This window comes from Streptomyces sp. ISL-96, from assembly GCF_018614035.1.
Lineage (GTDB): Bacteria > Actinomycetota > Actinomycetes > Streptomycetales > Streptomycetaceae > Streptomyces.
The window spans coordinates 55,141-112,132 of the sequence record NZ_JAGGPA010000002.1 but is presented as its reverse complement, the minus strand read 5'-3'; the positions used below and the strand labels follow the sequence as shown (position 1 = coordinate 112,132).

At 70.9% G+C, this 56,992-nt stretch carries 51 protein-coding genes (1 of these 51 cut by a window edge); 18 read left to right on the top strand and 33 right to left on the bottom strand.

Going from position 1 to position 56,992, the window contains the following annotated elements:
- The 7 genes from J7E96_RS01790 to J7E96_RS01760 all read right to left on the bottom strand — a co-directional run.
- Window positions 1–534, bottom strand: partial view of a M20/M25/M40 family metallo-hydrolase gene (locus tag J7E96_RS01790; protein ID WP_215126662.1) — the 5' end (the start) only. The gene continues 831 nt to the left of window position 1, outside the view; 534 of the gene's 1,365 nt are visible here — the first part of the coding sequence; the start codon lies at window positions 532–534; its stop codon lies beyond the left edge, outside the window.
- Entirely contained in the window at window positions 527–1,360 is an 834-nt protein-coding gene (locus tag J7E96_RS01785) for a M55 family metallopeptidase (RefSeq protein ID WP_215126660.1), read from the bottom strand. The genes J7E96_RS01790 and J7E96_RS01785 overlap by 8 nt, the downstream gene beginning before the upstream one ends.
- 118 nt (window positions 1,361–1,478) lie before the next feature.
- Window positions 1,479–2,153 (bottom strand): 4'-phosphopantetheinyl transferase superfamily protein, encoded by a 675-nt coding sequence (locus J7E96_RS01780; RefSeq protein WP_215126658.1) that lies wholly within the window; start codon window positions 2,151–2,153, stop codon window positions 1,479–1,481.
- Between the two features lie 56 nt (window positions 2,154–2,209).
- The gene (locus J7E96_RS01775; RefSeq protein ID WP_215126656.1) at window positions 2,210–2,887 is read right to left on the bottom strand and encodes a class I SAM-dependent methyltransferase; all 678 of its coding nucleotides are present in this window, start codon (window positions 2,885–2,887) and stop codon (window positions 2,210–2,212) included.
- A gap of 173 nt (window positions 2,888–3,060) precedes the next feature.
- Window positions 3,061–5,457: a SpoIIE family protein phosphatase gene (locus J7E96_RS01770; protein WP_215126654.1), complete on the bottom strand. Its 2,397-nt coding sequence runs from the start codon at window positions 5,455–5,457 to the stop codon at window positions 3,061–3,063.
- Window positions 5,458–5,593: 136 nt separating this feature from the next.
- The gene (locus J7E96_RS01765; protein ID WP_308295798.1) at window positions 5,594–7,993 is read right to left on the bottom strand and encodes an MFS transporter; all 2,400 of its coding nucleotides are present in this window, start codon (window positions 7,991–7,993) and stop codon (window positions 5,594–5,596) included.
- A 209-nt stretch (window positions 7,994–8,202) separates the two neighbouring features.
- A complete protein-coding gene (locus J7E96_RS01760; protein ID WP_215126649.1) occupies window positions 8,203–8,646 on the bottom strand; it encodes an SRPBCC family protein in 444 nt (147 codons plus the stop codon).
- Window positions 8,647–8,783: 137 nt separating this feature from the next.
- Between J7E96_RS01760 and J7E96_RS01755 the strand changes: the two genes are divergently transcribed.
- Window positions 8,784–9,812, top strand: coding sequence for an Rv2578c family radical SAM protein (locus J7E96_RS01755; protein ID WP_215126647.1), 1,029 nt, complete (start codon window positions 8,784–8,786; stop codon window positions 9,810–9,812).
- Between the two features lie 15 nt (window positions 9,813–9,827).
- On the opposite strand, the gene J7E96_RS01750 is transcribed toward J7E96_RS01755, so the two are convergent.
- Both J7E96_RS01750 and J7E96_RS01745 read right to left on the bottom strand, forming a co-directional pair.
- Window positions 9,828–10,421 (bottom strand): class I SAM-dependent methyltransferase, encoded by a 594-nt coding sequence (locus J7E96_RS01750; protein ID WP_308295797.1) that lies wholly within the window; start codon window positions 10,419–10,421, stop codon window positions 9,828–9,830.
- A 73-nt stretch (window positions 10,422–10,494) separates the two neighbouring features.
- On the bottom strand, window positions 10,495–11,112 hold the full coding sequence (locus J7E96_RS01745; RefSeq protein ID WP_215126644.1) for a TetR/AcrR family transcriptional regulator: 618 nt from the start codon (window positions 11,110–11,112) through the stop codon (window positions 10,495–10,497).
- 75 nt (window positions 11,113–11,187) lie between these two features.
- Between J7E96_RS01745 and J7E96_RS01740 the strand changes: the two genes are divergently transcribed.
- Window positions 11,188–11,673 carry an SRPBCC family protein gene (locus tag J7E96_RS01740; RefSeq protein WP_215126809.1) on the top strand — a complete coding sequence of 162 codons (486 nt, stop codon included), beginning with the start codon at window positions 11,188–11,190 and terminating at the stop codon, window positions 11,671–11,673.
- 11 nt (window positions 11,674–11,684) lie between these two features.
- Window positions 11,685–12,251 (top strand): GNAT family N-acetyltransferase, encoded by a 567-nt coding sequence (locus J7E96_RS01735; RefSeq protein WP_215126642.1) that lies wholly within the window; start codon window positions 11,685–11,687, stop codon window positions 12,249–12,251.
- On the opposite strand, the gene J7E96_RS01730 is transcribed toward J7E96_RS01735, so the two are convergent.
- Entirely contained in the window at window positions 12,200–12,766 is a 567-nt protein-coding gene (locus tag J7E96_RS01730) for an adenylosuccinate lyase (protein ID WP_215126640.1), read from the bottom strand. The two genes, J7E96_RS01735 and J7E96_RS01730, sit on opposite strands and share 52 nt — an antisense overlap.
- A 488-nt stretch (window positions 12,767–13,254) precedes the next feature.
- On the opposite strand from J7E96_RS01730, the gene J7E96_RS01725 reads away from it, so the two are divergent.
- The 9 genes from J7E96_RS01725 (at window position 13,255) to pssA (ending at window position 24,101) form a co-directional block, all read left to right on the top strand.
- Window positions 13,255–15,036 carry a 3-hydroxyacyl-CoA dehydrogenase family protein gene (locus J7E96_RS01725; protein ID WP_215126637.1) on the top strand — a complete coding sequence of 594 codons (1,782 nt, stop codon included), beginning with the start codon at window positions 13,255–13,257 and terminating at the stop codon, window positions 15,034–15,036.
- A 97-nt stretch (window positions 15,037–15,133) separates the two neighbouring features.
- Window positions 15,134–15,958 (top strand): TetR family transcriptional regulator, encoded by an 825-nt coding sequence (locus J7E96_RS01720; protein WP_251069259.1) that lies wholly within the window; start codon window positions 15,134–15,136, stop codon window positions 15,956–15,958.
- Window positions 15,959–16,369: 411 nt separating this feature from the next.
- On the top strand, window positions 16,370–17,707 hold the full coding sequence (gene ccrA / locus J7E96_RS01715) for a crotonyl-CoA carboxylase/reductase (protein WP_215126635.1): 1,338 nt from the start codon (window positions 16,370–16,372) through the stop codon (window positions 17,705–17,707).
- Complete coding sequence (locus J7E96_RS01710) at window positions 17,707–19,728, top strand: protein meaA (protein WP_215126633.1); 2,022 nt, start codon at window positions 17,707–17,709, stop codon at window positions 19,726–19,728. The genes ccrA and J7E96_RS01710 overlap by 1 nt, the downstream gene beginning before the upstream one ends.
- On the top strand, window positions 19,725–20,699 hold the full coding sequence (locus J7E96_RS01705) for a CoA ester lyase (RefSeq protein WP_215126632.1): 975 nt from the start codon (window positions 19,725–19,727) through the stop codon (window positions 20,697–20,699). The genes J7E96_RS01710 and J7E96_RS01705 overlap by 4 nt, the downstream gene beginning before the upstream one ends.
- Window positions 20,700–20,701: 2 nt before the next feature.
- Complete coding sequence (locus J7E96_RS01700; protein ID WP_215126630.1) at window positions 20,702–21,214, top strand: MaoC family dehydratase; 513 nt, start codon at window positions 20,702–20,704, stop codon at window positions 21,212–21,214.
- 2 nt (window positions 21,215–21,216) lie between these two features.
- A complete protein-coding gene (locus tag J7E96_RS01695; RefSeq protein WP_215126628.1) occupies window positions 21,217–22,422 on the top strand; it encodes an acyl-CoA dehydrogenase family protein in 1,206 nt (401 codons plus the stop codon).
- 181 nt (window positions 22,423–22,603) lie between these two features.
- Entirely contained in the window at window positions 22,604–23,260 is a 657-nt protein-coding gene (locus J7E96_RS01690; protein WP_215126626.1) for a phosphatidylserine decarboxylase, read from the top strand.
- Between the two features lie 22 nt (window positions 23,261–23,282).
- Window positions 23,283–24,101: a CDP-diacylglycerol--serine O-phosphatidyltransferase gene (gene pssA / locus J7E96_RS01685; RefSeq protein WP_215126805.1), complete on the top strand. Its 819-nt coding sequence runs from the start codon at window positions 23,283–23,285 to the stop codon at window positions 24,099–24,101.
- 82 nt (window positions 24,102–24,183) lie between these two features.
- Here the strand turns inward: pssA and J7E96_RS01680 are convergent, their stop codons facing one another.
- Genes J7E96_RS01680 through J7E96_RS01660 form a run of 5 tightly spaced genes read right to left on the bottom strand, consistent with a single transcriptional unit; the run spans window position 24,184 to window position 28,981 of the window.
- Window positions 24,184–25,455, bottom strand: a complete 1,272-nt coding sequence (locus tag J7E96_RS01680) for an ABC transporter substrate-binding protein (protein ID WP_215126624.1) — start codon at window positions 25,453–25,455, stop codon at window positions 24,184–24,186.
- Between the two features lie 2 nt (window positions 25,456–25,457).
- On the bottom strand, window positions 25,458–26,516 hold the full coding sequence (locus J7E96_RS01675) for a branched-chain amino acid ABC transporter permease (protein WP_215126622.1): 1,059 nt from the start codon (window positions 26,514–26,516) through the stop codon (window positions 25,458–25,460).
- A complete protein-coding gene (locus J7E96_RS01670; RefSeq protein WP_215126620.1) occupies window positions 26,509–27,399 on the bottom strand; it encodes a branched-chain amino acid ABC transporter permease in 891 nt (296 codons plus the stop codon). Before J7E96_RS01670 ends, J7E96_RS01675 begins: the two co-directional genes overlap by 8 nt.
- Window positions 27,396–28,175: an ABC transporter ATP-binding protein gene (locus J7E96_RS01665; RefSeq protein WP_215126618.1), complete on the bottom strand. Its 780-nt coding sequence runs from the start codon at window positions 28,173–28,175 to the stop codon at window positions 27,396–27,398. The genes J7E96_RS01670 and J7E96_RS01665 overlap by 4 nt, the downstream gene beginning before the upstream one ends.
- Window positions 28,172–28,981, bottom strand: a complete 810-nt coding sequence (locus J7E96_RS01660) for an ABC transporter ATP-binding protein (RefSeq protein WP_215126616.1) — start codon at window positions 28,979–28,981, stop codon at window positions 28,172–28,174. Before J7E96_RS01660 ends, J7E96_RS01665 begins: the two co-directional genes overlap by 4 nt.
- A 181-nt stretch (window positions 28,982–29,162) precedes the next feature.
- Here J7E96_RS01660 and J7E96_RS01655 point away from each other — a divergent pair, with 181 nt between their 5' ends.
- On the top strand, window positions 29,163–30,374 hold the full coding sequence (locus tag J7E96_RS01655; RefSeq protein ID WP_215126614.1) for a CdaR family transcriptional regulator: 1,212 nt from the start codon (window positions 29,163–29,165) through the stop codon (window positions 30,372–30,374).
- A gap of 278 nt (window positions 30,375–30,652) precedes the next feature.
- Here the strand turns inward: J7E96_RS01655 and J7E96_RS01650 are convergent, their stop codons facing one another.
- Window positions 30,653–31,786 (bottom strand): glycerate kinase, encoded by a 1,134-nt coding sequence (locus J7E96_RS01650; RefSeq protein WP_308295796.1) that lies wholly within the window; start codon window positions 31,784–31,786, stop codon window positions 30,653–30,655.
- Window positions 31,787–32,088: 302 nt separating this feature from the next.
- Here J7E96_RS01650 and J7E96_RS01645 point away from each other — a divergent pair, with 302 nt between their 5' ends.
- Both J7E96_RS01645 and J7E96_RS01640 read left to right on the top strand, forming a co-directional pair.
- Window positions 32,089–33,150: an ADP-ribosylglycohydrolase family protein gene (locus tag J7E96_RS01645; RefSeq protein ID WP_215126610.1), complete on the top strand. Its 1,062-nt coding sequence runs from the start codon at window positions 32,089–32,091 to the stop codon at window positions 33,148–33,150.
- A gap of 184 nt (window positions 33,151–33,334) precedes the next feature.
- On the top strand, window positions 33,335–34,510 hold the full coding sequence (locus J7E96_RS01640; protein ID WP_251069257.1) for a hypothetical protein: 1,176 nt from the start codon (window positions 33,335–33,337) through the stop codon (window positions 34,508–34,510).
- A 49-nt stretch (window positions 34,511–34,559) separates the two neighbouring features.
- On the opposite strand, the gene J7E96_RS01635 is transcribed toward J7E96_RS01640, so the two are convergent.
- From J7E96_RS01635 to J7E96_RS01600, 8 genes are all read right to left on the bottom strand, one after another.
- Complete coding sequence (locus tag J7E96_RS01635) at window positions 34,560–35,042, bottom strand: methylated-DNA--[protein]-cysteine S-methyltransferase (protein WP_215126608.1); 483 nt, start codon at window positions 35,040–35,042, stop codon at window positions 34,560–34,562.
- A 10-nt stretch (window positions 35,043–35,052) separates the two neighbouring features.
- On the bottom strand, window positions 35,053–36,516 hold the full coding sequence (locus J7E96_RS01630; RefSeq protein ID WP_215126606.1) for an AlkA N-terminal domain-containing protein: 1,464 nt from the start codon (window positions 36,514–36,516) through the stop codon (window positions 35,053–35,055).
- A gap of 50 nt (window positions 36,517–36,566) precedes the next feature.
- Complete coding sequence (locus J7E96_RS01625) at window positions 36,567–37,088, bottom strand: O-acetyl-ADP-ribose deacetylase (RefSeq protein WP_215126604.1); 522 nt, start codon at window positions 37,086–37,088, stop codon at window positions 36,567–36,569.
- Window positions 37,089–37,120: 32 nt separating this feature from the next.
- Window positions 37,121–38,536, bottom strand: coding sequence for an NAD(P)/FAD-dependent oxidoreductase (locus tag J7E96_RS01620; RefSeq protein WP_215126603.1), 1,416 nt, complete (start codon window positions 38,534–38,536; stop codon window positions 37,121–37,123).
- Between the two features lie 150 nt (window positions 38,537–38,686).
- On the bottom strand, window positions 38,687–39,505 hold the full coding sequence (locus J7E96_RS01615; protein ID WP_215126601.1) for an inositol monophosphatase family protein: 819 nt from the start codon (window positions 39,503–39,505) through the stop codon (window positions 38,687–38,689).
- A 50-nt stretch (window positions 39,506–39,555) separates the two neighbouring features.
- On the bottom strand, window positions 39,556–41,379 hold the full coding sequence (locus J7E96_RS01610) for a gamma-glutamyltransferase family protein (protein WP_215126599.1): 1,824 nt from the start codon (window positions 41,377–41,379) through the stop codon (window positions 39,556–39,558).
- A gap of 15 nt (window positions 41,380–41,394) precedes the next feature.
- Entirely contained in the window at window positions 41,395–42,102 is a 708-nt protein-coding gene (locus J7E96_RS01605; RefSeq protein WP_308295794.1) for a response regulator transcription factor, read from the bottom strand.
- 5 nt (window positions 42,103–42,107) lie between these two features.
- Window positions 42,108–43,277, bottom strand: coding sequence for a sensor histidine kinase (locus tag J7E96_RS01600; protein WP_215126597.1), 1,170 nt, complete (start codon window positions 43,275–43,277; stop codon window positions 42,108–42,110).
- Window positions 43,278–43,612: 335 nt separating this feature from the next.
- Here J7E96_RS01600 and J7E96_RS01595 point away from each other — a divergent pair, with 335 nt between their 5' ends.
- Together J7E96_RS01595 and J7E96_RS01590 are read left to right on the top strand one after the other, a co-directional pair.
- Entirely contained in the window at window positions 43,613–44,584 is a 972-nt protein-coding gene (locus tag J7E96_RS01595) for a carboxymuconolactone decarboxylase family protein (RefSeq protein WP_215126595.1), read from the top strand.
- Complete coding sequence (locus J7E96_RS01590; RefSeq protein ID WP_308295793.1) at window positions 44,581–45,384, top strand: class I SAM-dependent methyltransferase; 804 nt, start codon at window positions 44,581–44,583, stop codon at window positions 45,382–45,384. Before J7E96_RS01595 ends, J7E96_RS01590 begins: the two co-directional genes overlap by 4 nt.
- Before the next feature lie 182 nt (window positions 45,385–45,566).
- On the opposite strand, the gene J7E96_RS01585 is transcribed toward J7E96_RS01590, so the two are convergent.
- From J7E96_RS01585 to J7E96_RS01550, 8 genes are all read right to left on the bottom strand, one after another.
- Entirely contained in the window at window positions 45,567–47,114 is a 1,548-nt protein-coding gene (locus J7E96_RS01585) for an NCS1 family nucleobase:cation symporter-1 (RefSeq protein WP_215126593.1), read from the bottom strand.
- Between the two features lie 26 nt (window positions 47,115–47,140).
- Window positions 47,141–48,142 (bottom strand): TIGR03842 family LLM class F420-dependent oxidoreductase, encoded by a 1,002-nt coding sequence (locus tag J7E96_RS01580; protein WP_215126591.1) that lies wholly within the window; start codon window positions 48,140–48,142, stop codon window positions 47,141–47,143.
- A gap of 11 nt (window positions 48,143–48,153) precedes the next feature.
- Entirely contained in the window at window positions 48,154–49,557 is a 1,404-nt protein-coding gene (gene hydA / locus J7E96_RS01575) for a dihydropyrimidinase (protein WP_215126797.1), read from the bottom strand.
- A gap of 82 nt (window positions 49,558–49,639) precedes the next feature.
- Complete coding sequence (locus tag J7E96_RS01570; RefSeq protein WP_251069270.1) at window positions 49,640–50,893, bottom strand: aspartate aminotransferase family protein; 1,254 nt, start codon at window positions 50,891–50,893, stop codon at window positions 49,640–49,642.
- Between the two features lie 41 nt (window positions 50,894–50,934).
- Entirely contained in the window at window positions 50,935–51,777 is an 843-nt protein-coding gene (locus tag J7E96_RS01565) for a nitrilase-related carbon-nitrogen hydrolase (protein WP_215126590.1), read from the bottom strand.
- 186 nt (window positions 51,778–51,963) lie between these two features.
- On the bottom strand, window positions 51,964–53,307 hold the full coding sequence (locus J7E96_RS01560; RefSeq protein WP_215126588.1) for a hypothetical protein: 1,344 nt from the start codon (window positions 53,305–53,307) through the stop codon (window positions 51,964–51,966).
- A gap of 132 nt (window positions 53,308–53,439) precedes the next feature.
- Complete coding sequence (locus J7E96_RS01555; protein WP_215126586.1) at window positions 53,440–53,835, bottom strand: PPOX class F420-dependent oxidoreductase; 396 nt, start codon at window positions 53,833–53,835, stop codon at window positions 53,440–53,442.
- Window positions 53,836–53,938: 103 nt separating this feature from the next.
- Window positions 53,939–54,190 (bottom strand): helix-turn-helix domain-containing protein, encoded by a 252-nt coding sequence (locus J7E96_RS01550; RefSeq protein ID WP_215126584.1) that lies wholly within the window; start codon window positions 54,188–54,190, stop codon window positions 53,939–53,941.
- Window positions 54,191–54,231: 41 nt separating this feature from the next.
- On the opposite strand from J7E96_RS01550, the gene map reads away from it, so the two are divergent.
- Window positions 54,232–54,999: a type I methionyl aminopeptidase gene (map, locus tag J7E96_RS01545; RefSeq protein WP_215126582.1), complete on the top strand. Its 768-nt coding sequence runs from the start codon at window positions 54,232–54,234 to the stop codon at window positions 54,997–54,999.
- A gap of 134 nt (window positions 55,000–55,133) precedes the next feature.
- Here map and ggt read toward each other — a convergent pair whose 3' ends face one another.
- On the bottom strand, window positions 55,134–56,972 hold the full coding sequence (gene ggt / locus J7E96_RS01540) for a gamma-glutamyltransferase (protein WP_215126580.1): 1,839 nt from the start codon (window positions 56,970–56,972) through the stop codon (window positions 55,134–55,136).
- Window positions 56,973–56,992: the final 20 nt, after the last annotated feature.

The following is a 56,992-nucleotide window of genomic DNA, read 5'->3' as shown; positions in this document are numbered from 1 at the left end:
CGGATGGTCCGCGGCGAGGAAGCCCGATCCGTCGACCGCGCTGGCCTCCTCGTCGGCGGTGAAGGCGAGCACGATGTCGCGGCGGGGCCTGGTGCCGGTGCGCGCCCAGGCCCGTACGACCGCGAGGATCATCGCGTCCATGTTCTTCATGTCGATGGCGCCACGGCCCCACACCACTCCGTCGCGGACCTCTCCGGAGAAGGGGTGCACGCTCCAGTCGGCGGGCTCGGCGGGTACGACGTCGAGGTGACCGTGGACGAGGAGCGCGTCGGCGGACGGGTCGGTGCCGGCGATCCTGGCGACGACGTTGGTCCGTCCGGGGGTGCGTTCGAGCAGCACTGGCTCCAGGCCCGCGTCGGCGAGCCGCTCGGCGACGTACTCGGCGGCCGGGCGCTCGCGGCAGTCGCCGCCGCCGCGGTTGGTGGTGTCGATCCTGATGAGATCGGACGTGAAGGTCACCACTTCGTCGAGCGCGAGCGCGTCGATCGTTCCCCCGATGACCGTTCCCCCGTTGACCGGCTGTCTGTCAGCCATACTGCTCCTCCACCGCGGCCGAGACGATCGTCGTAACGGCCTTGAAAGTACGAATGCCCTCATACATCGTTCCGCTGGTGTACGCGACACGCCGTTCTCCGGTCGCCTCCACCCCCGGTACCACGGTGGCGACCCCTGAAAGGTGCTCCGCGTCGAACTCCAGCTCCACGGTGAACGATCCGCCGCGCACCGGCTCGTGGCGTACGGCCAGAGCGGTCGCCTCCTTGGCGGCGGCCCTGATGTCCGCGGCGGTACGGGCCGGGGTGCGGCACACCGCGGCGTACCGCGAGACGTGGTCCTTGACCGCCACCTTACGGGCCTCGGGCGCGTACCCCTCGGCATCCTCGCAGGTCAGGTCGTCGCCTGTGACGAGCACCACCGGAACCCCGTACTCCGCGACGACGTGGGAGTTGAGCAGGCCCTCACTGGCGCGCTCGCCGTTGATCCACACCCCCGTGATGGAGTTGGCGAGGTAGGTGTGCGCGAGGACGCCCTCGGTGCCGGCGCCCGTGTGGTAGCCGACGAACGCGATGCCGTCCACGTCCCCGTGCTGCACGCCTTCGACCATGCTGAGCGATTTGTGCCGGCCTGTGAGCATTTCGGCGCGCTCGTCGAGCCGCTCCAGGAACAGGTTGCGCATGGACCAGTGCGCCTCGTTGATGAGCACCTCGTCGGCGCCGCCGTCGAAGAAGCCGAGGACGGCCGCGTTCACGTCCGAGGTGAACAGGGACCGGCAGCGCTCCCACTGCGGGGTGCCCGGCAGCACATCGGCCGGCCAGGTGACTCCGGTGGCGCCCTCCATGTCGGCGCTGATGAGGATCTTCATGACTCGGCTGTCCCCTCATCGCGCGCCCTGACGTCCGTGCTCATGCCGCGTCACGTTACGCGCCCACGAACGCCCGGGCCACAACCACATCCACGTTCCCCTGTTACGCAGGGTCCCGTCAGCCGTGCGCCGCGGTCACGGCGGTGGTCACCAGCCCTTGGCGCACGGCCCAGCTGCCCTCGAACGAGCGGATCCGGCGGCCTGCGTGCACGGGGCCCGGAACGAGCAGTACGGCTCGGAAACGGCCCGTGGCCCCGTCACCAGGGAAGAGTTCGATATCCGCCTCGCTGAAGTCCAGCCACTTCTTGGCCAGCGGAAACCACGCCTTGTAGACGGACTCCTTGGCACTGAACAGCAGCCGGTCCCAGCACACGGCCGGGTCGTCCGAGGCCAGCCGTCGCAGCCGCTCCCGCTCGACCGGCAGCGCGACCGTTTCCTCGACACCCGCGGGCAGCGGCAGATGCGGCTCCGCGTCGATGCCAAGCACCTCGACCTCTCCGGCGCGCGCCAGCGCCGCGGCGCAGTAACCGTCGCAGTGGGTCATGCTGCCGATCACTCCGGCCGGCCAGAGGGGGGCTCCGCGCTCACCCGGCAGGACGGCCTGGGGCGGGACGCCGAGCTTCTCCATCGCCCGGCGGGCGCAGCTGCGTACGACGGTGAACTCCCGGCGCCGCTTCTCGACCGCCTTCTCGACGAATGCCTGCTCCGCGGGAAACAGCGCGGCGTCCCGGGGCACGTCGTTCCCGAAGACCTCCACGGTCACGACCGAGTCCGGCAATATTGCGTCCAACACGTGCGTCCGTCCCCTGGGCTGAATCTCCGGGCAGCTTATCGCCCACCGCCCACCGCTCAGCGGCCTCCCGCACCTGGCAGCGTCTGGGTGATCCGCCACAGGCGGCGCGGGAGGTCGCCCTCCTCGAAGGCGTGCACCTCACGGAGCTCCCACCCCTCGGCCAGCGCGTCGACCAGCGCCCGGTCGAAGAAGTGCACCGCGAACCCGCCCTGCTCGAAGATGTCGTCGCCGTGGACGGTACCCGCCCCGTAGTGGGGGTCGCCGGTGTGCCGGACGGTGTAGACGAAGGTGCCGCCGGGCCGCAGTACCCGCCGTACCTCGCCCACCAGCTCATGGACCTCGGCCGTCGACAGCGCCATGCACATCAGCATGTGGGCGAAGACGGCGTCCACCGAGCGGTCCGGCAGCGGCAGCGGGCGCCGTACATCGTGGACCGTGACGCTCACCGAGGAGCCGAGGCCCAACTCCTCGGCGCGCTCGGCCAGCTGACCGAGTCCGGCCGGACTGAAGTCCGTGGCCCGGACGGTGAAGCCGCAGCCGGCGAAGTACAGGGCGTCGCGGCCGTGCCCCGCCCCGAGTTCCAGTACGTCCTTCGCGCCGGCCACACAGAACACCGCGGCGGCGTGGACAGCGGCGGCGGAAGGAGCGTCGCCGTACATCAGCGGATGGTCGGCGTACGTGCGCTGCCAGTGCTCGCGCTGCCCGTCGGCCGGCTCCCGGCCCTGCTCCGGCATCGTTGCTCCCTCTGGTTCACCGGCGCCCCGCACCGGGGCCGGGCTCAGCGTAGGACCCCGGCACCGGCGCCACCCGGCTCAGCGCGCCAGGACCGGCCCGCGAACCTGCGGCGTCACTCCGAACGGCCGACGACCAGCCACTTCGACCAAGCTCCCCACTGCCACACGTCGGCCTACCTCAGCGCCAGTTCGAACCACACCGTCTTGCCCTCCCCGGTACGGTTCGCGCCCCACTCCCGCGCCACGCTGTCGACCACGGCGAGACCGCGCCCCGCCTCGTCGTCCGGCCCCGCGCTCGTCAGCGCCGGCAGTGCGTGCCCGTCGTCGTCCGTGACCTCGCAGAGCAGCCCGTCGCCCCGTACGAGCCGGAGGGCGCCGCGACGGCTGTCCGTGTGCTGCTCCCCGTGCCGCACCGCGTTGGTGACGACCTCGCTGACCAGCAACTCCGTGCTCTCCGCGGCCTCTTCGAGCCCCCATGCCGCCAGCTGCCCCCGCACCAGCCGCCGCGCCCGGCCCACCTCGCGCGGCTCCAGCGTCAGCTCCCACTCGGCCACGTCCCGCTCCGCGATGCCGTTGAGCCGGGCCATCAGCAGCGCCACGTCGTCCTTGCGCCCGCCCCGGCCCTCCCTCCGGGACGACGCCGCCAAGGCCCGGACGACGGTGTCGCAGGCCTCGTCCATCGAGGCCGCCGGATGGGCCGCCGACTCGCACAGGGCCGCCAGTCCTACGCCGATGTCCCCGCCCCGCACCTCCACCAGACCGTCCGTGCACATCACCAGCCGGTCGCCCGGCTCAACGGGCACCCGCACGCACTCGAAGGCCACGCCGCCCACCCCGATCGGGGCCCCCGTCGGCAGATCCAGCAGCTCGCCGCGCCCGTCGGCGGCCCGCACCAGGACGGGCGGGATGTGACCGGCGTTCGCCAGGAGCAGTTCGCCGCGGACCGGGTCGTAGACGACGTACAGACAGGTCGCCAGATAGTGCGGGCCGAGCCGCTGCGCCAGGTCGTCGAGGCTGCGCAGGAGCTGTTCGGGCGGCAGGTCGAGGGCGGCCATGGTCTGGACGGCCGTACGCAGCTGGCCCATCATCGCCGCCGAGTTGAGCCCGTGGCCCATGACGTCGCCCACCACCAGCGCGGTGCGCGAGCCCGGCAGTCCGACCGAGTCGAACCAGTCGCCGCCGACCCGCCCGAGCAGCGTGCCCGGCAGGTAGCGGGTCGCCGTGTCGCAGCCGGCCATCCGCGGCGCGACGCGCGGCAGCATGCTGCTCTGGAGGGAATCGGCGACGCTCTCCTGGTACGTGTACATGCGGGCGTTGTCGAGCACGAGCCCCGCCCGCGCGGCCAGTTCGGCGCCGGTGACGCGGTCCATGTCGTTGAAGAGGGCCCGCCCCGGATGGCGCAGCAGGATCATGAATCCCAGCACCACATCGCGTGCCCTGAGCGGCACGACGAGCATGGAGCGCCCGGTGATCAGCGGTCTGATGTCGCGTTTCTCGAACCGCGCGGCAATGACGGTTCCCGTCTCCTCGCCGATCCTCGGTACGAGCACCGGATCGCCGGTCGTCATGCACTGGAAGAACGGTGTGTGCACGGGAAAGGCCATGGATTCGCCGACCGGCACCACATCGTCCCAGCGCCCCGGCGCGTCGGCATGTTCGACGGCGACCCTGTGCCACATCGTGGTGGCGTCCGGCGGCCCGTCGGGGAAGCCCTCGCCCGCGATGACCTGCTCGCGCAGGTAGGTGTCCGCGACATCGGTGAAGCGCGGCACCACGGCGGCGCCGACCTCCTCGATCGTACGGGCGAGGTCGAGCGAGGAACCGATGCGCCCGCTCACCTCGTTGAGGAGTTCGAGGTGCTCGCGCACGGCGGCGTACTCAAGGTCGAGATCCTGCTCGGTGGGTACGTCCGGCAGCCGCAGGGGCTTTGCGGCGCCCCCTGTCACCCGTGGCCGCCGCCCGGCCCCGCGCCGCTCCCGCCTCGGCACCCCCCAGTCGGGCGTGACGGGCACCCGGTCGTGGCGGCTGAACTCCATGACCGGACAGCCCAGTTCGAGCACCTGCGAGACGATGCGGCCGGACTCGCCGACGCTCATGCTCGGCAGGATCTCCGACAACCGCCGGGCCAGTTCATCGGATCCCGGGAACTCGGTGTGCAGGGCGAATCCGGGGGCGATCCGCTCGGTGCCACGCCCCTCGGCACGGCGCTCACCCTCCAGCCGGCCGGCGTCCGCCGCGAGTACGAGCAGCCGCTCGGGCCCGGGACCGACCAGCGGATACGCCCACCACAGCACGTCGAGCCGGTCGCGCCCCGGCTCGCAGAGCGTGGCTCGGCCGACGACGGGACAGGAACTGAGGCCACTCAGGGTGTCGCCGACGGCTCCGGAAACCGGCATGAGGTCGGTGGCGAGCCGTCCGACGGCTTCTTCCCTTGCCGGACCGAACAAGCGCCGCGCCCCGCTGGACCAGTGCGACACGAGCCCGTCACCGTCCACCACGACCACGGCAAGCGGAACCCGGCCGGTGGCCGCTCGCCCGCGCGGCGCCGTGGGCCCAGTGCCACTGTCCATGGGTGGGAGGCTCCCTTCCCGCCGAAAGTTCTGTGGCTTCGCCCACCAAGGTACGGCTCGCGCACCGCCCCGCGCGGGGCAACGACCCAATAGGTCGTGCGCCCGCGCACAAGGGGCGTTCGCATCCTCTGAAAGGTCAGTCCTCGTGGCCGAGTTGGAGATCGCGTTCGGTACGCCCGCCGCCCGCGACCTGAAGCACGGTGGCGACCGGCGGGTAGCCCGCGGCGATCACCGTGTACTCGCCGGACGACAGATCGACGAAGCGGAATGTGCCGTCGAGTCCCGTGGTGAGCGTGTCCACCACATTGCCCCCGGCGTCGAGCAGTGTCACCCGGGCGTCCTCGACGGGCCGGCCACCGGTCGCCCGTACGGTGCCGCGCAGCACCGCGCCGCCCGCCAGCTCGATGTCCTGCCGGGTCTCCCGCGAGGCCTGCACGCTGACCGGAAGGGCGGCGGGCCGGAACGCGGGCGCGCTGCCGGCCAGGGTGTACTCCCCCGCCACCAGCTCCGTGATCACATACCCGCCCTCGCGCCCGCTGCGCGTCGAGGCGACGACCTCTCCCCGTACGTCGGTGAGCGTCACGGCGGCGTCGCGCACCGGCGTCCCGTCCGCGGTGTGCACGGTCCCGGCGAGGCGGCCGGCGCCACCGAGCACCACATCGAGCTCGACGGGCCGTTCCCCCACCGTGACGGTGACGGCCTGCGGCTGGTGCCCGCCGGCCGCCGCGATCATCACGTACGACCCGGATCCGGCCACGCTCAGCGCGTACCGCCCGTCGTCGCCGCTCGCACCCCGCCCGACCTGCCGCCCGGATACGTCGATGAGGGTGAGGGCGGCGCGCGGCACGACGCTGCCGTCGTGGTGCTGGACGGTGCCGCAGACGGGGACGCCCGACAGGTAGGGGGCGGTGGTGGTGCGGGCCGCGGGGATCGCGGAGGTCTCGGCTGCGGGGGCGTTGTGGGACACCAGCGGTTTCTCCTTGAGGAAGCAGGCGATGAGCAGGCCGAGTACGAGCACCGGCACGAGGTAGAGGAAGATCCGCGGCATGGCCTCCGCGTACGCCTCGATGTAGGCGTCGCGCAGCGGGGGTTCCATGGCGTGCACGAGCTGCGGGGTGATGGACGCCGGATCGGGGAGGCCCGCGCCCGCGGGCAGCCGCTCGGCGAGCGCGTCCGCGAGCCGGTTCGCGAAGAGGGTGCCGAAGACGGCGGCGCCGACGCTGCCGCCGATCTGGCGGAAGAAGTTGTTGGCGCTGGTGGCGGTGCCGAGGTCGGCCGGGGGCACGGAGTTCTGGACGGCGAGGACGAGCACCGGCATGACGAGTCCGATGCCGGTGCCGAGCAAGGCCATCCAGATGCTGTAGTGCAGCTGGGAGGTGTCGGCCTCCAGCCGGGACAGCAGCCACATGCCGACCACCGAGCACGCGCTGCCGACGACCGGGTAGACGCGGTAGCGGCCGGTGCGGCTGATGAGGTGCCCCGAGACGATCGAGGCGATGACCACCCCGCCCATCATCGGCAGCATCAGCAGCCCGGACTCGGTGGCGCTGACGCCGCCGGCCATCTGGAGGAACGTCGGCAGGTAGCTGGCGGCGCCGAAGAGCGCGACGCCGACGACCGCGCCGACCAGGCTGGTGACGGTGAAGACCGAGTCGCGGAACAGCCGCAGCGGCATGAGCGGCTCGGGCACGCAGCTTTCGACGACGATGAACAGCAGAGTCGTTCCGGCAGCGCCGGCGGCGAGGCCGAGAATGACCCGCGAGTCCCAGGCGTGCTCCGTACCGCCCCAACTGGTCAGCAGCACGAGGCAGGTCGAGGCGGCCGCGAGCAACAGCGCGCCCAGTACGTCCAGTCGCGGCCGTACGCCGGGCTTCGGGACCTTCAGTACGACGGCGATGACCGCCATGGTGACCAGCCCGAACGGGACGTTGATGTAGAAGCACCAGCGCCAGGACACGTGGTCGGTGAAGAAGCCGCCGAGCAGCGGTCCCGCCACCGACGCGAGGCCGAAGGCGGCGCCGATGAGGCCCATGAAGCGGCCGCGGTCCCTGGGCGGCACGATGTCGGCGATGATCGCCTGGACGCCGATCACGATGCCGCCGGCACCGATGCCCTGGATGGCGCGGAAGGCGATGAGCTGGTCCATGGTGCGGGACCAGCCGGCCAGCGCCGAGCCGATGACGAAGACGACGATCGCGAACTGGAAGATGCCTTTACGGCCGAAGAGGTCGCCCAGTTTGCCGTAGACGGGAAGGCCGACCGTCGCCGTCAGCAGATAGGCGGTGATCGTCCACGACATCCGGTCCAGGCCCTGGAGTTCCCCGACGATCTTCGGGAGGGCGGTGGCGACGATCATCTGCTCCAGCGCCGCGAGGAGTAGCGCGAGCATCAGCCCGGAGAACACCAGCCGGACGCGGCCGGGGCTGAGGGGCCGCCCCTCGGGCCCTCCGGCGGCGGGGAGTTGGACGCGGTGCGGTGGTGGCGCCTCAACGGCGTCACCTGCCGCGTCCGTCTTCACCAGAGTGATCCCGCCCACGTACCGCTCCCCTCGTCGCCCTGCGCCGCCCTTTTCTCGCATTACGCGACAACTGGGAGCAAGCGGGGCGATCGAGTCGAGCGGCGCACGCGGGCGGCTTCACCCCCGGTGGGAGCCCTGCGGCGTACCACCGGCACACCGGAAAAGACCACTCGAACCGGTGAAGGACTGCTACGGACTACTGGGGAGTGCCGGGGACCGTTTGCGGGCTACTTCTCCACCTGGGCGGCGAGGTTGGCGAGCAGGGCGTCGTAAATCCGGGCGAGGCCCTTGGGCGCGAACGTCCTCTCGAAGAAGCCGCCGATGCCGCCGGCGCCGTTCCATACCGTGCTGACGACTGCCTTCGACTTGCCCTCGCCGGCCGGGGTGACGGTCCAGGTGGTGACCATGGACGAGTTGCGGTCCTTCTCGACGAGCTGCCCGTCGGTCGGCTCGGTCACTTCGAGCAGACAGTCGCGCACGCGCTTGCTGGTGGCCTGGAGCTTCCAGTGGACGAGGGTGCCCTCGCCGTCGCCGCCCTCGCGCACCTCGTACTCGGAGAAGTGCTCGGGCAGGAGCTTTTCGCGCGCGCCGCTGTAGTCGGCCAGCGTGTCGAACACCGTCTCCGCATCCGCCGCGATGATCCGCTCCGTGGTGGCCTCGACCTGCGCCATGCCTGTTCCTCCAGCACTTGGGTTTTCAAGGGTGCGGCTTACCCAACCACCTCGGGTACGGCCGCCCAAAATCGGGGTTGCGACAAAGAAGGGAACATGTGTTCTATTCTGTGGTCAGTGCTACCGAGGAGGCGCACATGCGCTGGAACAATCTGGCCGAAAACCCCGCCACTACCGGGGAGGCCGCGCTCTTCGGAACGGACGCGGTGACCACTCGTACGTTCGACACCCCCGAGTTCCGGGGGATCACCTTCCACGAGGTGCGCGCCCGCTCGATCGTGAACCGGGTGCCGGGCGCCTCACGCATGCCGTTCGAATGGACGGTCAACCCCTACCGGGGCTGCACGCACGCGTGCGTCTACTGTTTCGCGCGCAAGACCCACACCTATCTGGACCTCGACACCGGCCTGGACTTCGACTCGCAGATCATCGTCAAGATCAACGCGCCGGAGTTGCTGCGCGGCCAGCTCGCCTCCAGCCGCTGGCAGGGCGCGCACATCGCGATGGGCACGAACGTCGACTGCTACCAGCGGGCGGAGGGCCGCTACCGCCTCATGCCCGGCATCATCACGGCCCTGCGCGACCGCGCGAACCCGTTCTCGATCCTGACCAAGGGCACACTGATCCTGCGCGACCTCGACCTGCTGGTGCAGGCGGCGGAGGTCACCGACGTCGGCATCTCGGTGTCCGTCGGCTTCACCGACCAGGAGCTGTGGCGCACGGTCGAGCCGGGTACGCCGTCCCCCGAGCGCCGCCTGGACGTCGTACGCACCCTCACCGACCACGGCATCGGCTGCGGCGTGCTGATGGCCCCCGTCATCCCCTTCCTCGGGGACTCCCCCGGCCAGCTGCGCGCCACCGTCCGCGCGATCGCCGCCTCGGGCGCGACTTCTGTCACCCCGCTCGTGCTGCATCTGCGGCCGGGGGCGCGGGAGTGGTTCATGGCGTGGCTGGGGGAGCACCATCCGCACCTGGTCCGCCGGTACGAGCGGCTGTACGCGGAAGGTGCGTACGCCCCGAAGTGGTACCAGCGCCGCATCACCCGCCAGGTGCACGACCTGGCCACGGAATTCGGCATAGGCCCGTCGGGGCCTCGTACCTCCCGGCGCACTCCGAGTGCCGTCGAGCCAGAGCCTCCCGGCCCGACGCAGCTCACGCTGCTCTGACGCCCGCGCCGGGGCTCAGGCGCGGCGGGCCAGGAGGTACGCCCGGCGGGTCTCGACCTCGTGGGCGTAGTGGGTGCGTTCCATGTGCATCTCCACGGCGAACCCGGCCGCTTCGAGCAGCCCGGTGATGTGCGCGGGCTCCAGGAAGCGGAAGTCGATGTCCACGTCGTGCCCCCACCACTTGTCCAGGTGCCGGACCTCCTCACCGATGTGGAAGGAGAGGAGGAGGAGACCGGAGGGGCGCAGTACCCGCCGCGCCTCTTCGAAGGCGCGGTGCAGGTCACCGGGGTCGAGGTGGATGATCGTGTAGAAGGCTACGGCGGAGCCGAACTCGCCGTCCTTGGCGGGAAGTTCCAGCAGGTCACCTTCTCGGAACTCCACCTGTGCGAACCGGCGCCGGCCGGCCTCCACCATGCCCGCGGACAGGTCGATCCCGACCGTACGCGCGCCCTTCCCGGCGAGCCAGGCCGCCACGTGCCCGGGGCCGCAGCCGAGGTCGGCGATCGCGGCCCCCGGCTCTGTCTGTTCCAGGAGGGAGGCAAGGAGCGCCCGGTCAAGCGGCTTCCCGGCGAGCTCGTCGTGCAACCGGGCCGCGTACTCCTCGGCCACGGTGTCATAGCTCCGACGTACAGAGTTGTTATGTGCATGATCACCCATACGGACCAGGATGCCACGGGGGCCGTCAAGCCCGGGCGCGCACCGCCGAAACCGGCAGATCCGACAGCAGCAGGGCCGTGCTGTCCGCGGCCAGTTGTTCCGCGTGCGCGGGCAGGCCAGCGCCGCCGCGCACATGGCGGCGTACCAACGCGAGCGGCAGGTCGATGAGCGCGAGGGCGATGCGCTCGGCCTCGACAGGGTGGGACACCCCCAGAGCGGCCCCGAGAGCGGCGATCTCCCCGAAGACCCGGCGGTTGCCGGCGTCAGCGCGGTCCCTCTGCTCCGGGGCCCAGTCGTCCTTGCCGAAGGCCTCGGGGCCGTGCAGAAGCAGCGCGGCCTCGTCCCGGTTGGTACGGCTCCAGGCCACCACATGGCGCGAGGCGGCGACGGCGGCTTCCCTGGGGGCGCCACCCGACGCGGTGAGCACCGCGACGTATCCCTCCTGGAATCTTTCGACGGTACGCAGCCACACCTCGGCCAGCAGAGCGGTCCGGGACGGGAAGCGGTGATAGACGGAGCCGCTCGGGGCGCCGACCGCCTTGGCGACCGCGGCCATGGTGACGGCGGAAGGGCCGCCCTCCGCCGCGAGGCGCACGGCAGCGTCGAGAAGCAGTGAAGTGTCGTACCGGGTTGGCCTGGCCATGTTGTGGAGAGTACCCTCCAATTCATTAGAGAGGTCCCTCTAAAACGGACTCCGGGAGTTCCCATGGCAGCGCTGATGTCGGCCTTCAACGTCCACGAGCGCCTCCTGCCCGTCAGGGCGAGCGAGGTGGGCGCGCTCATCGACACCCTCGCCACGCCCGGCGACCGGCTCTGGCCGGGCGACGACTGGCCGCGCATGACGCTGGACAAGGGCCTCACTCCCGGCTCCAAGGGAGGCCATGGGCCTGTGCGTTACACGGTGACGTCGTACGTCCCCCGGGAGTGGGTCCGCTTCACCTTCAGCGGGCCGCGCGGCTTCGACGGCTTCCACGAGTACACCGTGCACGCGGTCGACGAAGGCCGGACCGTGCTCCGCCACACCCTCGCCATGAACGTCAGGGGCCCGGCGCTGCTCACCTGGCCGCTCGCCTACCGGGCCTTCCATGACGCGCTCCTCGAAGACAGCCTCGACCGCGCCGAGTCGGCCCTGACCGGCACCGTCGCGCGCCCGGCCCGCTGGAGCCCGTACGTCCGGCTGCTCCGCCGCCTCACCCCTGACTAGAGTGCGGCCCCATGAGCGGCGGCGGCAGGACGCGGATACAGGTACGGGAGATGACCGTCGACGACTGCGAGGCCGTCGCCCGTGTGCGGGTGCGCGGCTGGCAGGCGGCGTACGCCGGGATGATGCCGCAGGCGTACCTCGACGCGATGAGCGTCGAGGAGGACGCCGCCCGGCGCCGCGCGCATCTCGCCAGGGGCGACGGCGCGGGCCGCAACGTCGTCGCCGAGCGCGACGGGCAGGTCATCGGCTGGGGCTGCTACGGGGCGTACCGCGAGGAGGGCAGACCGACCGCCGACGCCGAGCTGTACGCCCTCTACGTCCTGCCGGAGCACCACGGCACCGGCGCCGGCCGCGCCCTCACCACCGAACTCCTCGCCCGCGCCACCGCCGACGGCTACCGCCGCGTGCTCCTGTGGGTCCTCACCGATAACACCCGTGCCCGCCGCTTCTACGAGAAGGCCGGTTTCGCGCCCGACGGGGCCGAGGCGCCCTTCGAGGTGCACGGCGTCGCCGTCCCCGAGACGCGTTACGCGAGGCGGCTGAGCGCGGCGGACGCGGCGGCGACCAGCCGCGGATGATCCAGCGCCGCTTCGAGCACCGGCCGCGCTCGCGCGTCCCGGAGCTGTCCCAGGCCCTCGACGCAGGCGAGCGCCACCCGCCAGTGGGGGTTCGTCGGGGCGAGCAGGCCGCGCAATGTGGTGATCAGCGCCGGTACGGTCTCGGGCGCCCGGAGCTCGGTGAGCAGCCGCACCGGGTGCAGCGCGTACGCCGTGCGAAGGGAGTTTGTGGCGAGCGCGGCGGCGGCGCGGGCCGTGCGCGGGTCGCGCAGCCGCGCCAGCGCGTACGCCGCGGTGACGCACCGCTGCGGATCGCGGTGGTTCAGCAACAGCACCAGCGTCTCGAATGCCCGCCGGTCCCCCGCGCAGCCCAGGCGGAAGGCGGCCATCTCCCGCGCCCACAGGGGCCGTTCGGTCTCGGTGAGGACGCGGGCCAGTTCGTCGAGGTCCTCGGTGGCGAGCAGCCGCTCGTACGCCACCGGATCGTCCGCCTCTCCCCGCACCCGGCCGGCGAGTGACCGCAGCTCCTCATCCATGCCGCAAGGGTATGCACCGCACAGGCGTCCTAGACCCGTACTTCGCAGGTCACCCGATCGTGAAGATCAACTGGTCACGACCGATCGCCGCTCAGTCCGGTCCGCAACGGCGATCGCAATGCCGGTCCGATCCGGTCGGGTTCGGACGCCGAAGAGCCGCTGCGGCGAACCTTTTCAGCGACCCGCGAAGTCCGGGCCTAGATCACATCCCGCCAGGGCTGGCGCGCTCGTTACTCGCCGGTTAACCTCAAGTGAGCGGGCCACCCCCCGCTGAATGATCACCTCATGGCGGCCTGGTGACGCAGCCGCCCCGAGTGCTTTGTCGGTTCGGTGTTTTCTTCCGCGACGTGACTCCGGGACAGAGTCCGTCGGCCCCGCCCCCGCAGCTCGACCTGCCCTGTGCATTTCGTACCCAGGTACGCATTCCGCACGCGACTTCTTCGCGCCGTGCGCCCCTCAGTCGTCACCTCATTCTCTGGAGTCCCGTGATGGACACCCCTCTCAGTACCGTCGCCGTCGTCGGTCTCGGCACCATGGGCACCGGCATAGCCGAGACCCTGGCCCGCGCCGGCCGTGAAGTCATCGGCATCGACATCAGCGAGGAGGCCGCCAGGCTGGCCGTCACCTCGCTCGAAGCCTCCACCGCCCGAGCGGTGGAGCGGGAGCGGATCACCGCCGAGGAGCGGCGCGACATCCTCGCCCGTTTCCGTACGTTCTCCGACCTCCAGGCGGCAGCCGATGCCGATCTCGTGATCGAGGTCGTTCACGAGTCGTACGAGGCCAAGCAGCAGGTGTTCCGCGCCCTCGACACCATCGTGCGCCCCACCACGGTCCTGGCGACCGGCACGAACGCGCTGTCCGTCACCCGTCTCGCCGCCGACTCCGCGCACCCCGAGCGCGTGCTCGGCATGCACTTCTTCAACCCGGCGCCCGCGATGAAGCTGGTCGAGATCGTCTCCTCGGTGCTCACCGCGCCGCAGGCCGTCGAGGCCGTCACCACGCTCGCCCGCGACCTCGGCAAGGAGCCGGTCGCGGTCGGCGACCGGCCCGGTTTCGTCGCCGACGGCCTGCTCTTCGGCTACCTCAACCAGGCCGCCGCGATGTACGAGGCGAAGTACGCCTCCCGTGAGGACATCGACGCCGCGATGCGGCTGGGCTGCGGCCTGCCGATGGGCCCCCTCGCCCTGCTCGACCTGATCGGCGTCGACACGGCCCGTACCGTCCTCGAAGCGATGTACGCCGAGTCCCACGACCGGCTGCACGCCCCCGCCCCCATCCTGAAGCAGCTCAGCGAGGCCGGGCTGAGCGGCCGCAAGTCGGGCCGCGGCTTCTACACGTACGAGGCGGCCGGCAGCCAGACCGTCGTGCGCGACGCGCTCACCCCGCTGGAGAGCGCGGGCGTCACGCCCGGGCGGCCGGTGCGGTCGGTGGGCGTCGCGGGCTCCGGCACCATGGCGTCCGGCATCGCGGAGGTCTTCGCGAAGGCCGGTTACGACGTGGTGCTCGCGGCCCGGAGCCAGGAGAAGGCGGACAAGGCGAAGGCCCGTATCGCCAAGTCTCTTTCCCGCTCTGTCGACAAGGGCCGGATGACGGCCGAGGCCCGCGACGAGACGCTGGCAAGGGTCACCCCGGCCGGCTCGCTCGACGCGTTCGCCGACGTCGACCTGGCGGTCGAGGCGGTCGCGGAGGACCTGGAGGTCAAGCAGCAGCTCTTCGCGACGCTCGACAAGGTCTGCAAGCCGGGCGCGGTGCTCGCCACGACCACGTCGTCGCTGCCCGTCGTCGCCTGCGCCCGCGCGACCTCGCGCCCGCAGGACGTCATCGGGATGCACTTCTTCAACCCGGCGCCCGCGATGAAGCTGGTCGAGGTCGTCCGTACCGTCCTCACCTCGGACGAGGTCCACGCGACCGTCCGCGAGGTGTGCCTCAAGATCCGCAAGCACCCCGTGGACTGCGGCGACCGCGCCGGATTCATCGTGAACGCGCTGCTCTTCCCGTACCTGAACAACGCGGTCAAGATGGTCGAGCAGCACTACGCGTCGCTGGACGACATCGACGCCGCGATGAAGCTGGGCGGCGGCTACCCGATGGGCCCCTTCCAGCTCCTCGATGTCGTCGGCCTGGACGTCTCCCTCGCCATCCAGAAGGTTCTGCACAGCGAGTTCCGCGACCCGGGCCTGGCACCGGCCCCGCTGCTCGAACACCTGGTGGCCGCGGGGTGCCTCGGCCGCAAGACAGGACGCGGCTTCCGGGAGTATGCCGGGCGCTGAGCAGGAGGGTGTGACCGGATGGGGCGGGCTGCTGGAGCCGGACGGCAGCCCGCACCCACAGGCGCGCTCTCCTGCGCGGATGCAGTACGTTCGGGGCATGTCCCAGCCCGCTGACTCCCCCCGACGACCGTCCCGTACGAGCTCCACCTCCGACGCTCCTGAGAGTGCCGCGGGCAGCCGCGCGGCCGCCCAGCGGCTCAAGATGCGCCGTGAACTGTCGGCCGCGGCGATGGAGCTGTTCGCGACAAAGGGGTACGAGGCGACGACGGTCGACGAGATCGCCGCCGCGGGCGGGGTGGCGCGGCGGACCTTCTTCCGGCACTTCCGTTCCAAGGAAGAAGCGATTTTCCCGGACCACGACGACACGCTCGTACGCGCGGAAGCGGTGCTCAACGCCGCGTCACCGCACGAGCACCCGCTGGACACCGTCTGCCGGGGCATCAAGGAAGTCATGCGGATGTACGCGGCGTCCCCCGCGGTCTCCGTCGCCCGCTACAAGCTCACCCGCGAGGTCCCGACCCTCCGCGAGGCGGAGATCGCCTCGGTGGCCCGCTACGAGCGGCTGTTCACGCGCTATCTGCTGGGCCACTTCGACGAGCACGACCACCACGACGACAACGACGACCCCCTTCTGGCGGAGGTGGCCGCGTCGGCCGTCGTGACGGCGCACAACCACGTACTGCGGCGCTGGCTGCGGGCGGGCGGCCAGGGCGACGTGGAGGCGCAGCTGGACCACGCGTTCGCGATCGTCCGCGACACGTTCGGTACGGGCATCGGGGCCGGCCGCTCGTCGGACCGCCCGAAGCAGGCGCCGGCCGCGTCGGCGAGCGTGAGCGGCGACGTGCTGGTGACCGTGGCCCGCACGGACGCCCCCCTGGACGAGGTCATGCGTACGATCGAGCGAGCACTCAAGCAGGCCTGACCCGGCGGCGTTTTCCGCCGGTCCCAGACGCCGCCCGCCCCCGGATCTCCGGGAGGCGGGCGGCGTCTTTGCGTGCTCTGATGAATCCAAATCGATCGATCATCGCTCACATGTGACGGCGAGGTGACATCTGAGAGAAATTGTTGGCACTCAGTGTCTTGTCACGTGGCACGCGGTGTCATACGTTGTCGTTGTCCGGGCGGCCGGCGTGCAGAGATCTCTCGTACGCCGGCTGTCCCCGCAAGCCACGTGCTTGTGCGCCCGGGCGCCTGCGTCACAGGCAACCTCCCGCGCTACCCGCGCTGCCGAACACCCGCACCACCGCCGAACCGACGGCACACCTCCACAGCAGCATCCCGACGTTTCCCCTCAAAGCGTTCCCTCAAAAACGCGCTTCGCCGGAGGCACCCCGTGAAGGAAATCCTGGACGCGATCCAGTCGCAGGACAGTACGGCCGCAGACATCGCCGCCCTGTCCATCCCCGAGTCGTACCGCGCGGTGACCGTGCACAAGGACGAGGCCGAGATGTTCGCCGGCGTCGCCAGCCGGGACAAGGACCCCCGCAAGTCCCTCCACGTCGAGGACGTGCCGGTGCCCGAGCTCGGACCGGGCGAGGCCCTGGTGGCGGTCATGGCCAGCTCGGTCAACTACAACTCCGTCTGGACCTCGATCTTCGAGCCCGTCTCGACCTTCGGCTTCCTGGAGCGGTACGGCAGGCTCAGTGACCTGAGCAAGCGCCACGACCTCCCGTACCACGTCATCGGCTCCGACCTCGCCGGCGTCGTCCTGCGCACCGGCCCCGGCGTGAACGCCTGGAAGCCCGGCGACGAGGTCGTCGCGCACTGCCTGTCCGTCGAGCTGGAGTCCTCCGACGGCCACAACGACACGATGCTCGACCCCGAGCAGCGCATCTGGGGCTTCGAGACGAACTTCGGCGGTCTCGCCGAGATCGCGCTCGTCAAGTCCAACCAGCTGATGCCCAAGCCCGACCACCTCAGCTGGGAGGAGGCGGCGGCTCCCGGCCTGGTCAACTCGACGGCGTACCGCCAGCTCGTCTCGCGCAACGGCGCCGGCATGAAGCAGGGCGACAACGTCCTGATCTGGGGCGCGAGCGGCGGACTCGGTTCGTACGCCACCCAGTTCGCGCTGGCCGGCGGCGCCAACCCGATCTGTGTCGTCTCCAGCGACCAGAAGGCGGACATCTGCCGCGCGATGGGCGCCGAGGCGATCATCGACCGCAACGCCGAGGGCTACAAGTTCTGGAAGGACGAGCACACCCAGGACCCCAAGGAGTGGAAGCGCTTCGGCAAGCGCATCCGCGAGCTCACCGGCGGCGAGGACATCGACATCGTCTTCGAGCACCCCGGCCGTGAGACCTTCGGCGCGAGCGTCTACGTCACCCGCAAGGGCGGCACGATCACCACCTGCGCCTCGACCTCGGGCTACATGCACGAGTACGACAACCGCTACCTGTGGATGTCGCTGAAGCGGATCATCGGCTCGCACTTCGCCAACTACCGCGAGGCGTGGGAGGCCAACCGCCTGATCGCCAAGGGCAAGATCCACCCCACCCTCTCGAAGGTGTACTCGCTGGAGGACACCGGCCAGGCGGCGTACGACGTCCACCGCAACCTGCACCAGGGCAAGGTCGGCGTGCTGGCGCTGGCACCCCGCGAGGGTCTCGGTGTCCGTAACCACGAGCTGCGCGAGCAGCACATCGACGCCATCAACCGCTTCCGGAACATCTGATGGGCGAGCGTCGGAAGGACCGGCCCTGGCTCATGCGGACGTACGCCGGTCACTCGACCGCCGAGGCGTCCAACGAGCTGTACCGCAACAACCTCGCCAAGGGCCAGACCGGCCTGTCGGTCGCGTTCGACCTTCCGACGCAGACCGGCTACGACCCCGACCACATCCTCGCCCGCGGCGAGGTCGGCCGGGTCGGGGTCCCGGTCTCCCATCTCGGTGACATGCGGCGGCTGTTCCAGGACATCCCCCTGGAGCAGATGAACACCTCGATGACCATCAACGCCACGGCCATGTGGCTGCTGGCGATGTACCAGGTGGTCGCGGAGGAGCAAGGTCTCGACAAGGAGGCCATCACCAAGCTCCAGGGGACGACGCAGAACGACATCGTCAAGGAGTACCTGTCGCGCGGGACGCACGTCTTCCCGCCGGTGCCCAGCCTGCGCCTGACGACGGACATGATCACCTACACGGTGAACCACATCCCCAAGTGGAACCCGATCAACATCTGCAGCTACCACCTCCAGGAGGCCGGCGCCACACCGGTCCAGGAGATCGCGTACGCCATGAGCACGGCGATCGCCGTCCTCGACGCCGTACGGGACAGCGGTCAGGTGCCGCCGGAGAAGTTCGGGGACGTCGTCGCCCGTATCTCCTTCTTCGTGAACGCGGGCGTCCGCTTCGTCGAGGAGATGTGCAAGATGCGCGCCTTCGGCCGCATCTGGGACAAGGTCACGCGCGAGCGCTACGGCATCGAGAACGAGAAGCAGCGCCGCTTCCGCTATGGCGTGCAGGTCAACTCACTGGGCCTCACCGAGGCGCAGCCGGAGAACAACGTCCAGCGCATCGTCCTCGAAATGCTGGCCGTCACCCTCTCCAAGGACGCCCGCGCCCGCGCCGTGCAGCTGCCCGCCTGGAACGAGGCGCTGGGTCTGCCCCGCCCCTGGGACCAGCAGTGGTCGCTGCGCATACAGCAGGTCCTCGCGCTGGAGAGCGATCTGCTGGAGTACGAGGACATCTTCGCCGGGTCGCACGTCATCGAGGCCAAGGTCGAGGCGCTGGTCGCCGAGTCCTTCGCCGAGATGGACCGCATCGAGGAGATGGGCGGCGCGATGGCCGCCGTCGAGTCCGGCTACCTCAAGTCGCAGCTGGTCTCCTCGCACGCGGAGCGCCGCGCGCGCATCGAGTCCGGCGACGAGAAGATCGTCGGCGTCAACTGCTACGAGTCGACCGCACCCAGCCCGCTCACCGCGGACCTGGACGGTGCGATCATGACGGTCGACCCGGCCAACGAGGCCCGCGTCGTCGCCAAGCTCCACGAGTGGCGCGACAACCGCGACGAGGCCCGCGCCTCCGAGGCCCTGGCGGCCCTCAAGAGGGCTGCCGCGGGCACCGAGAACCTGATGGCCGCCACCGTCGAGTGCGCCCGTGCGGGCGTCACCACCGGCGAGTGGTCCTGGGCGCTGCGGGACGTCTTCGGCGAATTCCGCGCGCCGACGGGCGTGAGCAGCGCCCCGGTCGCGGTCACCGCCGAGGCGGGCACGCCACTCGCGTACGTACGGGAGAAGGTGTCCCGTACGGCCGACGAGCTCGGCTCGGGGCGGCTGCGCCTGCTGGTCGGCAAGCCCGGCCTGGACGGGCACTCCAACGGCGCCGAGCAGATCGCCGTACGAGCGCGCGACGCGGGCTTCGAGGTGGTCTACCAGGGCATCAGGCTCACGCCCGAACAGATCGTGAGCGCCGCCCTCGCCGAGGACGTGCACTGCGTCGGTCTGTCGATCCTGTCCGGCTCGCACGCCGAACTGGTGCCGGATGTTCTCGTACGCCTGCGAGAGGCCGGCGCCGCCGACATTCCGGTGATCGCGGGCGGGATCATCCCGCCGGCGGACGCCGAGGCGCTGCGGGCTGCCGGAGTGGCCGCAGTTTTCACCCCTAAGGACTTCGGTATCACGGAGATCATCGGCCGTATCGTCGACGAGATCCGGAAAGCGAACAAGCTCGACCCTCTGGAGGTCTCCGCATGACCACGCCCACGCCCGCCGTGAACCGGCTGCGCCCGCGCCGCTCCTGCCTCGCGGTTCCCGGCTCGAACCCGCGCTTCCTGGAGAAGGCCCAGGGCCTGCCGGCCGACCAGGTCTTCCTGGACCTGGAGGACGCGTGCGCGCCGCTCGCCAAGGAAGGCGCCCGGCACACCATCGTCGACGCGCTGAACAACGGTGACTGGACGGGCAAGACCCGGGTCGTGCGGGTCAACGACTGGACGACTCACTGGACGTACCGCGATGTCGTCACGGTCGTCGAGGGCGCGGGCCCGAACCTCGACTGCATCATGCTGCCGAAGGTCCAGGACGCCCAGCAGGTCGTCGCGCTCGACCTCCTGCTGACCCAGATCGAGAAGACGATGGGCTTCGAGGTCGGCAAGATCGGCATCGAGGCGCAGATCGAGAACGCGAAGGGCCTGGTGAACGTCGACGAGATCGCCGCCGCCTCGCCGCGCCTCGAGACGATCATCTTCGGCCCGGCGGACTTCATGGCCTCGATCAACATGAAGACCCTGGTCGTCGGCATGCAGCCCCCCGGCTACGGCGCCGATGCATACCACTACATCCTCATGCGCATCCTGATGGCGGCCCGTACGCACGACCTCCAGGCGATCGACGGTCCCTTCCTCCAGATCCGCGACGTGGACGCGTACCGCGAGGTCGCGGGCCGTGCGGCAGCGCTGGGCTTCGACGGCAAGTGGGTGCTGCACCCGGGTCAGGTCGACGCGGCCAACGAGGTGTTCTCGCCCTCGCAGGAGGACTACGACCACGCGGAGATGATTCTCGACGCGTACGAGTGGTGCACGTCCGAGGTCGGCGGCAAGAAGGGCTCCGCGATGCTCGGCGACGAGATGATCGACGAGGCCAGCCGCAAGATGGCCCTGGTCATCTCCGGCAAGGGACGCGCGGCCGGCATGCAGCGCACCTCCAAGTTCGAAGCCCCGGAGGCCTGATCATGCAGTTCGGACGCACTTACGAAGAGTTCGAGATCGGCGCCGTCTACAAGCACTGGCCCGGAAAGACGGTCACGGAGTACGACGACCACCTCTTCTGCCTGCTGACCATGAACCACCACCCGCTGCACATGGACAGCAACTACGCCGAGAAGACGACCGACTTCGGCAAGAACGTCGTCGTCGGCAACTACATCTACTCGCTGCTGCTCGGCATGTCGGTGCCGGACGTGTCCGGGAAGGCCATCGCCAACCTGGAGGTCGAGTCGCTCAAGCACATCGCGCCGACCTTCCACGGCGACACCATCTACGGCGAGACGACCGTCCTCGACAAGACGCCGTCCAAGTCCAAGAACGACCGCGGCATCGTCTACGTCGAGACGAAGGGCTACAAGCAGGACGGCACCGTCGTCTGCGTGTTCCGGCGCAAGGTGATGGTCCCGACCGAGACGTACATCAAGGAGCGCGGCGGCGAGCAGCCCGGCCGCCCAGAGCCGAAGACGCAGGAGAAGTAGCCATGGCCCGTCTCGCCCAGACCGCCGGTCTGACCGACATCCAGCAGGAGATCCTGGCGACCGTCAGGAACTTCGTCGACAAGGAGATCCTTCCTGTCGCGACCGAGCTCGAGCACCGCGACGAGTACCCGACGGAGATCGTCGAGGGCCTCAAGGAGCTCGGACTCTTCGGGCTGATGATCCCCGAGGAGTACGGCGGCCTGGGTGAGTCCCTTCTCACATACGCGCTGTGCGTCGAAGAGATAGCTCGTGGCTGGATGAGCGTCTCCGGGATCATCAACACGCACTTCATCGTGGCGTACATGCTCAAGCAGCACGGCACGCAGGAGCAGAAGGACACCTTCCTGCCGCGCATGGCGCTCGGGGAGGTGCGGGGCGCGTTCTCGATGTCGGAGCCGGCGCTCGGCTCTGATGTGTCGGCGATCACGTCCAAGGGCGTGAAGGACGGTGACGAGTACGTCCTGACCGGCCAGAAGATGTGGCTGACGAACGGCGGCTCGTCCACGCTCGTCGCCGTCCTGTGCCGCAGTGACGAGGGTCTCCCCGAGGGCTCGCCCCCGCACAAGCAGATGACGACCTTCCTGGTGGAGAAGGAGCCGGGCTTCGGTGAGGTGCGGCCCGGCCTGACCATCCCCGGGAAGATCGACAAGATGGGCTACAAGGGCGTCGACACCACCGAACTGATCATGGACGGACTGCGCATTCCGGCCAATCGTGTACTCGGTGGGACAACCGGCCGAGGGTTTTACCAAATGATGGACGGCGTGGAGGTCGGCCGCGTCAATGTGGCGGCGCGTGGCTGCGGCGTAGCACAGCGTGCGTTCGAATTGGGTGTCTCATATGCCCAGCAACGTCACACTTTCGGCAAGCCGATCGCTCAGCACCAGGCGATTCAGTTCAAGCTGGCCGACATGGCTACCAAGGTCGAGGCCGCGCATGCGATGATGGTGAACGCAGCACGCAAAAAGGACTCCGGGGAACGAAACGACCTAGAGGCAGGGATGGCGAAGTACCTCGCCTCCGAATACTGCAAGGAAGTCGTCGAGGACGCCTTCCGTATCCATGGCGGTTACGGGTTCTCGAAGGAGTACGAGATCGAGCGTCTCTACCGTGAGGCGCCGATGCTGCTCATCGGTGAAGGTACCGCCGAGATCCAGAAAATGATCATCGGCCGGCGACTCCTCGAAGAGTACCGATTCCAGGGCTGATTGCACCTTTTGCGGGTAAATCACCGCGAAAAAGATCACACCCTGGCACCCTTTGGCGTCGGCTTCCGGTCGTCCGACTCGGCTTCTGGCTTGCCCAGTTGCGCCCCGCAACCGCTACCATCGCCGATAAGCCGCCGTCCCCCTGTTGCCAGCGCGGCATCATCCGCTACGAAGGTCATCCATGCCCCACAGCCAAACCTCTGCACCACGCGACGGCCTCCTCAAGGGACGCCTTGCTCGCGGAGCATCGCCGTGGCTTCTGCCGACCGTCGCCACCGCGGCGCTCAGCCTCGTCCGGGCTCGCAAGTCCGGACGCTGGGCCGCCGTCGCCGTGCCCACCACCGCGCTCGCGGCGGGCATGCTGTGGTTCTTCCGCGATCCCGAGCGCGAGATCACTCAGGGCCGGGTCATCTCCCCGGCCGACGGAGTGGTGCAGAGCATCATGCCGTGGAAGGACGGACGTACCCGCGTCGCGATCTTCATGAGCCCGCTGAACGTCCACGTCAACCGCGCCCCGCTCGCGGGCACGGTGACGTCGGTCGAGCACATCCCCGGTGGGTTCGTTCCGGCGTTCAACAAGGAGAGCGAGAACAACGAGCGCGTTGTCTGGCACTTCGACACCGAGCTCGGTGACATCGAGATGATCCAGATCGCCGGCGCCGTCGCCCGCCGCATCGTCCCGTACATCCCGCAGGGTACGAAGGTCGAGCAGGGCGAGCGCATCGGCCTGATCCGGTTCGGTTCGCGCGTCGACATCTACCTCCCCGAAGGTGTCGAGGCCGATGTCGAGGTCGGCCAGGTCACCACCGCGGGGGTGACTCGAATTGACCGTGACTGATCCTGAGACCCAGGCCGGCTGGGTGCCGGAGGCCGAGGAAGAGGCCGACGCCGAGGACATGCCGCTGTCTCTGCGGCTGTCAATAGCGGACACCCTCACTCTCGGCAACGCCACCTGCGGATTCATGGCGGTGTACTTCACCACCACCGGAATCCTCATCCCGCACCTCCAGGGCAGCGCGGAGACCGGCATGGCGCGGCACAGCGCCGCGACCGCCGTGATCCTGATGCTCCTCGCGGCGATCTTCGACCTGTGCGACGGGCTCGTGGCGCGCAAGCTGCGCAGCTCGCCGATGGGCGCGGAGCTGGACAACCTCTCCGACCTGATCAGCTTCGGGCTCGCCCCCGCCTATTTCGTACTCGTGTACGGAATGGTCGCGGACGACGCCCACCAGCGCGTTTCGGCACTGGCGGCGATCGTGGTGCTGCTGGCGGTGGTCCTGAGGCTCGCCAGATTCTCCTGCGTGACGCTGAAGGACGGCATGTTCCAGGGCATGCCGAGCCCCTTCGGCGCGCTGACGGTCGTCTCGATCGTGCTGTTGGAGCTGCCCTTCATCCCCACGCTGCTCGCCATCATCGGCGTCGCGTGGCTGATGGTGAGCCGGGTCGAGTACCCGAAGCCGCGGGGTGTCCTCGCGGTGGCGATGCTCGCCTGGATCGTCGGCGCGATGGGGCTGCTGGCGGCCTGGGCGTTCGACGCCCCCGGCGGCCAGGTCCTCCTCGCCACCGGCTGTGCGCTCCAGGTGGTCATGGGCGCGGTCATCCCGCTCTTCGCGACCGCGCGGCGCGTGAACACGTTCCGCGACAACCGGCGCGAGGCGCGCGCGGCGCAGCTGCCGTAAGCGTCCGGCGTACGTACACGACTGAGGGCCCCGGGTTCGTCCCCGGGGCCCTCAGTCGTTTCTCCTGCTTACTACGGGGCTGTCAGCCGCCCACGGTGAAGCTCTTGGCGGCCTCCGAGACCTCCGCCTCCCGCACCACCTTTGTGCCGCCGGTCACCTTCTTGTCCGGCCGCAGGATGACGGTCTGGCGCGAGGAGGGCGCCTTCGGGTCACTGAAGTCGTGCGTGGTGCCGAAGCCCGAGTCGTACGCGTTGATGGTCAGCAGGGCCTTGCCGACGCCCTCACGGGTCAGATCCTTCGACGTACACGCCTTCTTCAGCGCCTCACCGAAGACCGAGACGGCCGTCCAGCCGGCCACCACGCCGTTGTCGAGCGCGTCCGAGGGGTACGCCGCCTTGTAGTCGGCGACGAGCTTCTTGGCGGCCGGTGTGCCGGTGCCGATCGGCTCGGTGGGGTTGGCGATGTAGTAGTTCTTCATGAGCGCCGGTCCGGCCTGGGTGGCGAGCAGCTGCGGCGAGAACGCCGAGTTGTTGCCGATGATCGGCACCTGGAGCTTGACCGCCGCCGCGACGCCGACGAACGAGGCCGCCTGGCGCGGTCCCGCGCTGATGACGACTCCCTTGACGCCGGCTTTCTTGAGGGCCGTGACCTGGGCCGTCATGTCGTTGTCGGTCGGCTTGATCTTCTGCTCGACGACGGTCAGCCCGGCCTTCTCGGCCGCGTACTGCGCCCCGGCCAGCGCGTTCTCGCCGTAGTCGCCCTCGAAGTAGACGTGGCCGATCTTGTCGCCCTTCTTCAGGCCCTTGTCCTTCGTCAGGAAGTCGATGGCGTTGATGGTCTCGACGTCGTACGTGTTGCCTATGACGCGGATGTACGGGCTGCCCAGCAGCGAGGCCGACCATGCCTGCGGGATGACCAGGCCCTTGTCCTGGCCTTCGACGCGCTGCTTGACGGCGGCGACGAAGGGCGAGCCGATGAACTGGGCGAAGCCGAGGACCTGCGGCGACAGCTCGGTGTAGCCGGAGACGGCCTTCTGCGGGTCGTAGCCGTGGTCGCGCACCACGAGTTCGACCTTCCGGCCGCAGATGCCGCCGTCGGCGTTGGTCTGCTTCGCGTACAGCTGCTGGGCCTGGGTGACGCTCTTGCCGAGCGATGCGTAGACGCCGGTCATGTCGGTCAGTACACCGAGCTTGATCGTCTTGTCCGTGACGCCCTGACCGGTCTTGACGCCGCCGGCCCCCGCCTTGTCGTCCTTGGTGTCCTTCGCCTTCGAGCTGCACCCGGCCGCGGTCAGCGCGAGCAGCGCCGCGAGCGTGGCGGCGGTGGTCCTGGTGATCTGATGGGGCGTAGTCATCGTTACTTCCCTGAGGTTGTTGTCTTGCGCCGGAAGACTGGCCGCACCAGGCCGCCCGGCAGGAAGAGCACCACCGCGACAATGGCGGCGCCGTAGAGGTACCGGGACGCCTCGCCCGGAGCGACCCCGCCCGTACCGGGGGCGGAGACGAGGGGCAGGGCGTCGCTGTACCGGGTGAGGAGCTGCGGCAGCAGGGAGACGAAGACGGCTCCCACCACCGCTCCCGCGACCGAGCCGAGACCGCCGATGACGATCATGGCGAGGTATTCGAGGGAGAGGATCATGCCGAAGTACTCCGGCACGGTCCGCTGGAAGACCAGCGCGAGCAGCACGCCCGCGAGGCCCGCGTACATGGAGGACAGGACGAACACCGCGGCCCGGTAGCGGGCGACGGGCACCCCGATGACCCCCGCGGCGATGCGGTGGTCGCGGATGGCGTTCATGGCCCGTCCGGGGCGCCCGCGCAGCACGCCGCGGGCGAAGAGCGCGCAGCCGGCCAGGGCGAGCAGGGCGACGTACCAGAGCTTCTCGGCGGATCCGAAGGGCACGGCGGCCACCAGCAGCTCGCTCTCGTCGAAGGTGATTCCGAAGAGGCTGAGCGGGGGGACGTCGCGGCCGTTGAAGCCGCCGGTCAGGTCGTGCGCGTTGAAGAGCACGTGCTGGCCGATGAAGATCAGCGCGAGGGTGGCGATGCCGAGGTACGCCCCTTGGAGGCGTCCGGCGATGGGGCTGAAGAGGCCGCCCGCAGCCCCGGCCAGAGCCACCGCGAGCACGGCCGCCAGCCAGCTGGGCAGGTTGAGACCGGTCAGGGCCCCTGTGCCGTCCCCGGCGAAGACGCAGTAGCCGTACGCCCCGACGGCGAGGAAGAAGGCGTGGCCCATGGAGAGCTGGCCGGTGGCGCCGGTGAGGAGATTGAGGCCGATGGCGCCGATGGCGGCGGCCATCGCGAAGAGCCCGGCCTGGAGCCAGAAGCGCTCCAGGTAGAAGGGCAGCGCGAGGAGCAGGAGCGCTCCGGCGGTCCACAGCACCAGGCGGCGGGTCCGCTTGTTCGCTTCAGACACGGGCCAGCTCCTTCGTGCCGAAGAGGCCGGCCGGGCGTACCAGCAGGACGGCGACCATCACGAGGTACGGAGCCAGGTCGCCGATGCCACGGCCGAGGAAGGTCAGATCGCTCTGGTAGCCGGTCGCCAGTGACTCGGTGATGCCGACGAGGAGGCCGCCGACGAGGGCCCCGGTCGTGGAGTCGAGACCGCCGAGGATCGCGGCGGGGAAGGCCTTCAGCGCGGCGAGGGAAGTGGAGCGTTCGAGTCCGGGCGTCGGGAAGACGGTCAGGAAGAGCGCGGCGACGGCGGCGAGTCCGCCCGCCACGGCCCAGGCGCCGAGGGAGACCCTGCCCAGGCGTACGCCCATCAGCGCGGCGGTCTCGGAGTTCTCGGCGGCGGCGCGCATCGCCACGCCCCAGGAGGTGAAGCGGAAGGAGAGCAGGAAGACGGTGATGAGCAGGCCCGCGGCGACGAACGCGGCGATGCGGGTGTGCGCGACGCTCACGCCCCCGAAGGTCAGCACCGAGTCGCCCCAGGGATCGCCGAGGGCGAGCACATCGGTGCCGATGCGCCGGGTCAGTTCGGTGGTGAGGAGGATGTCGACGCCGATGGTGACAATGGCCAGGACGCTGTGGTTGGAGCCCCGGTAGCGGCGCATCACCAGGAACTCGACCCCGGCGCCGACGGCGGCGGCGCCGCCGATCCCGGCGAGCAGGGCGAGCCAGAAGCCGATGTCGTCGTGCAGGACGGCGGTGACGTAGCCGCCGGCGAGCAGCAGCGAGGCGTGGGCGAAGTTGACGACCTCGGTGGCACGGAAGATCACCACGAAGCCGAGGGCGATCAGGGCGTAGACGGAACCGATCGATATCCCGTTGAGGAGAAGCTCGGCGAAGGTGGTCATGAGGTGGCCTCCTCTCCCAGGTAGGCGCGGACGACGGCGGGGTCGGACTGGACGGACGCGGGTGTCCCGTCGGCGATCAGCCGCCCGAAGTCGAGGACGGTCACGGAGTCGGCGAGCCGCATCACCACCCCCATGTCGTGCTCGACCAGCACGATGGAGATGCCGAGGCTGTCCCGTACGCCCGCGACGATGGAGGCGGTGACGCGTCGTTCGTCGGCGGTCATGCCGGCGACCGGCTCGTCGAGGAGCAGCAGCCTGGGCTCCATGCACAGGGCACGGGCCAGCTCGGCGAGCTTCTGCTGCCCGTACGGCAAGGTGCCGGCGGGGCGGCTGAGCTGATCTTCGAGTCCCACGAACGCGGCGATCTCCCGGACGCGTTCACGGTGCCGCGCCTCCTCCCGTACGGCGGAAGGCAGCCTCAGCCCCGCCGCGACGAAGCCGGTACGGGTGAGCCGGTGGCGGCCGAGCATCAGGCTGTCCTCGACGGTGGCGCCGGGCGGCAGGGCGAGGTTCTGGAAGATCCTGGCGATGCCGAGATCCGCGATGCGGTGGGGCGCGAGACCGGTCAGCTCGTCGTCTCCGAAGCGGACGCTGCCCGAGGTCGCCCGGTACACGCCCGAAAGGACGTTGAAGCAGGTCGACTTGCCGGCGCCGTTGGGACCGATGAGGGCGTGGACGGTTCCGGGCCGTACGGTGAAACTGACCGCGTCCAGAGCGGTGAGGCCCGCGAACCGCACCGTCAAGTCCTTTACTTCCAGGGTCGCTTCGGTGCTCATCGCCCCTCCCAGACGCTGAGGGTGCGGTGGGCCGCGACGGCCTCGGAGGCGTCGGCCGCGGCCTCCTCGTCGACGACGCCCAGGTAGCGGCGGCGTACCTCGTCGGACGCGGCAAGCTCATCGGCGGGCCCGGAGAGTACGACTTCGCCGACGTCGAGGACGTACGCGTGTGAGGCGAGGCGCAGCGCGATGGCCGCGTTCTGTTCGACGAGGAGTACGGCCGTGCCCTGTCCGTTGATCTCGGTGATCGTCTCGGCGATCCGCCGGGCCATCAGCGGGGCGAGCCCGAGTGAGGGCTCGTCGAGCAGGACCAGTTTCGGTCCGGCCATCAGGGCTCTGGCGACCGCGAGCATCTGCTGTTCGCCGCCGGAGAGGAGTCCGGCGCGCTGCCCGGCGCGTTCGGCCAGTACCGGGAACAGCTCATGGACCCGTCGCAGTGCGGCGGCCCGGGCGGCGCGGTTGCCGGTGGAGCCGAGTGCGCCGGCGCGCAGATTGTCGGCGACCGTCATCCGCGCGAACACCTGGCGCCCTTCCGGCACCTGGCACAGCCCGGCGGCCACCACCCGGTCCGGTGAGAGTCCGGTCAGCGGCCGGCCGCCGAAGGCGACGGTGCCTGCGGTGACCGCTCCGCCGTGAAACGACAGCGTGCGGGAAATGGCGCGCAGGAGCGTGGACTTGCCCGCTCCGTTGCTGCCCAGTACGGCGACCACGGCCCCCTCGGGCAGCGTCAGCGACACGTGTCGCAGTGCCCTCACGGGTCCGTATCCCGCCGACAGATCCCGTATTTCCAATGCGGCGCCAGCCATGGCACCCCTTCCTCGGGCCGTTCGGTGGCGCTCACCTCAGCACCGGCGGGGCCCGCCCGTCCACGGTTGGCGGCGTAACCGCTGCCGGTGACCAGCCGCGCGTACGGCCGGTTGTGCACGCGCACAACACCGCGTGTCAGGGGGCTGTCGGACAGGCCCCGGTCGTGACACGCTCCGGCCCATGAGTGGCCGCAGAGCACGGACGGGACACGACTGGGCGGTACTGACCGAGGCGGGTACGGCGCTGCTGGAACGGCTGCCGGAGCTGGTGGACCAGCACTTGCGCGAACTGCACGCGCACTCGCCGCTGTACGCGCAGGTGCTGTCCCAGGACCAGCACTGGCAGGAGACCGAGCAGGCGATGCGGATCGGCATCGAGGCGATCTCGGCCCCGAAGTCGCAGCCGCGCCGCGACCTGGAGTACGCGGAGTGGACGGGCCGGCGCCGGGCGCAGCAGGGCTTCCCGCTGGAGCTGCTGGTGCACTCCTACCGGCAGGCGGGGTATCTGATCTGGGACGCGCTGCTGGAGGGCGCGGCGGGGGCGGAGGGGGAGGATCCGGGGAGGCTCGCGGTGCTGATGCGGGCGGCGACGACGGTGTTCGCGGCGGTGGACGCGGAGACGGCGACCGCGTCGGAGGCGTACCGGGCGACCGAGGCCGAGCTGCGCCACCGTACGGACGAACGGCTCCAGGCGCTGCTCGACGCGCTGCTGGAGGGCAAGGAGTCTCCTCCTGGCCTGGCGGCCCGCGCGGCGGCCGGTCTCGACCTGCCGGAGCACGGGCGGTACGCGGTGGTGGTGCTGCGGCTGGAGCGGCGGGACGGGCGCGAGCCCTTTCACCGGCGTATTCAGGGCGCCGGGATGCGGTTCATCTGGCGGATGCGTACGGACTGCGAGGTGGGGGTCGTCTCGCTCGGCGGGGAGACGACGCTGGCCGACCTGTCGGAGCTGCTTGCCGCGCGCTGTCCGGGGCCGGGTGGCATCAGTCCGGTGGTGGACGGCCTCGCCGGCCTGGGCGGCGCCCGGCGGCTGGCGGACCTGGCGCTGCGGACGTGCGCGCCGGACGCCACCGGGATCGTACGGCTGGACGAGCGGATGCCGACGGCGCTGGTGGTGAGCCAGCCGGAGCTGGCGGGGCGGCTGGTGGCGGACGTGTTCGGCGCCGTGCTGGAGCTGGACCCGGCGGACCGGGTGGTGCTGCTGGAGACGCTGGACGCGTGGCTGTCTTGCGAGGGGTCGGCGGGGCGGGCGGCCGGTCGGCTGTACTGCCACCGGAATACGGTGTTCAACCGGCTGCGGCGGCTGGAGCAGTTGACGTCCCGCTCGCTGTCCCGGCCGCGGGATCTGATCGAGATGACGCTGGCGCTGGACGCGTTTCGGTTGTCCGGGGCGTGAGGTGCGGGTGGGGTGGTGCGGGTTGCCTGCGGCGCTGTTCCCCTATCCGCGCCTTCCCGAACTGTGGGGCAAGCCCCCAGCCCCCAGACAACACGGACGCCCCCGGACGCCCTCCGGGCGCGTCCTCAAACGCCGGACGGGCTGGATTTGCCGCGCAGCGGCAACTCTCAGCCCCTCCGGCGTTTGAGGAGCGGGGTCTGGGGCGGAGCCCCAGTTTCGGGAAGGGGCGGGGTGGGGAACAGCCCCGCAGGGCCGGCCGCCCACCCCACGGCGCACCGTCAGGTCAGGAAGTCGCGGGCGATGTTCTCCGCCACCCGTTCCAGCAGCGGGCCCGCCTCCGCCATCGAGCGGACCGGATCCGGCTCCAGGTCGGCCAGGGCGTACGCGCGGCGGATGCCGGCACCGCCGAGTACCTCCGGGGGCAGGGCCAGGCGGCCGCAGACCGCGATGACCTCGACGTTCTTCGCGCGCGCCGCCGCCGCCACACCCGCCGGCGCCTTCCCGTGCAGGGTCTGCGCGTCGAGCGAGCCCTCACCGGTGATGACCAGGGTCGCCCGGGACAGCGCGTCGGCGAAGCCCAGCACGTCCAGCATGACCTCGATGCCGGGGCGGAAGCTCGCCCCGAGCGCGATCAGCGCGCCGTAGCCGATGCCGCCCGCCGCACCCGCGCCGGGCGAGTCCGCGTGCTCCGCGCCCAGTACGGACGCGTAGTGCGCCAGGGCCGCGTCGAGCGTGGCCACGTCCTCCTCGGTGGCGCCCTTCTGGGGGCCGTACACCGCCGCAGCGCCCTTCGGCCCCGTCAGCGGGTTGTCGACGTCGCTGGCGAGGACCAGGTCCACGTCGGCCAGACGCGGGTCCAGGCCCGACAGGTCGGCGGTGGCCAGGTCCCGCAGACCCCCGCCGCCGGGCCCGACCGGCTCGCCCGCCGCGTCCAGGAAGCGCGCGCCGAGCGCGGCCAGCATGCCCGCGCCGCCGTCGGTGGAGGCGCTGCCGCCGACGCCGAAGACGATCGTGCGCGCGCCCGCGTCGAGCGCGGCCCGCAGCAGTTCGCCGGAGCCGTACGTCGTCGCGGTGAGCGGCGCGAATGCGCCCTCGGGGAGGTGCTGGAGGCCCGAGGCCTCCGCCATTTCGACCACGGCGGTGCCGTCGCGCAGCGCGAACGCCGCCGTGAGCTGCTCGCCGAGCGGTCCGGTGACCCGTACCTCCCGGCGTTCGAACCCGGCCGCCACCGCCGCGGCCACCGTGCCGTCGCCGCCGTCGGCGACGGGCAGAGCCTCGACGACAACGTCGGGGACGACCCGCCGCAGCCCGGCCGTCACCCGCTCCGCGACCTGCACGGCCGTGAGCGAGCCCTTGAACTTGTCCGCCGCGACGAGCACGCGGGCGGTCTCAGTTACTGCTCCGTCCGTCACCTTGCTATCCCTTGCTTTCGAACAGGCAGTCGCGCCGCCCCGACCATATCCGCAGATAGGGCCCCCTGCCCATGGGCGTCCAGCGCGGCGCGACGCCCCGGACGGCGCGCCAACCCGATTTGTCATCTTTTAGCACCCATAGTGGGTCGTCATGGGTACCGACATGATCCAACAACGTCGCACCAGCGGGCCGAACCCGCCCGCCGCGGCGGCGGCTCCGGCCACCAGGGCGACCGCCGCATACCAGTGAAAAGCACATAAACTCCCCATGCTCGACCATCGGAAGTGGGTAGATCCGACCCATGACTCCACACAGCACGCACACGGCCGACCGGATTCTCGGCGGCTGGCTGGGCAGAATCGCCGGCAACATGCTAGGCAAGCCCGTGGAGCGCGGCGACTACTGGACGCGGGCCCGCATCGATCGCTATCTGCGGCTGACCGGTGCCCTGCCCCTCACCGACTACCTGCCCGAGCCCCCGCCCGGAATACCCGGCTTCGAACTGCGCCCCGAATGGCCGCATTGCGTACGCGGCAGGATCAGCGGCAGTTGCCGGGACGACGACGTCGACTACGCGATCCTCGGTCTGCACCTGCTGGAGACCCACGGCTTCGCCTTCACCACCGAGGAGGTCGGCGAACTGTGGCTCCTGCGCCTGCCGTACCTGCAGACCTTCACCGCCGAGCGGGCGACGTACCGCAATCTCGCGAACGGCCTCAAGCCGCCGCTGACCGCCACCTACGAGAACCCCTACCAGGAGTGGATCGGCGCCCTCATCCGCGCCGACATCTTCGGCTGGACCAACCCCGGCGCCCCGCGACGGGCAGCCGCGCTGGCCCGTCGCGACGCCGTGCTGTCGCACACCGGCAATGGTGTGTACGGCGCGATGTGGGCGGCCGCGCTGATCGCCGCCGCGTTCACCGCGCCCGGGCCGCGGGCCGCGCTGGAGGTGGCGCTGGAGCGCGTACCCGCGAGCAGCCGCCTCGCCCGTACGGTCCGCCACACGCTCGCCCTGCACGCGGCCGGAGCTGCCTGGGAGGACACGCTCACCGCGATGGAGGAGGAGACGGGCCGGCTCGGCTGGATCCACGCCGTCCCGAACGCCGCCGTCATCACGGCCGGACTGCTGTACGGCGACGGCGACTTCACCCGGACCATCGCACTCACCGTGCGCGGCGGCCTGGACACCGACTCCAACGGCGCGACGGCGGGCTCGGTGGCCGGGGTGCTGTACGGGGCGGGCGGGATCGGGCCGCAGTGGACGGGGCCGCTGGAGGACACGGTGCGCAGTGCGGTGTTCGGCTTCGACGGCGTACGGATCACCGAACTCGCCCACCGCACGGCGCGGCTCGCGCTCGGCTGAATCAAGCCTGTCCGCCAACCTCCGTGACGCCTACGGTCTGTTGACTCGGTGCCTTCACCCGGTGTTGCACCGGAATGCACCGAGCGGACCACAGCGCGTTCTAACGTGCCCGGCATCCCCCACTCCTTCGCTCCTTCGCTCCACTCCCGTTCCGCTTCGTACCTCGACGAAATCTGGAGAGCCCATGCGACGCACCTTCGCCGGCGGAGTCCTGACCGTCCTTGCTGCTGGGGCGCTTGCGGCCCAGGGCACCATCACCGCCGGAGCGGCGCAACCCGCCGCGGCGACCAAGGCAAGACACCTTCCCGCCGAGATAAAGGGCGGCGCGTGGAGGGCCGGGCATGTGCAGGGCGTGGCGGTGGACCGCCACAAGGGATTCATGTACTTCTCCTTCACCAACCTCCTCGTCAAGACTGATTTGCGCGGCAATCCGGTCGGTTCCGTATCCGGATTCACCGGGCATCTGGGCGACCTGGACCTCAACGCGAAGGACGGACGGGTCTACGGCTCGCTGGAGTACAAGGCGGCGAAGGCGTTCTACATCGCGATTGTGGATGTGGACCGGATCGACCGCATGGGCATGGACGCGCGGACCAGCGACGTCGTGTCGACGGTCCACCTCCAGGAGGTCGTGGACGACTACACGGCCGACATGAACGGCGACGGGAAGTTCGACGGCGACACCGCGAACACCCCCGACCACCGGTACGGCTGCAGCGGGATCGACGGAGTGGCCTTCGGCCCCGAACTCGACCGCAGCGGCCGCGCCTGGCACGGCAGGGAGGTCCTGACGGTCGCTTACGGCATCTACTCCAACGTCAAGCGGCAGGACAACGACCACCAGGTCCTGCTCCAGTACGACGTGCGCAAGTGGCAGAAGTACGAGCGCCCCCTGCCGGAGAGCGCGCCGCACACCAGCGGTCCGGACGACGTCGACGGGAAGTACTTCGTCCGCACCGGCAACACGCGGTACGGCGTGCAGAATCTGGAGTACGACGAGTACACGGGCAACTGGCTGATGGCCGTCTACAAGGGCGCGAAGCCGCAGTTCCCCAACTACTCGCTCTTCATCGCCGACGGTTCGAAGCGGCCGGTCACCGGGCCGGTCACGGGCCAGCCGAAGCCGGAGCGGGGGGAGCTGCTGCCGTTGCTGCGGGCGGGGCTGCACCATGAGGCGTCGGGGACGTACGGGTGGGAGTCCGGCGGGCAGTACGGTCTGATCTCGCACGGCGACGGTCGCTACTACCTGGTTGAGGCGGGCACGGTGGTCGAGGACGGCGTAACGAAGCAGACCGCGCGGGCGGTCCTGCACCGCTGGACGGGACAGCCCCCGACCCCGTTCACCCCGGTGGCCGACTAGCCGGCCGTCAGTAAAATCCAGCCCGTCCGGCGTTTGAGGACACGCCCGCCTAGAACAGCTGGCCACCCGCCTCGAACACCAGCAGCCTCCGCTTCCGGTCCAAGCCACCGCCGTACCCGGTAAGGCTGCCCGCAGCGCCAATGACCCGGTGGCACGGCACGACAATCCCCACCGGGTTCTTGCCATTCGCGAGGCCGACCGCCCGGGACGCCGCCGGATTGCCGAGCCGCTCGGCCAGCTCGCCGTACGTCCACGTCTCGCCGTACGGGATCCGCCGGAGCTGCGCCCAGACGCTCCGCTGGAACGGCGTGCCGTCCAGGTGCAACTCCAGGTCGAACTCCTTCAGCTCCCCCGCGAAATACGCGTGGAGCTGACGGACGGCCTCGCTCAGAATCCCGGACGTCCGTTCACCGAAGGACTCCTCCGGCGGCCGGTGGCGCTGGTCCGTCATGTACAGGCCCGACAGCCTGCCGTCCGTCGCGACCAGCGTCAGCGGACCGTACGGACTGTCGACAACACTGTGCTGCTTCATGGTCACGTCCTCAAACCGGGAGGTTGTTGATCGGGTGGTCGTCGGTGGCCCACAGGTACTGGACGGCGTACGCCCGCCAGGGCCGCCAGGCCGCCGCCCGCGCCGTGAACGCCGCCGGGGTGGACGGCAGCCCCAGTTCCCGCGCCGCCCGCCGGATCCCCAGGTCGGTCGGCAGGAACGCGTCCGGGTCGCCGAGCGCGCGCATCGCGATCACCTCGACCGTCCAGGGCCCGAAGCCGGGGAGTGCCATCAGCTGGGCGCGGGCCCGCTCCCAGTCGCTGTCGACGCCGAGCTTCAGGCTGCCGTCGGCGAGCGAGGAGACCAGCGTCGTCAAAGTGGCGCGGCGACTGCGCGGCAGGGCAAGCGATTCGGGGTCGAGCGCGGCCAGGCCGGCCGGGTCCGGGAAGAGGTGGGTGAGCCCGCCGGCCGGATCGTCGACCGGCGTGCCGTGGGCGGTGACCAGGCTGGCCGCGTGCGTACGGGCGGCGGCCGTCGAGACCTGCTGGCCGAGCACCGCACGTACCGCGAACTCCGCCGTATCCGTCGTACGCGGCACCCGGCGCCCCGGAGCCTTGTCGACGAGCGGGGCGAGCAGCGGGTCGGTGCGCAGCTGGTCGTCGACCGCGACCGGGTCGGCGTCGAGGTCGAGCAGCCGGCGGCAACGGCTGATGGCGATGGTCAGATCGCGCAGGTCGGTCAAGGACAGCAGGCAGCCGATGTGGTCGGGCTGCGGGGTGAGCGTCGCGATGCCGTGGCCGTACGGCAGGGACAGCGTGCGGCGGTAGGCGCCGTCGCGCCATTCCTCGACGCCGGGCACCGCGGTAGCGGCGAGGTGGCCGAAGAGGTTGGTGGGGTTGAGCGGGGCGCGGAACGGCAGCCTCAGGGAGATGGCGCCGGGGGTCTGCGGCGCCTTCTTGCCGCGGCTGCGCAGTTCACTGGGCGACAGCGCGAAGACTTCACGCACCGTGTCGTTGAACGTACGTACCGACGAGAATCCGGCGGCGAAAGCCACGTCCGCCATGGCCAGCGGGGTCGTCTCGATCAGCAGGCGGGCGGTCTGGGCGCGCTGGGCGCGGGCGAGGGCGAGCGGTCCCGCGCCCAGCTCCGCCAGCAGCTGGCGCTCGATCTGCCGGGTGCTGTATCCGAGGCGCGCCGCGAGTCCGGGCACGCCCTCGCGGTCGACGACGCCGTCGCTGATCAGGCGCATCGCGCGGGCGACGACGTCGGCGCGGGCGTTCCACTCCGGGGAGCCGGGGCTGGTGTCGGGCCGGCAGCGCTTGCAGGCCCGGAATCCGGCCAGCTGGCAGGCGGCCGCGCTGGGGTAGAAGGTCATGTTCTCGACCTTGGGCGGCACGACCGGGCAGCTGGGACGGCAGTAGATCCGGGTGGTCAGGACCGCGGTGAAGAACCAGCCGTCGAAGCGTGAGTCCTTGGACCGCACGGCACGTACGCAGCGCTCGGTGTCGGTGTGCATGGCTCAAGCATCGGGCACGGCGGCGCACCCGGGCTGGCGAGAATCCGACGTCAAGGTGCGGCGGCCAGAGCCGTTTCGAACGCCTTGTACGCCGTCTCGTCGAAGAGCACGAACCGCACGTCGGTGACCGAGCCGCCGGCCGCCTCCCGGACCGTACGGACGGCGATGCGCGCGCCGTCATCCATCGGCCACCGGAAAACGCCGGTGGAGATGGCGGGGAACGCGATGCTCTCCGCCCCAAGGTCCTGTGCCAACCGCAGCGACTCGCGGTAGCAGGACGCGAGGAGCTCGGACTGGTCCTGGTCGGGCTGCCACACCGGGCCGACCGTATGGATCACCCACTTGGCGTCCAGCCGTCCCGCTGTGGTCGCGACCGCCCGCCCTGTCGGCAGGCCCTTGCCGTACTGGGAGGCGCGCAGGCGGCGGCAGTCGGCCAGGATGGCGGGACCGCCCTTGCGGTGAATCGCGCCGTCGACGCCGCCGCCACCCAGCAGGGAGGAGTTGGCGGCGTTCACGATGGCGTCGACGTGCTGCTCGGTGATGTCACCGCGGACGAGGGTGATGGCTGTCATGGGGCCATCCTCTCCCGGCGCTTTCGGTCCGGTCAGGCCGCGCGCAGCCGCCGCCAGACCGCCTTCGCCGCGTTGTGTCCCGACATGCCGTGCACGCCTGGCCCCGGCGGAGTCGCGGACGAGCAGATGAAGACCGCCGGGTGGGGGGTCGCGTACGGGAAGAGAGAGACTTTCGGCCGCAGCAGCAGTTGAAGGCCCGACGCCGCGCCGCAGGCGATGTCGCCGCCGATGTAATTGGCGTTGCGGGCGGCCAGTTGCGGCGGTCCCGCGGTCGCCCTGGCGAGCACCCGGTCGCGGAAGCCGGGCGCGAAGCGTTCGATCTGCCGCTCGATGGCCTCCGTGAGGTCGCCGTCCCAGGCGTGCGGGACGTGCCCGTACGCCCAGAAGACGTGCTTGCCCTCGGGGGCGCGGGACGGGTCCACCAGGCTCGGCTGAGCGGTGATCAGGAACGGCGTCTCGGGGACCGTGCCGCCCGAGGCCTGCTTCAGCGCGGTGCCGATTTCGCCACTGGTCGGGCCGACTTGGACGGTGCCGGCGCGCCGGGCCTCCTCGGCCGTCCAGGGCACCGGCCCGTCCAGAGCGTAATCAATCTTGAACACGCTCGCGCCGTAGCGGTAGTTCTCGTACGCCCGGCCGAGACCGGCGATCCGCGCCAGCGCCGTGGGGGACGTGTCGAAGACGTACGCGCGGGCGGGCGGCAGGTCGTCCAGCCGCTTGACCTCGAACCCGGTGTGCACCACGCCGCCGAGGTCACGCAGATACGCCGCGAGGGCGTCCGAGATCGACTGCGATCCACCCCGCGGCATCGGCCAGCCGCCGGCATGCGCGGCAAGGGCGAAGACCAGCCCGACGGCGCTCGTCGCGAGACCGCCGAGGGGGGCGATGACATGCGCGACGAGTCCGGCGAACAACGCCCGCGCCTTCTCGTCCCGGAACCGGCGCATCAGCCACGTGCTGGGCGGCAGCCCGTCTATGCCGAACCGGGCCAGGGTGAGCGGGTCGCGGGGCAGCGCTGTGCAGGGCAGCGACATGAAGTCCCGTGCCAGGGTGTCCCACTTCGCCACGTAGGGCGCGACGAGCCGCCGGTACGTCCCGGCATCCCGCGCGCCGAACGAGGCGGCGGTCTCGGCGACCGACCGGGACAGCACAGCGGCGGTGCCGTCGTCCCAGGGGTGGGCCATGGGCAGCTCGGCGTGCAGCCACTCCAGCCCGTACCGGGCCAGCGGCATGGCCTTGAAGGCCGGCGACCCGACACCCAGCGGGTGCACGGCGGAACAGGGGTCGTGCCGGAACCCGGGCAGCGTGAGCTCCTCGGTCCTGGCGCCGCCCCCCACGGTGTCCAGGGCCTCGAACACCTCCACCGAGAAGCCCCTGCGGGCAAGTTCGACAGCGGCGGTCAGTCCGTTGGGCCCCGCCCCTACGACGACTGCATCGAGCATCGACGGCACCTTCGGACTCCTTCGTCAGCCGATGGCCAGGAGCACCAGGATATTCCTGGCCCCGGTGGCGCGGACGGCGGGAGGGTGGTGGGGCGGTGGGTTGGCCTGATGTACGCGCCGACGCCGTTACGCCGCCCACGCCGCTGTGCCGCCCCGCCGTTACACCGCCCCGCCACTCAGGAGCCCCACTACCCTCGCGACCGTGCCCGCGTCCCGTGCGGCCGTGAACGGCAGGGCGTTTCCCCCCGTCAGCCGGAACCGCTCCCCCGCGACGGTCGCGTGCGCCCCGCCCGCCTCCTCCACCAGCAGCAGCCCGGCCGCGTGATCCCAGGCCAGCTCCCACGAGAACGCCACCGCGTCCAGGTCGCCCCTGGCCACCGCCAGATACTCAAGCCCGGCCGATCCGCAGGGGCGGGCGTCGACGCCCTTCACATTCAGCCCGAGCAGCGCCGCCTTCTGCCGCTCCGACGTGAAGTCCGGATGGGACGTGGCGACGTGCAGCGTGGCGCCCATCCCCGGGATCCCCGCCCGCAGCACCTCACCGTTCAGCCGGGCCCCGCCGCCCCGCACCGCCACGGCCATCTCGTCGAGCGCGGGCGCGTACGTCCACGAGGCGAGCACTTCGCCCCGGTGCGCGAGGGCGACCAGCGTGCAGAAGCCCGGCTCGCCGCGCACGAACTGCCGGGTCCCGTCCACCGGGTCCACGATCCACACCGGCGCGTCGCCGCTCAGCGCCTCGTACACCGCCGGATCCTCGTGGACCGCTTCCTCCCCCACGACCACGGATCCCGGCAGCAGCCGGGTCAGGGACGCGGTGAGGTGCTCCTCGGCCTGCCGGTCGGCGATGGTGACCAGGTCGTGCGGCCCGGTCTTCTCGACGATCTCGTGCGCGGCGAGCTGCCGGTACCGCGGCACGATCTCGGCCGCGGCCGCCTTGCGCACGGCCTCTTCGACGTCGGACAACTTGTCATCGATCATGCGTCCAGCAAAGCACGCCCCGCTGACAATGCCGACAACTCGCAGTGCCGTCAGCGCCCGACCGCGTAACCCTGCATTCCTCTCGGGTTCGCCGCGGCGGACAGCACTCCGGTCTCCGGATCACGCGCGACCGCGCACAGCCGCCCCTCCGACCAGGGCCCGCCGACCGTCACATCGTGGCCACGGCGCCGCAGCTCCTCGACGACACCCGCGTCCATGCGCGACTCGACGGTTACGCTCCCCGGCCGCATCCCGCGCGGATAGAAGGATCCGGGGAAGGAGTCGGTGTGCCAGTTGGGGGCGTCGATGGCCCCCTGGAGATCGAATCCGCCCCGCGACGCCGAGGAGCCTGCGAGCGCGACGGTGAGGAAGAAGTGCAGCTGCCACTGATCCTGCTGGTCGCCACCGGGCGTACCGAAGGCCAGCACGCCCTCCCCGTCCCGCAGCGCCAGCGAGGGCGTCAGGGTGGTGCGGGGCCGCCGGCCCGGCGTGAGCGTATTCGGCAGCCCCTCGTCCAGCCAGGCCATCTGGAGCCGTGTGCCGAGGGGGAAGCCGAGCTCGGGAACCACCGGGTTGGACTGGAGCCAGCCGCCGCTGGGCGTGGCCGCCACCATGTTGCCCCAGCGGTCGACGACGTCCAGGTGGCAGGTGTCCCCGCGGGTGGAGCCGTCCTTGGCGACGGTCGGCTCACCGGCACCGGCGGCGGCCGCGGCATCCAGGGCGTCCACGGCGTCGAATCCCCGCTCCCCCGCGGCGACGGCCCGCGCGTGCGCGCTCAGCACGGGCGTACGCCCACCGGGACTGCCGGGCCGCAGCTCCGGCGACGCCCTGTCCCCCACCAGAGCGCGCCGCTCAGCGTTGTACGACGCCGAGAGCAGCGCGTCGACCGGCACCTCGGCGGCGTCGCCGTACCAGGCCTCCCGGTCGGCCATCGCCAGCTTGCACCCTTCGATCAGCAGGTGAACGTACGCGGCGGAGCCGTGGGCCGGCAGCTCCGGCGGCAGCAGCGCGAGCTGCTGGAGGAAGGCGGGCCCCTGGCTCCAGCCGCCCGCCTTGCACAGCGTCCGGCCGTTCCAGTCGTACGTCGCGGGCTCCTCGTACGTCGCGGACCAGCCGGCCAGGTCGGCGGCGGTCAGCGTCCCGGTGTGCCGAACGCCGCTGGTGTCCGTGGTCGGGCGCGTGGCCTGCCGTACGAGCGCCTCGGCGATGAACCCCTCGCGCCACACCGCCCGCGCCGCGTCGATCTGCCTCACCCGGTCCTCGCCGCCCGCCGCCTCGGCCTCGGTGACCACGCGGCGCCAGGTCGCGGCAAGAGCGGGGTTACGGAACAGCTCGCCCGGAGCGGGCGCCCTGCCGCCCGGCAGGTACACCTCGGCGGACGAGGTCCACTCCTCCTCGAACAGGGCGCGTACGCTCTCCACGGTCTCGCCGACCCGCTCGACGGGCGGGTGCCCGTCCTCGGCGTACCCGATGGCGTACCGCAGCACCTCGTGGAGCGACTTGGTGCCGTAGTCCCGCAGCAGAAGCATCCACGCGTCGAACGCCCCCGGCACGGCGGCGGCCAGCGGCCCGGTCCCGGGGACGAGGCCGAGCCCGAGCGCCCGGTAGTGACCGGCACTCGCGCCCGCGGGCGCGGGCCCCTGCCCGCAGAGCACCCGTACCTGGCCACCCGCCGACGCCAGAAGGACCGGCACCTCACCGGCGGGCCCGTTCAGGTGCGGCTCGACGACGTGCAGGACGAAGCCGGCGGCGACGGCGGCGTCGAAGGCGTTGCCGCCGTCCTCCAGTACGGCCATGGCCGACTGGGAGGCGAGCCAGTGGGTGGAGGACACCATGCCGAAGGTGCCCTGGAGAGTCGGCCGGGTGGTGAACATGTGGTGCGGCTCCTCTCAAGCCTGTGCCCCCTTGGGGGTCACCAGCCCCGACTCGTAGGCGAAGACGACAAGCTGGGCGCGGTCGCGGGCCCCCAGCTTGATCATCGCGCGGCTGACGTGGGTCTTGGCGGTGAAGGGGCTGATCACCATGTGCTCTGCGATCTCTTCGTTCGTCAGGCCGTGCGCGACCAGCGCCGCGACCTGGCATTCGCGCTTGGTGAGCGTCTCGAAGCCGGGAGCGGTGCGGCGGTCCGGTGGGCGGGCGACGAACTCGGTGATGAGGCGGCGGGTCACGGACGGCGAGAGCAGCGCGTCGCCACGGGCCGCGATCCGGATCGCCTGGAGCAGGTCGGCCGGTTCGGTGTCCTTGAGGAGGAACCCGGCGGCCCCTGCGCGCAGCGCGTCGAAGACGTACTCGTCCAGGCCGTAGTTGGTGAGGATGACGACGTGGACACCGGCCAGCGCCGGGTCGGCGGCGATGTGGCGGGTCGTCTCGATACCCGTCATCACCGGCATCTGTACGTCGACGAGTGCGACGTCGGGGACGTGCCGGCGGGCCAGTTCGAGGCCCTGACGGCCGTCGGCGGCCTCGGCGACGACCTCGATGTCGTCCTCGGCGGCCAGCAGGGCGCGGAATCCGGCCCGCATGAGGGCCTGGTCGTCGACGATCAGGACCCGGATGGCGTCCCCGCCGACCTCGCTCACACCACTCACACCACTCACACCACTCACCGTATCTCCAGGGGAAGTTCGGCGCGTACGGAGAAGCCGCCGCCGGGGCGCGGGGCCGCGTGCAGGGTGCCGCCGAGGGCGGTGACGCGCTCCCGCATGCCGGTCAGGCCGGTGCCGGGCAGCGCAGGCTGCCCTCCCGACGCCGCCGGGGCGGCCGAACCCTCGTCCTCGACGCGGATGGAGAAGTGGTCGGGGGCGTAGGCGAGTTCCACGGTGGTCTTCGCCCGGCCCGCGTGCCGGGCGACATTGGTGAGCGCCTCCTGGACGATGCGGTACGCCGCCCGGTCGACGTCGTCGGGCAGCGCGCGCTCGGGCCCGGTGACGGTCACCGACGCCGCGAGGCCGGCCGTACGGGCCCGCTCGACCAGCTCGCCGAGCCTGGCGAGGCCGCTGCCGGGCGCTACGACGTCCGTACGCAGCACCTCCAGCGTCGCCCGCAGCTCGCGCATCGCCTCCCCGCTCGCCTCCTGGATGGCGAGCAGCGCCTCCGGCACGTCCTCGCCCCGCTTGCGCGCGAGATGTACGGCAACTCCCGCCTGGAGCTTGACGATCGAGATGGAGTGGGTGAGCGAGTCGTGCAGCTCGCGGGCGATCCGCAGCCGCTCCTCCCCCGCCCTGCGCAGCGCCGCCTCTTCCTTGGTCCGTTCGGCCTCTGCCGCGCGCTGTTCGGTCTGGTGGAGGTACGCCTGCCAGTTCTTGTCGATGAGTCCCGTCACGCCGGCGCAGATGAACCAGCCGTGCAGCAGCAGCGTCCGCTCGATCCCGTCCCCCGACGGGCTCGCCAGGAAGAAGCCCACGAGGAAGACGACGCTCACCGCGATCGCCGCCGCCCGGTGCCCGGCCCTGATCACGGCGTGCACCCCTGCGATGACCGGGAAGGCCGCCGACGTCCCCGGATTCGCGTGTACGACGTAACCGAGCATGCAGGCGGCGGTGAAGACCAGCAACGGCACCGGGGCCAGGCGGTGCGCGGCGAGTGCCAGGGAGCCTGCGGTGATGAGGGCTACGTCGGCTGGAGCCGGTCGGGGACCGGACGTGGCGAAGGCGGCGATGAGGACCGCGCCGCCGATGACGGCAGCGAATGCCGAGTCGATGAGCCCGGTCCGCCAGCCTCGCTGATCCTGCTGGTCCTGCTGCTCCTGCCGCCCCCGCTGATCCGCGCGCATGAATCGCACCCTAGACCCGTACTTCGCAGGTCACCCGATCGTGAAGATCAACTGGTCACGACCGATCGCCGCTCAGTCCGGTCCGCAACGGCGATCGCAATGCCGGTCCGATCCGGTCGGGTTCGGACGCCGAAGAGCCGCTGCGGCGAACCTTTTCAGCGACCCGCGAAGTCCGGGCCTAGACGCCGCTTCCGTCCCGCACGTCCTCCCCGCAGAGGAGGTTGGGGCTACTTCCGGGGAAGTAGCCCGGCGGCGAGGCCGCATGCGGGGCGCAGTCGGCAATGCCTCCCGGCGTACGACGACGGGGACCCGGCCGGCGGGCGAGCATCGTCCCCATGACCGGACCTTTCCGCTTCACCTCACCCGCAGCGCCCGACTCCGCGACCGGAGTTGCCGCTGACGTCTACGCCCAGCTGGTCACCGATTTCGGTGTCCCCGGCGCATCGACCTTCGCCGTACTGTCCCCCTCCACCCCGCTGATGACCGGATTCTGGGCGCTGTTGCGCGAGTCCCTGCTGGCGGGGCAGGCGTCCCGTACGGACAAGGAGCTCGTGGCCACAGGAGTCTCGCTGGCCAACAACTGCCACTTCTGCATCAACGCGCACACCCTTCTGCTGTACGCGGGTGGCGACCACGCCCTCGCGGAGACGATCGGGCGCGGCGACACACCGGCCGATCCGGCGCACGCCCGGCTGCTTCAGTGGGGGAAGGCGATCGGCGCGGACGCGGAGCCGCCGCCGTTCCCGCCGGAGCAGGCCCCCGAGTACATCGGCACCGCCCTCACCTTCCACTTCATCAACCGGATCGCGTCCGCGCTGCTCTCCGACAACTCCCTGCCGAGCCACGAGCACAAGCTCCGCTTCCTCGGCACCACGGCCGGCCGACACCTCGCCGACACCATCAAGCGCGAGCTGCGCCCCGGCGACAGCCTGCCCCTGCTGGAGATGTCCGGGCCGGAGCCGGCCTGGGCCGCGCCCGGCTCGCCCATCGCGGTGGCGTACGGCGCGCTGCGCGAGGCGGCGCTGATGGGAGCGGGGCTGCTGACCGAGGACGACCAGGCGTACGTACGAAAGACGGTGTCCGACTGGGACGGCGTCACCCCTGTGCCGGTGACCGGTGACTGGCTGCCCGGCCGGGACGACCGCCCCGGCGCGCGGCTCGCCCTGCTGGCCGCGCTCGCCCCGAACGACATCACGGGGGACGACGTCACCGCGTGGCGGACGCCGCAGCACTCCGACCACTGTCTGGTGCATCTGGTGGCGTACGGCGCGATCATCGCCGTCGAGCGCGTCGAGGAGACCCTGTGAACACCGTCGCCCAAGCGTGGGACGGGCCGGTCGGCGCGCACTGGGCCGAGCACCAGGACCGCTACGACGCCATGGTGTCCGGCTTCAACGACGCCCTCTTCGCAGCCGCCGCGATCGGCGAGCACGATCGCGTCCTGGACATCGGCTGCGGCAGCGGCCAGACCACCCGGCTCGCCGCGCGCCTCGCCGCGCACGGCAGCGTCGTGGGCGTGGACATCTCGCGGCCGCTGATCGAGCGGGCGCGCGCCTCGACCGGCCATGCGCGGATCGTGTACGAACTGGGGGACGCCCAGAGTCATCCGTTCCCCCCGGCGGCCTACGACGTGGCGATCAGCCGGGGCGGGGTGATGTTCTTCGAGGACCACGCGGCGGCCTTCACCCACATCGGCCGCGCGTTGCGCCCCGGCGGGCGGCTCGCCTTCATCTGCCCGCAGCCGCCCGAACCGGACGGCGAGGAGGCCCGGACCCTGGGCTTGCTCGGCTCCCTGACCGGGCAACCGGAGCACAGCCAGGCCGAGTTGCGGCGGGCGATGGGCTCGCTGTCCGAGCCCGCTCGCGTCCATGAGGTCCTGGGGGAGGCGGGCTTCGGGAAGGTGACGGTGGCGCCGGTGGTGGGGTCGACGGTGTGGGGGCGGGACGCGGCCGACGCGGTGGACTTCCTGGTGAGCCGGGCGGGTACGGGGGGCTCGGTGTCCCCCCGTACCCGGGCCGCGATGGAGGACGCGCTCCGGCCTTACGAGACGGGGCGGGGGGTAGTGATGCGGGCCGGGGTGTGGGTGGTCGCCGCGGTACGCCCGTAGGGGTGCCTGCGGCGCTTTTCCCCACCCCGCCCCTTCCCGAACTGGGGCTCCGCCCCAGACCCCGCTCCTCAAACGCCGGAGGGGCTGGATTTTCCAGCCCGTCCGGCGTTTGAGGACACGCCCGAAGGGCGTCTGTGTTGACTGGGTAGGGGACAGCGCCGCAGGCAACCCGCACCGCCCGGCTACCCGGCGGGAACCGCCGGTTGCGGCGGGCGCGCCGTCGCCATCAGCGCCACGTACACCACCAGCGCCCCCACCAGCCCCACCGCCCAGCCATAATCGGCGAGCGGCTTGAGGAAGGGGATCACGCCGTCCTCCGGGAACGGGCCCTTCCCCGGAGCGGAGTGCGAGCCGCCCACAGCCAGAACGCCGCCCGTGGCGAACGCCGCAAGGGCCCGCCAGTTCCAGCCGTTCGCGTACCAGTAGCGGCCGCCGGGGCGGTAGAGATCGGCCAGGTCCAGGACAGTGCGGCGAATGATCCAGTAATCGGCGATCAGGATCCCCGCGACCGTACCCAGCAGCCCGCCCACCAGCCCGAGCCAGGTGAAGATGTACAGCTCGGGGGTGGCCGTGAGCTTCCACGGCATGATGACGACCCCCACGACACCCGTAATGAGCGCGCCCGTACGGAAGTTGATGAACTTCGGGGCAAGGTTGGCCAGGTCGTACGCCGGTGACACGACATTCGCCGCGATGTTGACCGAGATCGTCGCGATCAGCACGGTCACCAGCGCGAACAGCAGACCGAAGACGTTGTCCGTCTTGGCGGCCAGTGCCACCGGGTCCCAGATCGCCGCCCCGTAGACCGCCTGCGAGCCGGACGTGACGAAGACCGAGAGGAGGGCGAAGAGTGTCATCGTGGTCGGCAGGCCCAGCGACTGGCCCCAGATCTGCGCCCGTTGACCCGCGCCGAACCGCGTGAAGTCGGGGATGTTCAACGAAAGAGTGGACCAGAACGCGATCATTCCCATCAGCGACGGGAAGAAGACCTTCCAGAAGTCCTCGCCCCAGCCCAGCGACGACGGCTGGTCGAGCAATGGGCCCAGCCCGCCCGCCTTCCAGGTGATCCACCCGAGCAGGACCAGCGCGCCGACGATCACGAAGGGCGCCGCCCAGTTCTCGAAGCGCCGCAGGGCCTCCATCCCCCGGTAGATGATGGCGAGTTCGAGCACCCAGAAGAGGACGAAGCACAGCCACAGCGTCCACGGATGCCCGGCGATCCGGGACGCCTCCGCCCAGCCGCCGAAGATCTTTCCGAGCAGCACGAAGATTCCGGATCCGCCGATCCAGGTCTGGATGCCGAACCAGGCGCACGCGACCCCGGCCCGGATCAGTGCGGGCAGGTTGGCTCCGCGCAGGCCGAAGGAGGCGCGTGCGAGGACCGGGAAGGGGATGCCGTACTTCGGGCCCGCGTGGCCGGTCAGCAGCATCGGGAAGAGCACGATGACGTTGGCCAGGGCGATCGTGAAGACGGCCTGCTTCCAGTCCATGCCGAGCGTGACAAGTCCCGAAGCGAGCAGCCAGGAGGGGATGTTGTGGGCCATGCCGACCCACAGGGCCGCGAAGTTGTACGTCGTCCAGCGCCTGCGCTCCACCGGTACGGGGAGCAGGTCGTCGTTGACGAAGCGGCTGTCGGAGCCGGCCGCGCCGGGCGCGAGCTCGACGCGGCCCTCCGGGTCGGCTGCGGGGGATATCGGGGGTGGGGGATCGCTGGGGACAGTTGCGGTCATGGCGTCGGGACCCTTCCCTGGGTGGATCAGGAATTCAGTGCGGGGATGATCTCGGCGCCGTACGCGTCGATCGTCTCCTCACGCGCGTCGTGCATGGCGTAGACCGCGAACTGGTCGACGCCGAGACCGCGCAGCACCTTCAGCTTCTCGATGTGCGCCTCGGGCGGCCCCAGCAGGCAGAAGCGGTCGACGATCTCGTCGGGCACGAAGGCCGTGTCCGGGTTCCCGGCCCGCCCGTGGTGGCTGTAGTCGTAGCCCTGCCGCTGTTTGATGTACGCCGTCAGGGCCTCCGGCACCAGGCCGGAGTGTTCGCCGTACCGCTCGACAAGATCGGCGACGTGGTTGCCGACCATGCCGCCGAACCACCGGCACTGGTCCCGCGCGTGGGTGAGGTTGTCGCCGACGTACGCCGGGGCCGCGACGCAGATGGTGATGGACGCGGGGTCCCGTCCCGCGTCCGACGCTGCGGTGCGTACCGCCTTGATCATCCACTCCGTCAGGAACGGGTCCGCGAGCTGGAGGATGAAGCCGTCCGCCTTCTGCCCGGCCAGTTGCAGCGCTTTGGGCCCGTACGCCGCCATCCACACCGGCAGCTTGCCGTCCCGCACCCACGGCAGCCGCAGCCGCTGCCCGCCGACGTCCGCCTCCCGCCCCTCCGCGAGGTCGCGGATGACTCCGATCGCCTCGCCGAGCCGGGCCAGGGTGTTGGGTTTGCGGCCCGCGACGCGCATCGCGGAGTCGCCGCGGCCGATACCGCACACGGTTCGGTTGCCGTACATCTCATTCAGAGTGGCGAAGGTGGACGCGGTGACTTCCCAGGTGCGGGTGCCGGGGTTGGTCACCATCGGTCCGACGATCAGCCGCTCGGTGTGTTCGAGGATGCGGCTGTAGATGACGAAGGGTTCCTGCCACAGCACGGCGGAGTCGAAGGTCCAGCCGTAGCGGAAGCCGTTGCGCTCCGCGCGCCGCATCAGGCCGACGACCGCCGATGCGGGCGGGTCGGTCTGCAGGACGAGTCCGAAGTCCATGGGTGGACCTCCTAGTTCAGGTTCTGACACGTGGATCGGGGCGTGTAGAGGCCGTGTCCCGCCCGGCCGGTGAACTCACGGTTGTCGATGACGAGTTCGCCGCGCGAGAGCACCGTCTCCACCTGCCCGGTGACCCGCTTTCCTTCGTAGGCCGAGTAGTCGACGTTCATGTGGTGGGTGTCCGCCGAGATGGTCTGCTCGGCGTGCGGGTCGTAGATGACGAGGTCGGCGTCGGCGCCCGGCGCGATCGTCCCCTTCTTCGGGTAGAGGCCGAACATGCGGGCCGGGGACGCGCAGGCGATCTCGATCCAGCGGCGGCGCGAGATGTGCCCGTCGACGACGGCCTGGTGGAGGAGGTCCATGCGGTTCTCCACGCCGGGCAGCCCGTTGGGGATTTTCGAGAAGTCGCCCCGGCCCAGCTCTTTTTGCCCCGTGAAGCAGAAGGGGCAGTGGTCCGTCGAGACGACCTGGAGGTCGTTGGTCCGCAGGCCCCGCCAGAGCGCGGCCTGGTGCTCGCGCGGCCGCAGCGGCGTACTGCACACGTACTTCGCGCCCTCGAAGTCCGGCTCCGCGAGGTTGTCGGTGGACAGGAAGAGGTACTGGGGGCAGGTCTCGCCGAAGACGTTGAGCCCCTTGTCGCGGGCCGCGGCGATCTCCGCGACGGCCTCCTCCGCCGATACGTGCACGACGTACAGCGGGGCGTCCGCGACGCGTGCGAGCTGGATCGCGCGGTGGGTCGCCTCGGCTTCGAGGAGGACCTTGCGTACCTCTCCGTGGTAGCGCGGATCGGTGCGGCCGTCGGCCAGCGCCTGCTCGACGAGGACGTCGATGGCGATGCCGTTCTCGGCGTGCATCATGATCAGCCCGCCGTTGGCCGCCGACCGCTGCATCGCGCGCAGGATCTGCCCGTCGTCGCTGTAGAAGACGCCGGGGTACGCCATGAACAGCTTGAAGGAGGTGATCCCCTCCCCCACCAGCAGGTCCATCTCCTTGAGCGAGTGCTCGTTGACGTCGGAGAGGATCATGTGGAAGGCGTAGTCGATCGCGCATTTGCCGTCGGCCTTCGCGTACCAGGCGTCGAGCCCTTCCCGTACAGCGTGGCCGACGCTCTGCACGGCGAAGTCGATGATGGTCGTCGTGCCGCCCCAGGCGGCCGCCCGCGTCCCCGTCTCGAAGGTGTCGGAGGCGAAGGTGCCGCCGAAGGGCAGTTCCATGTGGGTGTGCGCGTCGACGCCGCCCGGGATGACGTACTTCCCGGTGGCGTCGATCGTACGGTCGGCGGTCCAGGCGCCGGCCGCGCTGCTGCCGTGCGTGGCGAGGGCGGCGATGCGCCCCTCCTCGATGAGGACGTCGGCGTGGATTTCGTCGGAGGCCGTGATGACGAGCCCTCCACGGACAACAGTACGGTTCACGATTCCTGCCCCTTTCCGAGAGCTTCCGAGAGGTCATTTCCGTGACGGGCTCGGAGCCGCCCCCTGCGGGAGGCGGCTCCGCGGCTCACTGCGCGTTCCTCAGCGCCTTCTCGAGGATGCGCGCTCCCTCCTCCGCCTCCGTGACGTTCAGCGTCAGGGGCGGTGCGATGCGCAGCACGGCGGTGTTGTGGCCGCCGCCCTTGCCGATCAGCAGGCCGCCCTCGCGCGCGGCTTCGAGTACGGCCGCCGCCGTCTGAGGTGCGGCCTCGTCGGTGCCGGGCTTGACCAGCTCGATGCCCGCCATCAGGCCCCGGCCCCGGACTTCGCGTACACACGGCACACCGGCGGTGATGGCGCGCAGCCGTTCCAGGAGCAGGCCGCCGACGCGGCGGGCGTTGTCCTGGAGGTGGTGATCCAGGAGGTAGTTCAGGTTGGCCAGGCCTGCCGCCATCGTGATGGGGCTGCCGCCGAACGTCGAGATGGAGTTGGCGTCGAGGCAGTTCATGACCTCGGCGCGGGCGACGACGCCGCCGATGGACATCCCGTTGCCGATGCCCTTGGCGAAGGTGAGGATGTCCGGCGGGCCGTTCTGGGCGTGGGCCTGCCAGCCCCAGAAGTGCTCGCCCGTACGCCCCCATCCGGTCTGTACCTCGTCGGTGATCCACAGGATGCCGTGCCGGTCGAGGACTTCGCGGAACGCGGCGTACAGCCCGTCGGGCGGGGAAGTGAACCCGCCCACTCCCTGCACGGGTTCGGCGATGAGCGCGGCGACCTGACCGCCCGTCTGGCCGAGGAGGTCTTCGAGGTCGGCGACGCACGCCTCGATGAACTGGGCGTCGGACAGGTGCGCGTAGGGGCCGCGGCTGCGGACGCCCCCGTGGACGTACAGCGTCTGGAGGGGCGACAGGCTGGTCGGGGACCAGTTGCGGTTGCCGGTGATGGACACGGCGGAGAAGGACCGGCCGTGGTAGCTGTTGCGCATCGCGAGGATCTGGTTGGAGCGGCGGTACGTCGTGGCGAGGAGCAGAGCCGTGTCGTTGGCCTCGGTGCCGGAGGTGGTGAAGAAGACCCGCGCCTCGGGGATGCCGGAGAGGGTGGCGACGCGCTCGGCGAGCTCGACCATGGGGCGGTTGAGGTAGAGCGTCGAGGAGTGGATCAGGCGGCCGGCCTGCTCGCTGACGGCCTTGGCGACCTCGGGGAGGGCGTGGGCGGTCATGGTGGTGAGGATGCCGCCGAAGAAGTCGAGGTAGCGCTTGCCGTCGGCGTCGTATACGTACCGGCCCTCGCCGTGGGTGATCTCGATCGGCTGCCGGTAGTAGAGGGAGAGCCAGTCGGGCATGACGGACTGGTGGCGGCCGAGCAGGTTGTTCACGTGGTGGGTCACGGGTTCACCAGTCCTTCGTACGCGTCGGGGCGGCGGTCCCGGTAGAACGCCCACTGCTGACGCACTTCCTCGATGACGTCGAAGTCCAGGTCCCGGACGACGAGTTCCTCTTCCTTGTCGCTCGCCGTCTCGCCGACGAACTTGCCGCGCGGGTCGACGAAGTAGCTGGTGCCGTAGAAGTCGTTGTCGCCGTACTCCTCCTGCCCGACCCGGTTGATGGCGGCGACGTAGTACTCGTTGGCGACGGCGGCCGCGGGCTGCTCCAGCTGCCAGAGGTGGGCGGACAGGCCGCGGTGGGTGGCGGACGGGTTGTACACGATCTGGGCGCCGTTGAGGCCGAGTTGGCGCCACCCTTCGGGGAAGTGCCGGTCGTAACAGATGTAGACGCCGACCTTCCCCACGGCCGTGTCGAAGACGGGCCAGCCCAGGTTTCCCGGCTTGAAGTAGAACTTCTCCCAGAAGCCCTTGACCTGGGGGATGTGGTGCTTGCGGTACTTGCCCAGGTAGCTGCCGTCGGCGTCGATCACTGCGGCGGTGTTGTAGTAGAAGCCGGACTGCTCGCGCTCGAAGACGGGGACGACGATGACCATGCCGGTCTCGCGGGCGAGGTCCCGCATACGGCGGACGGTCGGCCCGTCGGGGACGGACTCGGCCCACCGGTAGTGCTCGGCGTCCTGCACCTGGCAGAAGTACGGGGCGTTGAAGACCTCCTGGAACCCTATGATCTTCGCGCCTTGGCGGGCCGCCTCGCGGGCGTGCTCCTCATGCTTGGCGATCATGGATTCGGTGTCGCCTGTCCAGGTCGCCTGGACGAGTGCGGCGCGTACGACGTTGGCCATGACTTGTCTCCTTCAACGGGACGTCAGAGACCTTCTACGCCCGTAGATTCGGGACGTAGAGGGATGAACGTAAGCCCCGGCGGGGAGTGGGGCAAGACCATCGTCGTCAACCCGCAGAGTCGATCACGTTTCACACCCGAGGGGGTGACACGGGGGCGTCGCGATGTTCACGCGCCCCTGCCGCCGTTACGGCGCGGCGCCGGCCACGCGCAGGGCGTGGACCACGTCCCGGTACCGGCTCTGCGACACCTGCCGCGCGGCGTCGAGCAGCAGGGCGGACAGGCGGCGCGGGTCGGTGCGCGCGACCTGGGCGACGTCCTCGGGCGTACGTACGCGTACGAACGCGTCGACCAGCGCCCGCACTTCGTGGTCGTGGCCGCTCTCGTCGTCCAGGGCGAGCAGCGCGGCCGCGATCTCGGGGGCGGGGCGCGCGACGCCCTGCCTCAGGAGCTGCCGGCCGTCCTCGCCCAGCCCCGCGCGGTCGAGCGCCGCGGCGACGGCGGCGACCCGGTCGGGCGGCAGTGAGGCCGCCTCCCAGAGGAGGGTGGGCCAGTCGGCGCCGAGCCCGGCGCTGTGCAGGGCCCGGGCGAGCACGGGCAGCCGCGCGGCGGGCCACCCGGCGGCCTCGCAGAGCAGCACGTGCGCCTCGCCGGTACGCCCCTGGGCACGCAGCTGGACGAGCACGGCGACGGTGTCGGTGACGGCGCGGATGTCCTGGGCGACGGCGGCGGAATCCGCTGCGGCGGGCCGAGGCGCCGCCTCCTGCTCCACCCCGGCGTACCGGGCGCCGCGGGGGGCGGCGGCCTGAACGGGAGGCGCGGGCATGGCGGCTGCGCCGAACACACCACTGCCGTCGTCGTCGAGCCCGGCGTAACGGGCCCCACGGGGGCGGCGCTTGGGCTCCCGTCCGCGCGGACGCCCTCCGGGCGTGTCCTCAAACGCCGGACGGGCTGAATTTGCCGGCGGCTCCGCGCGGAACCACGAGTCCGGGGCCGGGGGGCGCCCCTGCGACGGCCGGGGCAGCGCGTCCAGGGCAGACAGGCGCGCGCTCAGCTCCGCGCAGCGGGCCGTGGCCCGATCGTGGTCGTCTCGCGCCCAGGCCAGCTCGACGTCGAGCCCCTGCCAGTCGGAGCCGCCCGCCGAGGCCGCCCGCAGCCGCGCCGTCAGCTCCCGCTCGCGTTCGGCGGCGTACGCCTCCTCGCGCCGCATCGCCTCCAGCCGCTCCACCAGCGACTCGCGCCCGCCCTCCCGTCGGTCGCGCGCGGCGGCCGCGGCCTCGTGCAGGGCCCGCGCGCGTACGGTCTCACGCTCCGCGGCGGGCGCGCCGTGCCCGGCGGCCAGGTCCTGGAGCAGGGCCTCCAGTACGTCCCAGGGCGGGAGTTCGGTGCCTTCGAGGCAGGCCCGCATGCCGTCGGGGTCACGCTGCCAGAAGACGCCGCACCAGCCGGTGCCCGTGTCGACGAGCGCCGTCAGTTCGCGCAGGTAACGCGCGAACGCCTCGGCCTCCTCCGGGAGTTGACTCACCGCCATAGCCGCCCCGCCTCTGCCCAGCTGTCACCGACGCCGTGGAACCATCCGGTCCGCAGGCATTCGACCGCAGTTGTGTTACGGCACGGCTACGGGGAGCTTTCGTCGAAGTGGCAGACTGCTCATACGTTGCGATCAGAGAGTGATGGCGATACCCACGTGCGGCCGCTTGCCGAGCCGGACGATCGTGGCGGGCACGTCGGTGAACCAGAACTGCCAGGTGTACTTGCGCGCGAGGAGCCGGCGCGCCTTGCGCAGGCCGTCCGTGTCCAGCAGCCGCGCGGTGCCCTCGGCGGACGGCGCGCCGTCCGTGACGCGTCCGCGCACGTCGCACGCCGTCACGACGACGCGCTTGTCGTTGCGCAGGCGCTTGACCTTCCAGGAATCGGCCTTGGTCCATACGTACAGTTCGGTGCCGTCGGAGGCAGCCCACACCGGTGTGGCGACCCCCGTGCCGTTCTTGCGGAAGGTGGTCAGGCTGACGTACGGGCTACGGCCGAGCACGGCGAGCGAATCCTGGTCGGAAGTCATGCCTCCGAGACTACGACCAGCCGGCGGCTCCGGACTGACCGGACTGGCCGCCCGCAGTCGCCACGAAGCCGAGCCCGACGGGCGGCGCGCCGGGGCGTGCGGGTCACGCGGGCACCAGGGCGCAGCGTGCTGCCACCTCGTCCATGGACAGGCCCAGTACGCCCGCCAGTGCCGCCACGGTGAAGAAGGCGGGGGTCGGGGCGCGGCCCGTCTCGATTTTGCGGAGGGTTTCGGCGGAGAGGCCGGCGTGGGCCGCGACGTCCACCATGGTGCGGTCGCCGCGCGCCTGGCGAAGCAACTGGCCGAGCCGTTCGCCGCGTTCGCGCTCTTCGGGGGTGAGGGGGGTACGTACCATGCCGTCATTCTAATACCGCTCGGACCGGTATAGTAATTGGCATGGTTGAGATCAAGACGGATGTGTCAGTGGACGCGATGCGCGAGGCGGGACGGGTGGTCGCCCAGGCGCTGACCGCTGTCCAGGAGGCGGCCGGCGTCGGCGTCAGTCTGCGGGAGCTGGACGAGGCGGCGCGAGCGGTCCTGCGGGACGCCGGGGCGTCCTCGCCCTTCCTGGACTACCACCCGGACTGGGCGCCCGTTCCCTTCCCCGCCGTCATCTGCACCTCCGTCAACGACGCGATCGTGCACGGCATCCCGACCGGTTACCGCCTGCGCGACGGCGACCTCGTCAGCATCGACTGCGGCGCGACGCTCGACGGCTGGGTCGGCGACTCGGCCGTCACCTTCAGCGTCGGCACGGCCCGCCCCGAGGACGTACGCCTGGCCGATACCGCCCGCGCGGCGCTGGACGCGGGCATCGCGGCCGCCGTCCCCGGCAACCGCATCGGCGACATCGCCCACGCGATCGGCCGCGTCTGCCGGTCGGCGGGGTACGGCATCCCGCAGGGCTTCGGCGGCCACGGCGTGGGCCGCACGATGCACGAGGGCCCGGAGGTGCCGAACGAGGGGCGGGCGGGGCGCGGGCTCGTGCTGCGGCACGGGATGGTGCTGGCGATTGAGCCGATGCTGATCGGTGGGGGGCGGGACGGGTTCTACCCGGCCCCGGACGGATGGACGCTGCGCACGTCCGACGGCAGCCGGGCCGCGCACGCGGAGCACACGGTGGCGATCACGGACACGGGGCCGCGGGTGCTGACACGGCTGTGAGGTGGGAGCGCTGGGCGGTGCGGGTGGGGGTGCGGTGCGGGTGCGGTGCCTGCGGCGCTTTCCCCTACCCGCCCCTTCCCGAAACTGGGGCGCTGTCCCAGACCCGGGGGCTCGGGACTTTCCCTCCGCAGGGGTTACCTCGTGCCGCCGGCCGGGGTCACCACCATCGCCGAGCCGCCGCCCCGCCGCTCCCTCTCCGCCGCCGCGAGCCACCGCCCGTCCGGCAGCCGCTGCACACCCGTCGCCGCACCGATCTCCGCGTTCCGCCGGAAGGCATGGCCAATGGCTTCGAGTTCGGCCCGCACCGGGCTGTTCCACAGACCCGGTTCGAGCTCCGTCGTCGCCGCGTTCCGCTGACTCGCCCGCGGCGCCGCGATCGCGTCGACCAGCGGCAGCCCCCGGTCCAGGTGCCCCGTCAGGGTCTGGAGCACCGTCGTGATGATGGTCGCGCCGCCCGGCGAACCGAGCGCGAGCAGCGGCCGCCCGTCCTCCAGGACGATCGTCGGGGACATGGACGAGCGCGGACGCTTGCCGGGCCCCGGCAGGTTCGGGTCGTGGACCGCCGGGCTGGCGGGGGCGAAGGAGAAGTCCGTCAGCTCGTTGTTGAGCAGGAAACCCCGCCCCGGCACCGTGATGCCGCTGCCGCCCGTCGACTCGATGGTCAGCGTGTACGCGACGACGTTGCCCCACTTGTCGGCGGCCGTCAGGTGCGTCGTGTTCTCGCCCTCGTACGTCGTCGGAGCAGCCGTCCCCCCGGCGCCGCACCCATCACCACCACCACCGCCCGGCTTTCGCGGGTCGCCCGGCGCCAGCGGGCTCTTCAGCACCGCGTCGTCCCGGATGAGGCACTCGCGCGAGTCCGCGAACCGCTGCGACAGCAGGCCCTTCACCGGTACGTCCTCGAAGGCCGGGTCACCGACCCACCGCCCACGGTCCGCGAACGCGATCCGGCTCGCCTCGATCAAGCGGTGCAGGTACTGCGCATCCGAGGCCGCATCGGGCGAAAGATCGGTGCGCTCAAGGATGTTGAGCGCCTCCCCCACCGTCGTACCGCCCGAAGACGACGGCGCCATGCCGTACACGTCGAGCCCCTGGTACGAGACCTTCGTCGGCGCCTGGTCCAGCACGCCGTACTTCCGCAGGTCCTTCGCCGTCAGATCTCCGGCCCGCACCACCCTGGTCGCCCCGGGGTCGACCGGAGGCTTGCGGACCGTACGGACGATGTCACGGGCGATGCCGCCCCGGTAGAGCTCCCCCACCCCCGCGCGGCCCAGCTTGTCGTACGTACGCGCCAGATCGGGGTTCTTGATCCTCGACCCCACCACCGGCAGCTTCCCGCCCGGCAGGAACAGCTTCGCCGTGTCGGGGAAGTCCCGGAACCGCGCCTCGTTCGCCGCCGTCTGCGAGCGGAACGTCGAGTCGACCGTAAATCCGTCGCGCGCGAGCTTCTCCGCCGGCTCCAGCAGCGCCCGCACCGGCTTGGTGCCCCACGCGCCGAGCACTCTGTCCCAGGTGGCCGGTGTGCCGGGCGTACCGACACCGAGCCCGCTCGTCATCGCCTCGGCGAACGGGATGGGCTTGCCGTCCTCCAGGAAGAGGGACTTGTCGGCGCTCAGCGGCGCGGTCTCACGGCCGTCGACCGTGCGCACGGTGCGGGACTTGGCGTCGTAGTAGACGAAGTAGCCGCCACCGCCGATGCCCGCCGAGTAGGGCTCGGTCACCCCGAGTGCGGCCGCCGTCGCGACCGCCGCGTCGACCGCGTTGCCTCCCCGCCTCAGGACCTCGATCCCGGCGGCCGAGGCGTCGGCGTCGACGCTCGCGACCGCTCCCCCGTATCCGGCGGCGACCGGTGTTTTGACGGGTGGTGGGGATGGTGCCGTCGCGGGAACGGCGGACGGGGCGGTGGCACTCACCGAGACCACCACCGCCGCAGCGGCCCAAAGCGACAGCACTCGTACGGTGGAGCGGCGCATGCGTACCTCCAGTCAACACG

Coding starts and splice junctions, on each gene's coding strand:
- J7E96_RS01580 (WP_215126591.1), bottom strand. CDS start 48,142: ATGGACTTCGGACTCGTCCTGCAGACCGACCCGCCCGCATCGGCGGTC.
- J7E96_RS01705 (WP_215126632.1), top strand. CDS start 19,725: ATGACCACGCCCACGCCCGCCGTGAACCGGCTGCGCCCGCGCCGCTCC.
- J7E96_RS01770 (WP_215126654.1), bottom strand. CDS start 5,457: ATGGACAGTGGCACTGGGCCCACGGCGCCGCGCGGGCGAGCGGCCACC.
- J7E96_RS01755 (WP_215126647.1), top strand. CDS start 8,784: ATGCGCTGGAACAATCTGGCCGAAAACCCCGCCACTACCGGGGAGGCC.
- J7E96_RS01690 (WP_215126626.1), top strand. CDS start 22,604: ATGCCCCACAGCCAAACCTCTGCACCACGCGACGGCCTCCTCAAGGGA.
- J7E96_RS01680 (WP_215126624.1), bottom strand. CDS start 25,455: ATGACTACGCCCCATCAGATCACCAGGACCACCGCCGCCACGCTCGCG.
- J7E96_RS01655 (WP_215126614.1), top strand. CDS start 29,163: ATGAGTGGCCGCAGAGCACGGACGGGACACGACTGGGCGGTACTGACC.
- map (WP_215126582.1), top strand. CDS start 54,232: ATGGTTGAGATCAAGACGGATGTGTCAGTGGACGCGATGCGCGAGGCG.
- J7E96_RS01550 (WP_215126584.1), bottom strand. CDS start 54,190: ATGGTACGTACCCCCCTCACCCCCGAAGAGCGCGAACGCGGCGAACGG.
- J7E96_RS01760 (WP_215126649.1), bottom strand. CDS start 8,646: ATGGCGCAGGTCGAGGCCACCACGGAGCGGATCATCGCGGCGGATGCG.
- J7E96_RS01700 (WP_215126630.1), top strand. CDS start 20,702: ATGCAGTTCGGACGCACTTACGAAGAGTTCGAGATCGGCGCCGTCTAC.
- J7E96_RS01660 (WP_215126616.1), bottom strand. CDS start 28,981: ATGGCTGGCGCCGCATTGGAAATACGGGATCTGTCGGCGGGATACGGA.
- J7E96_RS01725 (WP_215126637.1), top strand. CDS start 13,255: ATGGACACCCCTCTCAGTACCGTCGCCGTCGTCGGTCTCGGCACCATG.
- J7E96_RS01640 (WP_251069257.1), top strand. CDS start 33,335: ATGCGACGCACCTTCGCCGGCGGAGTCCTGACCGTCCTTGCTGCTGGG.
- J7E96_RS01635 (WP_215126608.1), bottom strand. CDS start 35,042: ATGAAGCAGCACAGTGTTGTCGACAGTCCGTACGGTCCGCTGACGCTG.
- J7E96_RS01600 (WP_215126597.1), bottom strand. CDS start 43,277: ATGCGCGCGGATCAGCGGGGGCGGCAGGAGCAGCAGGACCAGCAGGAT.
- J7E96_RS01665 (WP_215126618.1), bottom strand. CDS start 28,175: ATGAGCACCGAAGCGACCCTGGAAGTAAAGGACTTGACGGTGCGGTTC.
- J7E96_RS01630 (WP_215126606.1), bottom strand. CDS start 36,516: ATGCACACCGACACCGAGCGCTGCGTACGTGCCGTGCGGTCCAAGGAC.
- J7E96_RS01615 (WP_215126601.1), bottom strand. CDS start 39,505: ATGATCGATGACAAGTTGTCCGACGTCGAAGAGGCCGTGCGCAAGGCG.
- J7E96_RS01745 (WP_215126644.1), bottom strand. CDS start 11,112: ATGGCCAGGCCAACCCGGTACGACACTTCACTGCTTCTCGACGCTGCC.
- J7E96_RS01695 (WP_215126628.1), top strand. CDS start 21,217: ATGGCCCGTCTCGCCCAGACCGCCGGTCTGACCGACATCCAGCAGGAG.
- J7E96_RS01785 (WP_215126660.1), bottom strand. CDS start 1,360: ATGAAGATCCTCATCAGCGCCGACATGGAGGGCGCCACCGGAGTCACC.
- J7E96_RS01740 (WP_215126809.1), top strand. CDS start 11,188: ATGTCGGCCTTCAACGTCCACGAGCGCCTCCTGCCCGTCAGGGCGAGC.
- J7E96_RS01645 (WP_215126610.1), top strand. CDS start 32,089: ATGACTCCACACAGCACGCACACGGCCGACCGGATTCTCGGCGGCTGG.
- J7E96_RS01710 (WP_215126633.1), top strand. CDS start 17,707: ATGGGCGAGCGTCGGAAGGACCGGCCCTGGCTCATGCGGACGTACGCC.
- J7E96_RS01560 (WP_215126588.1), bottom strand. CDS start 53,307: ATGGCGGTGAGTCAACTCCCGGAGGAGGCCGAGGCGTTCGCGCGTTAC.
- J7E96_RS01720 (WP_251069259.1), top strand. CDS start 15,134: ATGTCCCAGCCCGCTGACTCCCCCCGACGACCGTCCCGTACGAGCTCC.
- J7E96_RS01775 (WP_215126656.1), bottom strand. CDS start 2,887: ATGCCGGAGCAGGGCCGGGAGCCGGCCGACGGGCAGCGCGAGCACTGG.
- J7E96_RS01570 (WP_251069270.1), bottom strand. CDS start 50,893: ATGCCCGACTGGCTCTCCCTCTACTACCGGCAGCCGATCGAGATCACC.
- J7E96_RS01585 (WP_215126593.1), bottom strand. CDS start 47,114: ATGACCGCAACTGTCCCCAGCGATCCCCCACCCCCGATATCCCCCGCA.
- J7E96_RS01735 (WP_215126642.1), top strand. CDS start 11,685: ATGAGCGGCGGCGGCAGGACGCGGATACAGGTACGGGAGATGACCGTC.
- J7E96_RS01595 (WP_215126595.1), top strand. CDS start 43,613: ATGACCGGACCTTTCCGCTTCACCTCACCCGCAGCGCCCGACTCCGCG.
- J7E96_RS01670 (WP_215126620.1), bottom strand. CDS start 27,399: ATGACCACCTTCGCCGAGCTTCTCCTCAACGGGATATCGATCGGTTCC.
- J7E96_RS01565 (WP_215126590.1), bottom strand. CDS start 51,777: ATGGCCAACGTCGTACGCGCCGCACTCGTCCAGGCGACCTGGACAGGC.
- J7E96_RS01625 (WP_215126604.1), bottom strand. CDS start 37,088: ATGACAGCCATCACCCTCGTCCGCGGTGACATCACCGAGCAGCACGTC.
- ggt (WP_215126580.1), bottom strand. CDS start 56,972: ATGCGCCGCTCCACCGTACGAGTGCTGTCGCTTTGGGCCGCTGCGGCG.
- J7E96_RS01610 (WP_215126599.1), bottom strand. CDS start 41,379: ATGTTCACCACCCGGCCGACTCTCCAGGGCACCTTCGGCATGGTGTCC.
- J7E96_RS01730 (WP_215126640.1), bottom strand. CDS start 12,766: ATGGATGAGGAGCTGCGGTCACTCGCCGGCCGGGTGCGGGGAGAGGCG.
- J7E96_RS01555 (WP_215126586.1), bottom strand. CDS start 53,835: ATGACTTCCGACCAGGATTCGCTCGCCGTGCTCGGCCGTAGCCCGTAC.